The 57,671-nt window shown below is 32.0% G+C and carries 59 protein-coding genes and 1 tRNA gene (1 of these 60 only partly in view); 15 read left to right on the forward strand and 45 right to left on the reverse strand.

All coding sequences use genetic code 11. The features are described 5' to 3' along the window. Positions 1 to 387: 387 nt before the first annotated feature. The 3 genes from IQ05_RS00275 to IQ05_RS00285 all read left to right on the forward strand — a co-directional run bounded on the left by IQ05_RS00275 (position 388) and on the right by IQ05_RS00285 (position 4,017). Positions 388 to 951, forward strand: a complete 564-nt coding sequence (locus IQ05_RS00275) for a porin family protein (protein ID WP_144888932.1) — start codon at positions 388 to 390, stop codon at positions 949 to 951. Positions 952 to 1,025: 74 nt separating this feature from the next. After that, positions 1,026 to 1,445, forward strand: a complete 420-nt coding sequence (locus IQ05_RS00280; RefSeq protein ID WP_144888933.1) for a type II 3-dehydroquinate dehydratase — start codon at positions 1,026 to 1,028, stop codon at positions 1,443 to 1,445. Between the two features lie 85 nt (positions 1,446 to 1,530). Then, on the forward strand, positions 1,531 to 4,017 hold the full coding sequence (locus tag IQ05_RS00285; protein ID WP_144888934.1) for a DUF5686 and carboxypeptidase regulatory-like domain-containing protein: 2,487 nt from the start codon (positions 1,531 to 1,533) through the stop codon (positions 4,015 to 4,017). A gap of 94 nt (positions 4,018 to 4,111) precedes the next feature. Here IQ05_RS00285 and IQ05_RS00290 read toward each other — a convergent pair whose 3' ends face one another. The 4 genes from IQ05_RS00290 to IQ05_RS00305 form a co-directional block, all read right to left on the reverse strand. Then, a complete protein-coding gene (locus IQ05_RS00290; RefSeq protein ID WP_144888935.1) occupies positions 4,112 to 4,981 on the reverse strand; it encodes a cation diffusion facilitator family transporter in 870 nt (289 codons plus the stop codon). Positions 4,982 to 5,076: 95 nt separating this feature from the next. Then, positions 5,077 to 6,387 (reverse strand): UDP-N-acetylglucosamine 1-carboxyvinyltransferase, encoded by a 1,311-nt coding sequence (gene murA, locus IQ05_RS00295; protein ID WP_144888936.1) that lies wholly within the window; start codon positions 6,385 to 6,387, stop codon positions 5,077 to 5,079. Positions 6,388 to 6,480: 93 nt separating this feature from the next. Further along, positions 6,481 to 7,206: a DUF4290 domain-containing protein gene (locus IQ05_RS00300; RefSeq protein ID WP_144888937.1), complete on the reverse strand. Its 726-nt coding sequence runs from the start codon at positions 7,204 to 7,206 to the stop codon at positions 6,481 to 6,483. A gap of 81 nt (positions 7,207 to 7,287) precedes the next feature. Next, on the reverse strand, positions 7,288 to 7,572 hold the full coding sequence (locus IQ05_RS00305; protein ID WP_144888938.1) for a DUF493 family protein: 285 nt from the start codon (positions 7,570 to 7,572) through the stop codon (positions 7,288 to 7,290). A 146-nt stretch (positions 7,573 to 7,718) separates the two neighbouring features. Here IQ05_RS00305 and IQ05_RS00310 point away from each other — a divergent pair, with 146 nt between their 5' ends. The 5 genes from IQ05_RS00310 (at position 7,719) to IQ05_RS00330 (ending at position 12,270) form a co-directional block, all read left to right on the forward strand. Next, positions 7,719 to 8,258, forward strand: a complete 540-nt coding sequence (locus IQ05_RS00310; RefSeq protein ID WP_086454750.1) for an AAA family ATPase — start codon at positions 7,719 to 7,721, stop codon at positions 8,256 to 8,258. 50 nt (positions 8,259 to 8,308) lie between these two features. Next, a complete protein-coding gene (locus tag IQ05_RS00315) occupies positions 8,309 to 10,204 on the forward strand; it encodes a RecQ family ATP-dependent DNA helicase (RefSeq protein WP_144888939.1) in 1,896 nt (631 codons plus the stop codon). Further along, positions 10,201 to 11,151 carry a methionyl-tRNA formyltransferase gene (gene fmt, locus IQ05_RS00320; RefSeq protein WP_244289504.1) on the forward strand — a complete coding sequence of 317 codons (951 nt, stop codon included), beginning with the start codon at positions 10,201 to 10,203 and terminating at the stop codon, positions 11,149 to 11,151. The genes IQ05_RS00315 and fmt overlap by 4 nt, the downstream gene beginning before the upstream one ends. Before the next feature lie 167 nt (positions 11,152 to 11,318). Continuing rightward, the gene (locus tag IQ05_RS00325; RefSeq protein ID WP_086454747.1) at positions 11,319 to 11,591 is read left to right on the forward strand and encodes an HU family DNA-binding protein; all 273 of its coding nucleotides are present in this window, start codon (positions 11,319 to 11,321) and stop codon (positions 11,589 to 11,591) included. Positions 11,592 to 11,709: 118 nt separating this feature from the next. Then, positions 11,710 to 12,270 carry a YqgE/AlgH family protein gene (locus IQ05_RS00330; protein ID WP_144888940.1) on the forward strand — a complete coding sequence of 187 codons (561 nt, stop codon included), beginning with the start codon at positions 11,710 to 11,712 and terminating at the stop codon, positions 12,268 to 12,270. Here the strand turns inward: IQ05_RS00330 and IQ05_RS00335 are convergent. Further along, a complete protein-coding gene (locus IQ05_RS00335) occupies positions 12,267 to 13,103 on the reverse strand; it encodes an aminotransferase class IV (protein WP_144888941.1) in 837 nt (278 codons plus the stop codon). The genes IQ05_RS00330 and IQ05_RS00335 overlap by 4 nt on opposite strands. Before the next feature lie 50 nt (positions 13,104 to 13,153). Then, complete coding sequence (locus tag IQ05_RS00340; protein WP_144888942.1) at positions 13,154 to 13,546, reverse strand: START-like domain-containing protein; 393 nt, start codon at positions 13,544 to 13,546, stop codon at positions 13,154 to 13,156. Between the two features lie 154 nt (positions 13,547 to 13,700). Between IQ05_RS00340 and IQ05_RS00345 the strand changes: the two genes are divergently transcribed. From IQ05_RS00345 to IQ05_RS00370, 6 genes are all read left to right on the forward strand, one after another. Then, positions 13,701 to 13,774 (forward strand) — tRNA-Met (locus tag IQ05_RS00345). A 65-nt stretch (positions 13,775 to 13,839) separates the two neighbouring features. After that, positions 13,840 to 15,057 (forward strand): tyrosine-type recombinase/integrase, encoded by a 1,218-nt coding sequence (locus IQ05_RS00350; protein ID WP_144888943.1) that lies wholly within the window; start codon positions 13,840 to 13,842, stop codon positions 15,055 to 15,057. A 694-nt stretch (positions 15,058 to 15,751) separates the two neighbouring features. Then, positions 15,752 to 16,150, forward strand: coding sequence for a hypothetical protein (locus IQ05_RS00355; protein ID WP_144888944.1), 399 nt, complete (start codon positions 15,752 to 15,754; stop codon positions 16,148 to 16,150). 159 nt (positions 16,151 to 16,309) lie between these two features. Continuing rightward, a complete protein-coding gene (imm40, locus tag IQ05_RS00360; protein WP_144888945.1) occupies positions 16,310 to 16,660 on the forward strand; it encodes an Imm40 family immunity protein in 351 nt (116 codons plus the stop codon). Beyond that, complete coding sequence (locus IQ05_RS00365; RefSeq protein WP_208653336.1) at positions 16,653 to 17,165, forward strand: Imm26 family immunity protein; 513 nt, start codon at positions 16,653 to 16,655, stop codon at positions 17,163 to 17,165. Before imm40 ends, IQ05_RS00365 begins: the two co-directional genes overlap by 8 nt. 103 nt (positions 17,166 to 17,268) lie before the next feature. After that, entirely contained in the window at positions 17,269 to 17,949 is a 681-nt protein-coding gene (locus tag IQ05_RS00370; RefSeq protein WP_144888946.1) for a hypothetical protein, read from the forward strand. An 887-nt stretch (positions 17,950 to 18,836) separates the two neighbouring features. Here the strand turns inward: IQ05_RS00370 and IQ05_RS00375 are convergent. The 24 genes from IQ05_RS00375 to dinB all read right to left on the reverse strand — a co-directional run bounded on the left by IQ05_RS00375 (position 18,837) and on the right by dinB (position 43,158). Then, complete coding sequence (locus IQ05_RS00375) at positions 18,837 to 19,364, reverse strand: hypothetical protein (RefSeq protein ID WP_144888947.1); 528 nt, start codon at positions 19,362 to 19,364, stop codon at positions 18,837 to 18,839. Between the two features lie 243 nt (positions 19,365 to 19,607). Next, positions 19,608 to 19,802: a hypothetical protein gene (locus tag IQ05_RS00380; RefSeq protein WP_144888948.1), complete on the reverse strand. Its 195-nt coding sequence runs from the start codon at positions 19,800 to 19,802 to the stop codon at positions 19,608 to 19,610. A 5-nt stretch (positions 19,803 to 19,807) separates the two neighbouring features. Continuing rightward, positions 19,808 to 20,758, reverse strand: a complete 951-nt coding sequence (locus IQ05_RS00385; protein ID WP_144888949.1) for a relaxase/mobilization nuclease domain-containing protein — start codon at positions 20,756 to 20,758, stop codon at positions 19,808 to 19,810. A 1-nt stretch (position 20,759) separates the two neighbouring features. Next, positions 20,760 to 21,104: a plasmid mobilization protein gene (locus IQ05_RS00390; protein WP_144888950.1), complete on the reverse strand. Its 345-nt coding sequence runs from the start codon at positions 21,102 to 21,104 to the stop codon at positions 20,760 to 20,762. Positions 21,105 to 21,523: 419 nt separating this feature from the next. Next, complete coding sequence (locus tag IQ05_RS00395) at positions 21,524 to 22,033, reverse strand: hypothetical protein (protein ID WP_144888951.1); 510 nt, start codon at positions 22,031 to 22,033, stop codon at positions 21,524 to 21,526. Then, the gene (locus IQ05_RS00400) at positions 22,030 to 22,788 is read right to left on the reverse strand and encodes a hypothetical protein (protein WP_144888952.1); all 759 of its coding nucleotides are present in this window, start codon (positions 22,786 to 22,788) and stop codon (positions 22,030 to 22,032) included. The genes IQ05_RS00395 and IQ05_RS00400 overlap by 4 nt, the downstream gene beginning before the upstream one ends. A gap of 883 nt (positions 22,789 to 23,671) precedes the next feature. Beyond that, positions 23,672 to 24,307 (reverse strand): SOS response-associated peptidase, encoded by a 636-nt coding sequence (locus IQ05_RS00405; RefSeq protein WP_144888953.1) that lies wholly within the window; start codon positions 24,305 to 24,307, stop codon positions 23,672 to 23,674. Positions 24,308 to 24,325: 18 nt separating this feature from the next. Further along, positions 24,326 to 24,523: an exodeoxyribonuclease VII small subunit gene (gene xseB / locus IQ05_RS00410; protein WP_144888954.1), complete on the reverse strand. Its 198-nt coding sequence runs from the start codon at positions 24,521 to 24,523 to the stop codon at positions 24,326 to 24,328. A 1-nt stretch (position 24,524) separates the two neighbouring features. Then, entirely contained in the window at positions 24,525 to 25,937 is a 1,413-nt protein-coding gene (xseA, locus tag IQ05_RS00415; RefSeq protein WP_144888955.1) for an exodeoxyribonuclease VII large subunit, read from the reverse strand. A gap of 322 nt (positions 25,938 to 26,259) precedes the next feature. Next, on the reverse strand, positions 26,260 to 26,559 hold the full coding sequence (locus IQ05_RS00420; RefSeq protein ID WP_144888956.1) for a hypothetical protein: 300 nt from the start codon (positions 26,557 to 26,559) through the stop codon (positions 26,260 to 26,262). A gap of 24 nt (positions 26,560 to 26,583) precedes the next feature. Beyond that, on the reverse strand, positions 26,584 to 26,844 hold the full coding sequence (locus tag IQ05_RS00425; RefSeq protein WP_144888957.1) for a hypothetical protein: 261 nt from the start codon (positions 26,842 to 26,844) through the stop codon (positions 26,584 to 26,586). A gap of 170 nt (positions 26,845 to 27,014) precedes the next feature. Continuing rightward, the gene (locus IQ05_RS00430; protein ID WP_144888958.1) at positions 27,015 to 27,566 is read right to left on the reverse strand and encodes a bifunctional (p)ppGpp synthetase/guanosine-3',5'-bis(diphosphate) 3'-pyrophosphohydrolase; all 552 of its coding nucleotides are present in this window, start codon (positions 27,564 to 27,566) and stop codon (positions 27,015 to 27,017) included. A gap of 85 nt (positions 27,567 to 27,651) precedes the next feature. Continuing rightward, positions 27,652 to 28,179 carry a hypothetical protein gene (locus tag IQ05_RS00435; protein ID WP_208653337.1) on the reverse strand — a complete coding sequence of 176 codons (528 nt, stop codon included), beginning with the start codon at positions 28,177 to 28,179 and terminating at the stop codon, positions 27,652 to 27,654. Between the two features lie 337 nt (positions 28,180 to 28,516). After that, positions 28,517 to 28,960 (reverse strand): SMI1/KNR4 family protein, encoded by a 444-nt coding sequence (locus tag IQ05_RS00440; protein WP_144888959.1) that lies wholly within the window; start codon positions 28,958 to 28,960, stop codon positions 28,517 to 28,519. Positions 28,961 to 28,972: 12 nt separating this feature from the next. Continuing rightward, a complete protein-coding gene (locus IQ05_RS00445; protein WP_144888960.1) occupies positions 28,973 to 29,230 on the reverse strand; it encodes a DUF7660 family protein in 258 nt (85 codons plus the stop codon). 209 nt (positions 29,231 to 29,439) lie between these two features. After that, positions 29,440 to 29,880 (reverse strand): hypothetical protein, encoded by a 441-nt coding sequence (locus tag IQ05_RS00450; protein WP_144888961.1) that lies wholly within the window; start codon positions 29,878 to 29,880, stop codon positions 29,440 to 29,442. A gap of 177 nt (positions 29,881 to 30,057) precedes the next feature. Beyond that, a complete protein-coding gene (locus IQ05_RS00455) occupies positions 30,058 to 33,819 on the reverse strand; it encodes a DUF4132 domain-containing protein (RefSeq protein WP_144888962.1) in 3,762 nt (1,253 codons plus the stop codon). Next, the gene (locus IQ05_RS00460; RefSeq protein ID WP_144888963.1) at positions 33,816 to 34,253 is read right to left on the reverse strand and encodes a hypothetical protein; all 438 of its coding nucleotides are present in this window, start codon (positions 34,251 to 34,253) and stop codon (positions 33,816 to 33,818) included. The genes IQ05_RS00455 and IQ05_RS00460 overlap by 4 nt, the downstream gene beginning before the upstream one ends. A gap of 248 nt (positions 34,254 to 34,501) precedes the next feature. Then, the gene (locus IQ05_RS00465; RefSeq protein WP_144888964.1) at positions 34,502 to 34,912 is read right to left on the reverse strand and encodes a YdbT family protein; all 411 of its coding nucleotides are present in this window, start codon (positions 34,910 to 34,912) and stop codon (positions 34,502 to 34,504) included. A 194-nt stretch (positions 34,913 to 35,106) separates the two neighbouring features. After that, a complete protein-coding gene (locus tag IQ05_RS00470; RefSeq protein ID WP_144888965.1) occupies positions 35,107 to 36,069 on the reverse strand; it encodes a WD40 repeat domain-containing protein in 963 nt (320 codons plus the stop codon). A gap of 163 nt (positions 36,070 to 36,232) precedes the next feature. Next, the gene (locus IQ05_RS00475; protein WP_144888966.1) at positions 36,233 to 36,772 is read right to left on the reverse strand and encodes a hypothetical protein; all 540 of its coding nucleotides are present in this window, start codon (positions 36,770 to 36,772) and stop codon (positions 36,233 to 36,235) included. A 459-nt stretch (positions 36,773 to 37,231) separates the two neighbouring features. Further along, positions 37,232 to 38,611: an exonuclease domain-containing protein gene (locus IQ05_RS00480; protein WP_144888967.1), complete on the reverse strand. Its 1,380-nt coding sequence runs from the start codon at positions 38,609 to 38,611 to the stop codon at positions 37,232 to 37,234. 145 nt (positions 38,612 to 38,756) lie between these two features. Next, on the reverse strand, positions 38,757 to 41,816 hold the full coding sequence (locus tag IQ05_RS00485) for a DNA polymerase III subunit alpha (RefSeq protein WP_144888968.1): 3,060 nt from the start codon (positions 41,814 to 41,816) through the stop codon (positions 38,757 to 38,759). 181 nt (positions 41,817 to 41,997) lie between these two features. Beyond that, positions 41,998 to 43,158, reverse strand: a complete 1,161-nt coding sequence (dinB, locus tag IQ05_RS00490) for a DNA polymerase IV (protein ID WP_144889183.1) — start codon at positions 43,156 to 43,158, stop codon at positions 41,998 to 42,000. An 89-nt stretch (positions 43,159 to 43,247) separates the two neighbouring features. Between dinB and IQ05_RS00495 the strand changes: the two genes are divergently transcribed. Then, a complete protein-coding gene (locus IQ05_RS00495; protein WP_144888969.1) occupies positions 43,248 to 44,018 on the forward strand; it encodes an XRE family transcriptional regulator in 771 nt (256 codons plus the stop codon). Positions 44,019 to 44,083: 65 nt separating this feature from the next. Here IQ05_RS00495 and IQ05_RS00500 read toward each other — a convergent pair whose 3' ends face one another. The 15 genes from IQ05_RS00500 to IQ05_RS00560 form a co-directional block, all read right to left on the reverse strand. Then, entirely contained in the window at positions 44,084 to 45,439 is a 1,356-nt protein-coding gene (locus IQ05_RS00500; RefSeq protein WP_144888970.1) for an AMP-binding protein, read from the reverse strand. Further along, positions 45,426 to 46,007, reverse strand: coding sequence for a hypothetical protein (locus tag IQ05_RS00505; RefSeq protein ID WP_144888971.1), 582 nt, complete (start codon positions 46,005 to 46,007; stop codon positions 45,426 to 45,428). Before IQ05_RS00505 ends, IQ05_RS00500 begins: the two co-directional genes overlap by 14 nt. Continuing rightward, positions 46,000 to 47,757, reverse strand: coding sequence for a DUF58 domain-containing protein (locus IQ05_RS00510; RefSeq protein ID WP_144888972.1), 1,758 nt, complete (start codon positions 47,755 to 47,757; stop codon positions 46,000 to 46,002). The genes IQ05_RS00505 and IQ05_RS00510 overlap by 8 nt, the downstream gene beginning before the upstream one ends. Further along, positions 47,750 to 48,721 (reverse strand): hypothetical protein, encoded by a 972-nt coding sequence (locus IQ05_RS00515; protein ID WP_144888973.1) that lies wholly within the window; start codon positions 48,719 to 48,721, stop codon positions 47,750 to 47,752. Before IQ05_RS00515 ends, IQ05_RS00510 begins: the two co-directional genes overlap by 8 nt. Then, positions 48,709 to 50,301 (reverse strand): MoxR family ATPase, encoded by a 1,593-nt coding sequence (locus tag IQ05_RS00520; protein WP_208653338.1) that lies wholly within the window; start codon positions 50,299 to 50,301, stop codon positions 48,709 to 48,711. Before IQ05_RS00520 ends, IQ05_RS00515 begins: the two co-directional genes overlap by 13 nt. A 23-nt stretch (positions 50,302 to 50,324) precedes the next feature. Then, positions 50,325 to 51,323, reverse strand: a complete 999-nt coding sequence (locus tag IQ05_RS00525; RefSeq protein ID WP_144888974.1) for an AAA family ATPase — start codon at positions 51,321 to 51,323, stop codon at positions 50,325 to 50,327. Then, positions 51,307 to 51,885, reverse strand: a complete 579-nt coding sequence (gene pnuC, locus IQ05_RS00530) for a nicotinamide riboside transporter PnuC (protein ID WP_144888975.1) — start codon at positions 51,883 to 51,885, stop codon at positions 51,307 to 51,309. Before pnuC ends, IQ05_RS00525 begins: the two co-directional genes overlap by 17 nt. A 444-nt stretch (positions 51,886 to 52,329) precedes the next feature. Further along, the gene (locus tag IQ05_RS15390) at positions 52,330 to 52,482 is read right to left on the reverse strand and encodes a hypothetical protein (RefSeq protein ID WP_167496912.1); all 153 of its coding nucleotides are present in this window, start codon (positions 52,480 to 52,482) and stop codon (positions 52,330 to 52,332) included. 29 nt (positions 52,483 to 52,511) lie between these two features. Further along, positions 52,512 to 52,658, reverse strand: a complete 147-nt coding sequence (locus tag IQ05_RS15395) for a hypothetical protein (RefSeq protein WP_167496913.1) — start codon at positions 52,656 to 52,658, stop codon at positions 52,512 to 52,514. 156 nt (positions 52,659 to 52,814) lie between these two features. Continuing rightward, the gene (locus IQ05_RS00535) at positions 52,815 to 53,573 is read right to left on the reverse strand and encodes a LytR/AlgR family response regulator transcription factor (RefSeq protein ID WP_144888976.1); all 759 of its coding nucleotides are present in this window, start codon (positions 53,571 to 53,573) and stop codon (positions 52,815 to 52,817) included. Between the two features lie 232 nt (positions 53,574 to 53,805). Then, positions 53,806 to 54,471 (reverse strand): DUF4339 domain-containing protein, encoded by a 666-nt coding sequence (locus IQ05_RS00540; protein ID WP_144888977.1) that lies wholly within the window; start codon positions 54,469 to 54,471, stop codon positions 53,806 to 53,808. 45 nt (positions 54,472 to 54,516) lie between these two features. Further along, positions 54,517 to 54,714 carry a YqaE/Pmp3 family membrane protein gene (locus IQ05_RS00545; RefSeq protein WP_144888978.1) on the reverse strand — a complete coding sequence of 66 codons (198 nt, stop codon included), beginning with the start codon at positions 54,712 to 54,714 and terminating at the stop codon, positions 54,517 to 54,519. After that, on the reverse strand, positions 54,711 to 56,018 hold the full coding sequence (locus tag IQ05_RS00550; protein ID WP_144888979.1) for a 5-methylcytosine restriction system specificity protein McrC: 1,308 nt from the start codon (positions 56,016 to 56,018) through the stop codon (positions 54,711 to 54,713). Before IQ05_RS00550 ends, IQ05_RS00545 begins: the two co-directional genes overlap by 4 nt. After that, entirely contained in the window at positions 56,015 to 57,604 is a 1,590-nt protein-coding gene (locus tag IQ05_RS00555) for an McrB family protein (protein ID WP_144888980.1), read from the reverse strand. The genes IQ05_RS00550 and IQ05_RS00555 overlap by 4 nt, the downstream gene beginning before the upstream one ends. A 2-nt stretch (positions 57,605 to 57,606) precedes the next feature. Further along, positions 57,607 to 57,671, reverse strand: partial view of a lipase family protein gene (locus IQ05_RS00560; protein WP_144888981.1) — the end only. The gene runs 730 nt beyond the window's last position; the window shows 65 of its 795 coding nt (coding positions 731-795); the start codon falls outside the window, past its right edge; it ends in the stop codon at positions 57,607 to 57,609.

The following is a 57,671-nucleotide window of genomic DNA, read 5'->3' on the forward strand; positions in this document are numbered from 1 at the left end:
TAATTCAGATACACATTAATCATAAATATCTATCAATTAAAAACTTAACAAACAACCACATCACGGAAATTAGTGATGTAAAAAAAATTAAAAAAACACAATATTAAGTAAGAAAAATTTTAACAATACTATAGTAACAACATAGTTTAAAAACGTAAAAAGAACCTATTTTAAATCAAAATATAGCGTATTACTACAATTCAAAAATGAAACGCTTACTTGAAAATTAAAAAAACAAAATTCTCAAGAAAAAAAGTATAATTAAACACTACTTGGAACAGTTATTGAAAAGTTAAAAATTGAGATTAGCAGCAATAATTTTGAAACAAAATAGTTTTTAAGTATTGTGCTATATCACTAACAACAATAATTATAAAAATGTAAATTATGAAAAGAATACTTCTAGCAACAATCGTATTGTTTGCAGCTTCTGCTAACATGCAAGCACAAGCCATTAAATTCGGATTGAAAGCAGGTTTAAATTACGCAAATCAGTCAGGTAGTGATATTGGCACTAGCCTTGTTGATTATAAAAAAGAGGCTATTACTAGTTATCATGCTGGTTTAATTGCAGAAATAAAACTAACCGATGGATTTGCTATTCAACCAGAACTGTTATACTCAACTCAGGGCGCTACCTATGAAAATGCAGGAGAAGAATTTAAAAATGAATTAGGATATATTTCTATTCCTGTAATGGCAAAATTCAGCCTTAACAACAGTATTAGTTTAGACCTTGGACCTCAGGCTTCTTTTTTGTTGAGTGAAAGAAAAAATGTTGATTTTAAAGAAGCTGAAACATTTGAATTTGGCGCAGCGGCTGGTTTGACCCTAAATGTTACTAAAAATTTATTCATTCAAGGTCGCTATGTACTAGGATTAACCGAAGCAACTAAAGATGCTGAAGTTAAAAATTCAGTAGTCCAGCTATCAGCTGGTTTTAAATTCTAAAAATATTTAAAATTAAATTGTAAAACCGTTCTAAAAATTAGAACGGTTTTTTTATTTTTACCAAAATCAGAATTATGAAAATAGGCATTATCAATGGTCCAAATTTAAATTTATTAGGAAAACGCGAACCAGAAGTTTACGGAAACCAAACATTTGAAGACTATTTTAACACATTAAAAGAGCGTTTCCCAGCAATTAACTTTTCTTATTATCAAAGTAATATTGAGGGCGAATTGATTGATAAAATACAAGAATTTGGTTTTTCATTTGATGGCATAATTCTCAATGCTGGCGCTTACACCCACACCTCTGTAGGTATAGGAGATGCCGTAAAAGCAATAACAACTCCAGTAATAGAGGTTCATATTTCGAATACATTTTCTAGAGAAAGTTTTAGACATCAATCCTATATTTCTGGAAATGCCAAAGGTGTTATTCTAGGTTTTGGTTTGCAAAGTTATGATTTAGCTGTACTTTCTTTTGAACAAAAATAATTAACAATACCTTAAGTTATTGTTTAACAAATAATTAATAACCTATGTAAAAAGTACTGCTATTTTTGTGGAAGAAAAAACTTTCATGAAAAAACACTACCTGTTTCTCTTATTAGTTTCTACATTTTTTTGCAATGCACAAATAAAAGGAAATATCACTGACGATAAAGGCAATCCGTTAGCATTTGTAAACATCTTCCAAGAAGATACTTATAATGGAACTACCTCAAACGAATTAGGGAATTACGAATTTAATGTGCTTCCAAAGGGAAAACAAACCTTAGTTTTTCAATTTTTAGGATTCAAAACTCAAAAAATTATTATTGAAACCGCAAAGTTGCCTTATACTTTAAATGTAAAACTCGTTGAGGAAAGTTTTTCTCTTAATGAAGTAATCATTAATACTAAAAGAAATCCCGCCATAGCAATCATAAAAAATGCAATTGCAAATAGGGATTCTAATACTAAAAACACCAATAAATACCGTGCAGATTTCTATTCCCGTGGTATATTTAAACTGAAAAATGCTCCTAAAAAAATCTTTGGACAAAAAATAGGCGACTTAAATGGCGCATTAGACTCAACAGGAACGGGGATTATTTCTTTATCTGAAACATTTTCTAAAATTGTTTATGAAAAACCCAATAAACTCAGTGAAGTAGTAGTGGCATCAAAAGTAAGTGGTGACAATAACGGCTACAGTTACAACACTGCTCGATCTTCATTTTATGATTTTTATGATAATACAATCGACTTTGGAATAGCAATGATTTCGCCAATTGCCAGCAACGCATTGAATTACTACAATTACAAACTAGAAAGCACTTTTTTTGATGACAAGAATAAGATGATCAATAAAATTAAGGTTAGTGCAAAACGAGATAGCGAACCAGTTTTTGAAGGATATATCTACATTGTTGAGGATTCTTGGGCTATTTATGCCGTAGAACTTGACATTAAAGGATATAGAATAAAAGAAGATTTTCTTGATGTAATGACTTTAAAACAAAATTTTAGTTACAATAATAATTCGAAAATTTGGACGAAAAACACGCAGAGTCTCGAGATTACCGCAGGAGCCTTTGGAATAAAATTCAACGGAAAATACAACTATGTGTATAGTAATTATGAATTTGTAACTTCTTTTGCTCCCAAAACGTTTACCAATGAAATTACAAAAATTGAGCTGAACGCAAATCAAAAAGACAGTACGTTCTGGAATAGCAACAGGCCGATTCCCTTAACTATCGAAGAAAATTTAGATTATTTTAGAAAAGATAGTATTTATACGGTTCGAAATTCAAAAAAATACTTAGACTCCATTGACCTAAAAAACAACAAATTTAATCCTCTCAAACTGCTTACTGGGTATACATTTAAAAATAGTTCACAAAAATATAGTTTTAGTTATGCCGGGTTGGTTAATATCGGTTCTCTCAGTTTTAATACTGTTCAGGGTTACAATCTTGATTCGGGTTTTCGATTTACAAACTGGAAAAATCAAGAAAAAAAAGGAATTTATACTACACTTAGCACAACGTTTAATTATGGTTTCTCAGAAGATCGTTTGCGTGTAACGGGGCAATTCCTTCATAGATTCAACAATCAAAATTATGCTACAGTTTATGCAACAGGTGGAAGCTCAGTAAAACAATTCAACCCAAATGAACCTATTAGTAAAGCTATAAACAGTGTAAGCACTCTTTTCTTTAGAAACAATTTCATGAAATTGTACAACCTAGAATCTATGGCTATTGGGTTTACACAAAATATTGCAAATGGCATCAACCTTAATAGTAAGATTGAGTATCAACAGCGTAAACCTTTATTTAACACCACTGATTATTCATTGTTTAATAAATCTGATTTTTATACATCAAACAACCCCTTGGACCCTACTAATTATAGTTCATCTGCTTTTGAACAACATCATTTAACTAAATTAAATCTTTCTTTCAAAATCAATTTTGGCAATAAATATTCCTCCAGACCAGATGGTAAATTCAACATTAGAAACGAAAAATATCCTACACTATATGTAGCCTATGAGAAAGCCATTGGCGCAAGCGATAAAAAATATGAATATGACTATTTCAACCTTCGCGCTACCTATGATTTAAAATTAGGAAACAAAGGAGCTTTAGGTATAAACATGAAAGCTGGTGCGTTTATAAATGCTCAAAATATTGCTTTTATGGATTACAAACATTTTAATGGAAACCAAACAAGCGTAGGTCAAGATGAACGTTATTTGAATATTTTTAACTTGCTACCCTACTACTCTAGCAGTACTAACAATCGTTTTGCAGAAGCTCATGCAGAATATAATGATAAAGGATATATAATGAATAAAATTCCATTATTGAATAAATTAAAAGCTACTTTAAATATAGGAGCTCATGCGCTATCCATACCTGATAAAAAACCGTATTCTGAAATGAATATTGGTCTAGATAATATAGGAATTGGGAAATTTAAAATGTTTAGAATAGATTATGTCCGCTCCTATCAAAGTGGTTTTAAAGGTGACGGAGTGGTTTTTGGACTTAAATTTTTAAACATAATTGATTAAAAAAGTACGTAGTTTTATCTCGATAAACAACAACTCACAATACATAAAAAAGGCACCTGAAAATAATCTCGGTGCCTTTTTTATTGGTGTAAATTTACTCATGAGGTTCTACATGAATCAATACGTGCCCTAATTCTGGGATTTGTTCTCGTAAGGTATCTTTAAGTTTATGAGCAAGGTCATGCCCTTCCTTTACGGTTATATTTGAGTTTACTGTTGCATGTAAATCAACATGGTATTGCATACCTGCCTTTCGGATAAAACATTTTTCGGTATCTAAAATTCCGTCAACTTGAACAGATACTTCTCTAATGTGTTCAATCAAGTCATCATATAAATGTTCATCCATGATTTCGCCAAGAGCAGGTCGGAAAATCAAATAACTATTATACAATATAAATCCAGATGCAAAAAGTGCTGCCCAATCATCAGCTGCTTCGTAACCATTACCTAAAATTAAAGCAATAGAAATTCCCAAAAAAGCAGCTACCGAAGTGATGGCATCACTCCTATGGTGCCAAGCATCTGCTTTTAATGAAGAACTATTAGTTTCTATACTGCGTTTCATAACTACTCGAAAGGAATACTCTTTCCAGATAATTATGGCTCCAAGAACAATTAGTGTCCAAGGCTTTGGCAATTGATGCGGTGTGCTAATATTAATGATACTTTCATAAGCAATTATTGTTGCCGAAGTGATTAAAAACCCCACTACCAAGAACGTGATCAAGGGCTCAGCCCTACCGTGTCCGTACGGATGATTCTCATCAGCAGGTTTATTGGAATATTTAATTCCGAACAAGACTAAAAATGACGCAAAAATGTCTGTTGTAGACTCGATAGCATCAGCAATCAAAGCGTATGAATTGCCAAAAAAACCTGCAAATCCTTTTATAATGGCCAGAGTTGTGTTGCCCACAATACTAAAATAAGTAGCCCTAATTGCTGTTTGTTCTCTTGACATTTGTTTCGTTTAAAAAAGAATCGTTTAAATAAACCACTTGCATTTTTGTATTGCTAGGTGGTTTACTTAAACGATATATTAAGAATTGAGTACGTTTACGCTCTAACGATTTGAGCTCCAATAGCTCTCAATCGTTCGTCAATACGCTCATACCCTCTATCTATTTGTTCAATGTTTTGTATGGTACTTGTTCCTTTTGCAGAAAGTGCAGCAATTAACAATGATATACCAGCGCGAATATCTGGTGATGACATAGTTGTAGCCTTCAGTTGTGATTTAAAATCATGCCCCATAACTACAGCACGGTGTGGATCACACAACATGATTTTAGCACCCATGTCAATAAGTTTATCTACAAAAAACAAACGACTTTCAAACATTTTTTGGTGAATCAAAACATCACCTCTTGCTTGTGTAGCCACTACAAGTACAATACTCAATAAATCTGGAGTAAATCCAGGCCATGGTGCATCAGCAATGGTAAGAATAGAACCATCAATATCTGTTTTTACTTCATACCCATTCACATGAGCAGGAATGTAAATATCATCTCCACGACGCTCTAGGGTAATTCCTAATTTTCTAAATGTATTTGGAATTACTCCAAGGTTATCCCAACTAACATTTTTTATAGTAATTTCAGACTTTGTCATGGCAGCAAGACCAATCCAACTTCCTATTTCAATCATGTCAGGCAAAATTCTGTGCTCACAACCACCTAAGCTTTCTACCCCTTCAATAGTCAATAAATTTGATCCTACTCCGGTGATATTTGCACCCATTGAGTTCAGCATTTTACACAATTGCTGTAAATACGGTTCACATGCAGCATTGTATACAGTTGTTCTTCCTTTTGCTAAAACGGCTGCCATTACAATATTTGCAGTTCCCGTAACTGATGCTTCATCTAATAACATATCAGCTCCAACTAATCCGTCAGCAGCTTCTACACCATAAAAATGGTCTTCTCTATTGTATCTAAACTTAGCACCAAGGTTTATAAAACCTTCAAAGTGCGTATCTAATCTTCGTCTTCCGATTTTATCTCCACCCGGTTTTGGAATATATCCTTTACCAAATCGTGCCAAAAGCGGTCCAACAATCATGATAGATCCTCTAAGTGATCCACCTTCTTTCTTAAAAGCTTCAGTCTCCAGGTATTGAATATTTACCTCATCTGCCTGAAAAGTGTAAGAACCTGAACCTGTTTTTTGAATTTTAACACCCAAATTACCTAATAAAGTGATCAATTTATTAATGTCAATAATATCTGGAATATTATTAATAATAACTTTTTCAGGTGTTAATAAAACAGCACACAATATTTGTAATGCTTCATTTTTTGCACCCTGTGGAGTGATTTCTCCTTGAAGACTAATGCCTCCCTCTATTTTGAAAATTCCCATCTTTTATGGTTATGAGTTATAAATTATTTAATTGTACGTAATGATTTAAAAAAAAGTGCCGATAAGGTAATAAGCCACTAATTCTAAAATAAACTACAAGGGTTTTCTATTTTGGTTTTTGTGAGGTAGGTTTGGCTTACCTGTTTTCAAATTTTTGTTGCTTAGAATTTTAGGCTGACCAATAGGAGCTATTTTATTTGAAACTCGTTTATTAGTTCTTAATAAATCAGTAGTGTTAAGCAATTCTTCTGAACTTTGAATTAAATTTAATTTTCCGTCAGAGAGTTCATATAAGTGTTCAAAGATTACATCATCTTTTACTGTATCTTTATTCCAACTCAAATAGGATTTTTTCATGTGATTGGCAATTACTTTTACCAATGCTTTTTTCATATCGCCATCTTCCCATTTATTGGCAACATCAATCATATATTTAATGTTATTCCCGTAAAACCTATATTTTGGAAAATTTTGAGGATATTTTAAAACATCCGGCTTTAACTGCAATACTTCACGCGATGGTATAGGATAAGGAGAATCAGCAACAAGTTTAAAATCAGACATTATAAATAACTGATCCCATAACTTATGTTGAAAATCTGGAACATCTCTTAAATGTGGATTCAAACTACCCATCACCTGTATGATGTATTTAGCAGCCTTATTACGCTCTACTTCATCTTGAATATTTGTAGCTAAATCAATAAGTTTTTGCAAATGCCTGCCGTATTCTGGAATGATAAGATGCGAACGCTCTGCATTGTACTCAAGATGATGCACTACATCATTCGAATTTTCTTTAATATATTTTGAATTCATGTTTTGAATGTATCTATTTTAATTCAGTTGCATTATCGAGAAGTTCACCCAATCGAGAAGCACATCAAAAAAATTATGTTTTTATAAAGAAATTATGCCTTCTATTGTAGAAACTTCTAAGTATTTATCTACAATTTCTTGTGAGTTTTTCATGGTCACATCAATAGATATGCTTGTAAACTTACCCGTTTTAGATTTTGTTGTTTTAATAACAGCCCCCAAACAATCAAAAGCATTTTGGACTTTATCAATATTTTTTGGGTCGCTGGGAACTATAAATTTAAACAAGTATTCCGCAGGCCAAATATTATTTAGGTCTAACTCTACTTTTAATCGATCATAAAATTCTTCAGTCTTTTTATCCATTTTGATTTAAAATAAAGGCAAATATACGGTTTCAACCGTTAATTATGAATTTTTGATTTGTGAATTTTTATCTATTTGTATTTTATATGTGTTGAATTTTTATAATCCCAATAAGTTTAAGTAAATTTGCCCCTTATTTTTTAAAAGTGCAAAAAGAAATCATTGTTATCATAGGTGGTCCTGGTACAGGAAAAACTACTATTATAGACGGATTGGTCGCAAAAGGCCATTGCTGTTATCCCGAAATTTCACGTGAAGTTACCATGGAGGCAAAAAAACAAGGAATAGAACAATTATTCCTTGAAAAACCATTGCTTTTTAGTGAATTATTGCTTGAAGGCAGGATAAAACAATTTTATAACGCTCAAAACGAAGCTCATAATGTAGTTTTTATAGACAGAGGAATCCCTGATGTTTTGGCTTACATGCACTACATAGGCGATAGTTACCCCGCAAGTTTTGATGTTGCCTGTAAAGAACACACGTATTCAAAAATATTCATCTTACCACCTTGGGAAGAAATCTATATCAGCGATGATGCTCGTTACGAAAATTTTGAACAAGCAAAACTCATTCACAGTCATCTTATTGAAACATATAAAAACTATGGCTACGATTTGATTGAAGTTCCGAAAGACACAATGGAAAATAGAATTCATTTTATCTTAAACACTATCTCGAATTAGTTGCATCAACAAGGAGTTTTAATTTTTCATGGTAATAAAACAGATACTTTATGAATGATGCTCTTGCTGTTCTTCAAAAATATTGGAAACACAACTCCTTTCGATCACTTCAAAATGAGATTATTGAATCTGTACTGCAAGGTCAAGATACCTTTGCAGTATTGCCTACTGGAGGTGGAAAATCAGTGTGTTTTCAAGTCCCAGCGCTTTTAAACAAAGGAATATGCCTTGTCATTTCTCCGCTGGTAGCATTAATGAAAGATCAAGTAGCTAATTTACAACTAAAAGGCATCAAAGCAATTGCCTTGACAGGAGGCATCAGAAGCGAAGAAATGATAGATTTGCTAGACAACTGTCAATACGGTGATTATAAATTTCTTTATTTATCACCCGAGCGGTTACAATCGGACTGGATTATTGATCGCATAAAAAAACTTCCTATAAATTTAATCACAATTGATGAAGCGCATTGTGTATCGCAATGGGGACATGATTTTAGGCCTGCATACCTAAAAATTTCTACACTTAAAGAGTACTTCCCAAACACTCCTTTTCTGGCCTTAACCGCAAGTGCAACTCCCAGAGTAAAAACGGATATCATACAACAGCTTAGTCTTGAGAAGCCAATATTATTTGAAAAATCTTTTTCAAGACCAAACATTGCTTACATGGTTTTTGAGGTAGAAGACAAACTTTTTAGAGTAGAACAAGTTTTAAAAAAAAATCCAGAACCTTCTATTATTTATGTTCGAAACAGAAAATCAACTCTTGAAATTGCTTCCCAATTAAACAGTTTAGGATTTAAAGCTACCCACTATCACGGAGGACTTTCCTCAAAAGAAAAAGATAAAAACATGCAAGCCTGGATGCAGGAAGAAGTCCAAGTCATTGTAGCAACAAATGCTTTTGGAATGGGGATAGACAAACCCAATGTGAAAACGGTAATTCACGTACAATTACCAGAAAACATGGAGAATTATTACCAAGAAGCTGGTCGTGCCGGACGTAATGAGGAAAAAGCTTTTGCAATTCTACTGACGAGTCCATCAGATATAATTCATGCTGAAAATCAGTTTTTAAACAGTTTGCCTGACAAGAAATTTCTAAACCTAATGTATGTTAAGCTTTGTAATTATTTCCAAATTGCCTACGGCGAAGGTATTGACGAGCAATTTACATTTAATTTGAATCAATTTTGCATCAAGTATAAATTTCCTACCTTAAAAACGTACGCTGCAATGCAGTTTTTAGATCGCCAAGGAGTTATTACTTTATCACAAGAATTCTCAGAGAAAATCACTTTGCAATTCACTATACCGTCAAAAGAAGTAATTCGATACATGAGTTTAAATCCAAATGATGAAGAAATAATTTTAGCTATTTTACGCACATATCCAGGTATATACGAGATGCAAACTGCTTTTAACCTGCAACTTGTGGCTAAAAAATCAAATCATAATGAAGCTCAAGTACATGCTGTTTTAAACAAATTAAAAGAAAAAAACATAGTAGAATACCAATCTAAAAACAATGATACCACATTGGTTTTCAACGAAATTCGAGAAGACGAAAGAACAATAAATAGAGTATCCAAACACTTAGAACATCAAAACCAATTAAAAAAGACACAGCTAGAATCTGTAATTGAATATATAAGCAATAAAGACACTTGTAAGAGTCAATTAATTCTAAACTATTTTGGGGAGAAAAATACAGAGGATTGTGGTCATTGCTCCTATTGCATAACACATAAAATAAAGAAAAAAGACAGTAAGAATCTTGCTCAAGAAATAGTAACTTTGCTCAAGCAAGGAGATTTAAACTCCAGAGAAATTCAAAATAAAACGAATAGTTCAACCGAAGACGTTTTTTCCGTTTTACAAGATCTTTTGGAAAATAACATCATATTGGTTCAACCAAACAATACTTACACATTACGATTATGACAGAGAAATTACGAATTGTATTTATGGGAACTCCAGACTTTGCAGTAGGGATACTTGATACTATTTTAAAAAACAACTATAATGTGGTAGGTGTCATCACTGCAGCTGACAAACCTGCTGGACGCGGTCAAAAAATAAAATTTTCGGCTGTAAAAGAATTTGCGTTACAAAATCAGCTTCCATTATTGCAACCAGCAAGCTTGAAAGATGAAGATTTTTTATCCGAATTAAAAAACTTGAATGCAAACTTACACATTGTTGTAGCGTTTAGAATGTTACCAAAGGTCGTTTGGGATATGCCAGCATTAGGAACATTCAACCTACATGCTTCACTGCTTCCTGAATATAGAGGAGCTGCTCCCATAAATTGGGCAATTATCAATGGAGAAAGCAAAACTGGTGTAACTACTTTTTTTATAGATGATAAAATTGATACCGGGGCAATGATTTTAAGTGACGAAATTCCTATTGCTGAGAACGAAAATGCGGGCCAACTACACGACAGATTGATGGAATTAGGCGGTAAAACTGTAATCAGAACATTAGAAATGATTGCAGAAGGTGCTGTTTCTACTCAGATTCAAGAAGACAATGCATCAATTAAAACTGCGTACAAACTTAATAAGGAAAACTGTAAAATAGATTGGACAAAATCCGCAAGTGTAGTTCACAATTTAATTAGAGGATTATGTCCTTATCCAGCCTCATGGTGCTATATCAAAGACAATGAAGAGGAATGGAATGTCAAAATATATGAATCGTCAATTGTATTAGAAAAACATGCCTTTGAAATAGGAAGCGTACATTGTACCAAGAAAGAATTAAAAATTGCTGTTTCTGATGGATTTGTCAAAATACTGAGCTTACAATTTCCAGGAAAGAAAAGAATGAATACTAGCGATTTATTGAACGGAATTGTTTTTTCTGCTTTTGCAAAAGCGTATTAGACCCAACAAAACAAGGGAATCACAGCGCGACGCCTAGATTTATCAACAAAAAAAATAAGTTATCAACAAATTAAGCTAAATTAACACAAAACACTTGCGAGGAAAGGAAATCCACTTAAATTTGTATATTAACAATATTTGATAACCAACAATTAATAACTATTATTATGAACAAATCAGAATTAATCGATGCTATCGCTGCAGATGCAGGAATAACAAAAGCTGCTGCAAAATTAGCTTTAGAGTCTTTTTTAGGTAACGTGGGAGAAACCTTGAAAAAAGGTGGTAGAATTTCATTAGTAGGTTTTGGATCTTGGTCAGTATCTGCTAGAGCTGCAAGAGATGGTAGAAACCCTCAAACAGGTAAAACGATTCAAATCGCAGCAAAAAATGTAGTGAAATTTAAAGCTGGAGCTGAACTTGAGAGTGCAGTGAACTAATTTTAGAACACCATATATAGACAAAACCTTCCATTTGGAAGGTTTTTTTTTGCATTTCAACGAAAATGTTTATGAATTAAATAATAAAAACCTTAATTTTAATAAAAAAATTATTCCAATGATTACAGATAAATTAAAAAAAGGACATTTGCTCATTGCAGAACCTTCCATAATTGGCGACTTATCATTCAACAGATCAGTGATTTTACTAGCTGATTACAACCAAGAAGGCTCAATAGGTTTTATCATTAATAAACCCTTAAAATACACTATTCACGATTTAATTCCTGAAATTGATGCTTCTTTCAAGATTTACAATGGCGGACCTGTAGAACAAGATAACTTATATTTTATTCATAACATACCTGATTTGATTCCAAATAGTATTGAAATATCAAATGGTATTTATTGGGGTGGTGATTTTGAATTTACAAAAGAGCTTATCAATAAAGGCTTCATAAATAATGACAACATTCGTTTCTTTTTGGGTTATACTGGCTGGCATGAAAACCAACTGGAAACCGAAATGAAAAGCAATTCATGGATCATAACAGCAAATAGCTATGAAAACAAGATCATTGGAAAGTCTGCAACTCATTTCTGGAAAGAACAAATAATGGAACTCGGGGGAGACTACCTCATATGGTCAAACGCACCTGAAAATCCTTATCTAAATTAATTTTGCACAAGCTTATTTATTTCATCAAGCAACTGTAAAGCTATTTTTGAAACATATGTTTTTTTACGATAGTGTGTTATGGGCTGAATTCCCTTTATAACATTGGTAACAAACAATTCATCTGCTTTTTGAAGATCAAAGGGAGAAATTACCTCCTCAAGCACTTCAATATTTTCAATTTTTTTTGCTAATAGTAAAATTTGCTTTCGCATTATCCCATTCAAACAACCTTCTGAAATGGGTGGCGTTATCAACTTATTACCTTGAACCATAAATATATTTCCTTGCAATGCTTCGACAACATTTTTACTATCATTAAGCAAAATACAATTGTCTAAGCCGTTTTCGCTAGCAAAAACACTACCCGTTATATTGATGATTTTATTTGTTGTCTTTATACTAGAAAGTAATTGCTTAGAGATGTAAAAATCCTTGTATAAATCAACTTCATACTTTTTATCTTCTATACAATAACGAGAATTTTCAATAGGTACTATTTGAATCACATATGAAACGGTTTGATTTTGTGGCAAATAATACCCACCTTCGTTTCTAAAAACTGTAATTCGGGCTCTTGCCGAACTAGATATTTCATTTTTAAGTGTCAAAGAAATAATTTCTTCTTCAAGAAATTCCATGGTGAAATTCATGGGGATTTCCATTCGGAGTACGCGCATGGATGCCATTAATCTGAAATAGTGATCTTCTAGAAAAAGAATTTTACTATTGACAATTTTGACTGTTTCAAAAACACCATCACCATACAAAAAAGCACGGTTTTGTCCCCATTCGCAATCATCTTGAGAAACAATTGTTCCGTTAAAATTAACCATAAAAAAAGCCCTAAAATTAGTTAGGGCAAATATAGTTATAAATACTATTTTTAAACAGAACCTATGAGATGTTTTAAATCAGAAATTTGATTTTCCCATAATAAAGTAGCTTCGCTAACCTCTCCTTTTTCGGCAAAGTCTACTACCATTAGAGATACATCTTTAGTAAGCTCATCAACCAGAATGTGTAGTTCAAAAAAGTACTCTGTATCCTTACTATTCTCATCAACCCATTTAAATTTTACTTTCTCGCCCGTTTTTTTAGACGCAAGTCTGGCTTTTTCCTCTGAATCATTCCAAATAAAGGTAAAATATTCACCTCTCGAGTTAACGTTATCTGCAAACCATTCTGACAACCCTGATGGAGTTGATATGTATTGATACAGTAATTGAGGGGATGAATTTATGGGAAACTCGATTTCGTAACGTACTTTTTGATCCATGAGATACTTTTGTATTTTTTTGGAAATATATAGATAATTACCACATAAAAAAAGGATTTTGAAAAATATTTTTTTTTATTAATTTATGCTTGCAAGCTCTAAATTTATTTCTATATTTGCACCCGCAATGAGGGACAGTTAACCACCCTACAATGGCGAGATAGCTCAGTTGGTTAGAGCGCAGGATTCATAACCCTGAGGTCCCGAGTTCAAATCTCGGTCTCGCTACAAGTTTTAAAAATCATAAAGTCTAGATTTTAAGCGGTATTAAAGCAATTTAATACCGCTTTTTTATGTCGAATTTATTACGATATTTACAATCTGAACACGATTTTGAACACGATTTGAAAGAAAAGAAGAAATACTCCGAACCTAAGATCTACGATGCAGACGGTGATTTGTCAAAACGTTGGTATGTTTATTTTTCTTTTAGAAAAACTGCTGATCTAACCTTAATTAGATTTCCTAATAACATTTATGCTCCGCAACATCTTGATAAAAAGGGGAGAGTTCAATGGTTAAAAAGTATCCAACGTAACTTATCGATACTTTTAAAGGACGGCTTCAATCCCTATGACCCAAATAACAACTTTGAATTTGAAAGTGAAGAAAGTTTAAGCCATTCTATAAGAGAAGCTTTTGAATTTGCTTTGAACATCAAAAAAAGCACCTTAGCAGGTACATCCTATCAGGGATTAGAGGGCAGAATGCTGCGATTTGAAAAATGGCTAAATGAAAATGGGTTTAAAAACAGCCTAATTACATCTGTAAACAAGAAAGTGGTCACCTCCTACTTAAACGAAATTTTAATTGCTACATCGGCTAAAAACAGAAATAACACTCGCACTGACATCAGTTCTATGTTTACTGTTTTAGCAGATAATGAAATTATTCCTGACAACTTTATTCATAAAATTCCAGTTTTAAAAAGTACTCCTGAGAAAAATAAATCTTTTACTAGTGATCAAGAAACTGAAATTTTCAAATATTTAAACGAAAACAATAAGTTACTATCCTTGTATGTTAAATTCATTTCCTTTAACTTTTTAAGACCAGTGGAAGTGAATCGTATTAAAATTGGCGACATTGATTTAAATGATAAAATTTTAAAAATTAAAACCAAAACAGGATTCAAGGTAAAGAGGATCCCTCAACTGCTTATTGATGAAATTCCTGATCTCTCAAATTATAAAAGTGATGCGTATTTATTTGGAAGAAAAGATTTTGGTCAATACTGGGAGGCCACAGAAAATAGCAGAAGAAATGATTTTTCGGATTATTTTTTAGAAGTCAAAAAGAAATTTGGGTTTGATAAAAATTACGGATTGTATAGTTTTAGACATACTTTTATAACTAAACTCTACAATACTTTCATAAAAGAAATGACACCTGATGAAGCCGAATCAAATATAATGTCTATCACTGGCCATACCAGTAAAACGGCTCTTAGAAAATACTTAAGGGAGATCAATGCATATATACCTGATGATTATTCTAAGTATATTAGGTAGTTGATTCGCTTTATAGAATAACTTAGCATAATTTTGCCTTTTAATACAATACAACTAGTAGTAATTGGCCTTTAAAGAAAATAAAAACTACTCCATAGAAAAGTGGTTTTGTTTACTTTTTGAGCGCTAAAAATGCTATTAATTGTTTGTTTAATTTACCTAGAAATTCGATGCAAGCAATATTCTAAGTAAAGCTATTAAACACATCTTTAGAAAAAGTCAAGAGACTTTTATCTTGTTTACAGCTTGCAACACGACTTAAAATAGCTCGATGTCATAGACTTTCGTGCAGCACCCACAAGAATTTTATTCATAAATAAGAACACTTCGGGGAGCTAGGCAAACTAAAACAGGATATAATTTATGGCTGTATATACTTCCCAGCTGCTCAAAGTATTCAAAAAAAACTTCCTTAAAGACTGCGGGCTGCTGTCCAAATATCTATAGTTTCGCACCTAGTTAATTAAGATGCTTACATAATTTTTTATTTAGTAGGCAAACAATTATATTTGAAAATTAAGCACTTTTTTGTACCCTCTACGTTAAATTTTATGGATATTCATTTAATAGAGTCGTGGTGTAAATCCTTTATTTTCGGTTATAAAGTAAGTAGGTACTCGTTGTAAACGAGTACAAGAGGGAGATACGTTTTGAAAAAAAACAGGAATTGAGAACTAAATAAAATACTAAAAAAATGTACCATTATATTTTTTATAAATTATATAGCTATATGCTAACAACCCCTAATTCTAATTTAGCACTAAATGGAGCAGTAATATATTTATCTATAAGTCTGCTTTTTTATTCAATAACAATTGATTTGTTATTAAATAAATTTTTAAAATTGCACTCAATGTCAAGTAGTACATTTATGATTATTGGTTTATGTTATGCATTTTTAATTTATTCTATTAATTATTGGTATTTTAGAAAAGATAACTTGTATCTTGAGATTGAAAAAAGGTTTATAAATGAAAGTGAAAAGATGAGGGTATTAGGTAATATTTTTGCTGCTAGTATTGTTTACGGCTCGATTATTTTCTTTATGCTTACAGGTTTTTTAGTTAACAAATATTTTGGTGGGTTCAGGTAGTACAGTGCAATCGCCGGTTACTACTTTCGTAGTAAATAGTCAATCATAAATTTCTAAATTATTTTCTGCTATTAATTTCATACCCTCTCCCTGTTAGTACGAACAGATACTCGTCGTAAACGACCACCAGAAAGATTGTTTAATGCAAGATCTTACAATATGAATAAATTAAAACAAGTTGACGAATTGTTAAAAAAAGGTCAACCCATTCATGAAGCAGGGATAAATAGTTGGGCTTTTCTTAAGAAGGAGGCGTTGGAAATTTTGAATCGATTAGAAGAATTAAATGTCTTTATTTTGGGTGGAGATGTTTATGTATTATCATATGATTTTTTTAAACCTAACTATGATAATTGGTATTGTAATAGATTTTCAAATGAAACTGATATTGAATTTACAAAAAGAAGTGTAAAAACAGCAAAGGATTTCATTATGAATTATAATATTGTAGATACTGAAGCTAGCCAAATATTTTTTGCTTTTGTACTAGATGAATTTAAAAATGATTAAAAGAGTAATGATAAAAAAAGGAGATATTTTTGTTGTTAAGATTGATGATAAATCAAAACGTTATTTTCAGTACATAACAAATGATTTAAAGCAATTAAATAGTGATGTTATTAGATGTTTTAAAAAAATATACACTTTAGAAGAAAGCCCAAATTTAAAAGAAATAGTAAAAGATGAAATTTTTTTTTATGCCCACTGTGTAACCAAATGGGGTGTTAAATTGGGGTATTGGGAAAAAGTAGGTACTATAGACAATGTAGGGACTTTTGATCATATTTTGTTTCGAGACACGAATGATTATGGAACAATAAAAGGAGAAGAACCTATAAAAGTTTCACATAATTGGTATGTATGGAGAATAGGAGAACTAAAATCAACCTATCTTGGTAAACTTGAAGGAGAAAATAGAAATGCTGAAATAGGATTGGTTATAAATCCTGAAAGTATAGTTTATAGAATAAAAAACGGAAAATACGACTTCCCATTTTACCCAAATTTTGAATAGACATTACTTTAATAGAGCCGCCTTGCAAACGCTTTATTTTCATTAATTAAGTAATTAGGTGCTCGTTGTAAACGAGCACCAGAGGGGACTTCATTAAAATAATATGAACAGAGAATTATATATTAAAACAATTAAAAAGGAATGTGCTTTTCTTGAAGCAGAAGGATATACATTTTATCAAGTTGACGCAAATTTTTTTTATACCAAAAACACACAGGATGAAGGTTTTAGAATTCGTTTTAGTTGGTTGGAGTATGGTGATAAATTTGTTACACATGGCTTAACTGCAGAAAAGCGATTTAATATTATTGAACAAGAGATCCAGAAAATATTAGGTGGTAATTTGGTAAATTATTACACCATTCACAAAAGTCCTTTAATGGATAATGACTATATTCCTAAAGGATTAGAATTTCAAATGAGTGGTGAAAATTTTCGTTTTGAAACTAATACTATTAAAGACATTGAGTTATTTGGAGAATATTTAAGAAGCTTCTATTTCCAGGATGTAATTAAGTTTTATAGCAATTATAAAGAATTTATTGAAGTTGCTAAATCTTATGAAAAATTAGAGCGAGAAAGTATTTCAATTTTAATTTTAAATACTGGTAATGATATTTTTTACAGAGAATTAGTAATTAAAAATAAATCTAAGTCTACTGATGAAAATAATTTTATTCAAATGGTAGTTAATGAGTTAGAGCCATTGAAAGAAAATTCTATCTTCGGAAAAATATTAGAAAATTTTAAACGCCTCAAAAACAATCTTCATTCAAACGCTTAAAAACCCGATGGCTCGGATATGACGAACATTCTCGATATTGTTATCTCGGAATTGCATCCCATCTGGTGCTCGTTTGCAACGAGTGCCTTCTTACTTTCAAAAAATAATTCGTAGCGTTTGTAACGCTGTAAACTAAAACAAGATTTAATCTATACTTGTAAATCTTTCTGAAGACAATTATGATATTGACCCCGCTGCACGAAGTATTCAAAAAAAATGTACTTAAAGACGACGGGGTGCTGCGCGAATGTCTCTGACACTCTTCTCCTCTAAGTCTACTCAAGAAAAGCTGCGCAAACGTCTTTGACTTTGCGCAATTTTTTTAATTTCTTGATATTCTCTAATCTCTTAAAAATTACCCGACATGAAATCCTATTTATTCGGATTTGGAATTTTAACTTTTAATTTTTTTCCTTTAATTCTGACCCAACTCCTACTCGAGTGAGTACTAAAAACTAGATAATAATAGTAATGGTACTTTGGAGATAACAGAAACACCTACGACCATTATCATACCTGCGCGCATATGAAGAGATGCATACGACACTCTACTGTATGTAGAAAAAATAAAAGCTCTAGCCACGAGAGTTACACCATATAAGATTATGCTAAATATCAAAAAATTAAATGAAATACCAAAAATATAGCTTTATTTAATATTCAGCATATATTTTATATGATTAGATTAGATTACATCAACTCAATATTATCACTGATCAAAAAACGTCAAATTTTTCTCAACCCCATTTTTTTCAGGATCACAAAACTCCCATTTAATGACCAGATTTATTACATAAGCATCCCTAAAATATTTGAAAACAAATTGATACAAACTAAAAATAAAGTGTCCTCACTTAACTAAAATTTCTCTTGTACTCATTTTTTCTCTACGGGTTTTTCAATAGATTCTCAAATAAATTGTCATATGCTGTTTGCGAGATATAATTTTCATCTGAAGATTCTACGTAAAATATGTGTTCGAAATATAAACCAAAAAAGTAAAATAATACTTTACTCATTTCCCCTTTAATAGTAAAATTAAGCAAGTTTTTCAAGATTTCGGTGTGACTAATTAATGAGCTCTCATTGTTCATCGATAAATTGTTTTCAATAGTATAGGTGAATGACATTGCGCTCATGAACAACTCATTTTGGATGATAGAATCAAAAATGAGTCGCCTTTTACCTTCAGACAATTCTGTAATAAAGTATTGAACTTTCATTTTAAAGTAGTCACTACTGTCTATAGAAGTATCATTAATTATTTTAACAGCTTCAATAAAATTTTCAGATAATTTCGCATTCTCTGAATAAAAATTCGGAGACTCAAATTTTTCAAATAATAATAAATTTACGAAAGGGACGAAAACATGTAATTTTTCATCTTTGGGAATGAAGTTTTTATTCTTTTTCATAGTGTACAAAAAATGCGTGAAGCAATAGTCAACTGTCAAAGAGGTACTCGGAAACCCAACAACCAGAAGACTACGCCCACGCAAGTATTTTGCATAGGCGTAAGTCTATCAATTTTGGTTGTTAAAGAAGATTCCGAGTTTTCTTTGACCAAATCAATAGCTTACGCGATTAATAATATTTTTCTAGGTGTAAAATTAGATTTTTATTTCAAAACATTTTTATTGTATTATTAAAATTATATGCTACTTATAGGAGCACTTTTTAAATTTTCTTAGTAAATACGCGACAGCTTCAGCATCTGACAGTATTTTTTTCTTTTTAGTTGCTGTTTTGGTCTTATTCACCAATTCAGATCGCACACCAAGCATAGCAAATAAACGAGATTTTTCTTTCTCGCTTAATGCCTCTATAACTTGATATGCGACCTCTGCTAACATGAAGTTTATGGTTTAAGACCTTTCTTGAGTTTGCTTTCTATCTTTTTTCCAATAGTTTGATTAACTTCTTGTCGATGATTGCTTGATTGCCGGTGCTTATTCTCATCGCCTCTTGTATCTGTGTTTTCAACTCCAATTGCATTTTCTTTACTTGCTCTAATTCCAGCATCAATTTCTGGAACAGTAGAATGGTCTCTGATTTGTTCATAATTATTAAGTTTAGATTTTATATTTTGCCAAGAAATTTTTTTGTGTACATCACTTCCTTTATAAGGTATCTCTTTATACAGAAAAGATATACCTGAAATGTATCCCGTAGTACTTTGATTTAATTTGGTATCTACTCCTCTTTCTTTTAATTTTTTGATAAATAGTTCAAGATTGATATTCGCATTCAGAGTTTCAAAAATGATATTTTGCAACTCCAATCTTGCAGGAACGTCTCCTGTTCTCAAGCATTTTTCTATTTCACCTTTACTGAGAACATTGCTTTCGTCCTTAAGTAAAAGTTCAGTTAAATTATATTTTAGTTCTAATCTGCGAACCAGTGCCTCACTCCGTTTGTAATTTTGAGAATCGCTAACCACATTCCCATCATATTTAACCCTATTCGCTACAACATGTGTGTGCAATAAATTCGTATCACGATGTAAGAAAATTACATATTGATTATCATCAAAACCCATACCCTCTAAAAAATCACGGTTTAAGCTTGCAAAATCTTCATTAGAAAGTTTTTCTGAGTCAGAATAAGGCAAATTCAAACTTACATGATATACAGCTCTGGAAAGGTTGGGTTTTAGCTGCCTAATGACATTAAACTCTTTTGTTTGTTTTACCACTGAATGTGCGGATAAATTGGAATCTAAAACAATAGCCTCTCCTCTATCAACCTTCTTTTGATTATATAACAGAACACCAAAAAAATCCTTTCCGATGATTTGCTTGGCTATCATACTAATCCAACAATTGATTTTTAATCGTATTTAACTTTTCTTTTAAATTCAATAAATTCTCTTCTAAACCTTTCAAATTTGGATTGCCTTGATTTGCTAGTTTGGCCATTTGGTTAATATTATTACCTATCCGAGAAAGTTCAATTAGATAATCTCTATTTAACCCAGACATAGAAAATTTAGGTAACTGTTTTTTCAAAGACCTAATTCGTATAAATTCAGTAACTGACAGACCATAAGATCTAGAAAATTCTTCAATTTGAAGTTGCTCATCAAGAGTAAATCTGATATTGATTTGGAACATTTTTAAATCTTGAATATGTTTCTTTGGTCTTGTCATAGCCATTCAATTTTTACAATAAATAAAAACTCATTTGTTCGTTTATCTGATGACAAATCTATAAGGGTAATTGCTAGCAAAAAAGATTTACCGTAATCAAAAAACGTTACGGTAAACCTGATTCCAATTAATTTGAAGATAAATTGAGGATTAATAAACTAAGATTTAAACTTTTCAAAAATTAAAAAAAAGATTAAATTTCAAAGAAAAAGCATCATTTAAAAATAGGGCTCTGCCAGATTACAAATTAAACGGGGTGTGGGGTGCAACCCTGCCAAGCCATTCGACCAAAGGGAGGTTTTTGCTATCAAAAACATGGCTTGCTTCGCGACAACCTATAATTTTAGTTTGGCCTTAAGGGGAAAAAAATAAGCATAAAAAAAACCTTCACTTTTGATGAAGGTTGGACATATTTGCTTTTTAGATTAGCAATCATCACTGATCATTTTGTTATAGGTTTCCTTTAAAGTTTCCTCAGCTTCTTTAATTTCAAAAAAATGAAAAGGTGTTTTCAAAATTTCAGAAATAGCATCTTTATAATGTCGTTTTTTATACGCCATATCTTTGACATTAAAATATTTACAAGGATTTTTTGGATGTACTTTTTGAGGAGTGTCGAGAACGTTTTTTTCTTTGTTTCTTATTTCAAACCGTAAAGCTGCTTTATTTTCATATTTCTTTAAATCAGTAAAATCATATGAAAGTTTATCATAAAAATCTTCTTCTAAAACCACAATTAAAGCTTTTCTTCTTGATAGATAATATTTTAAATCTAACTCAAAGCAATTAAAAATAGATTTATCTTTAACTAAATGGTCGTGTAATAGTTTTAATTGTTCAGACGTAAAAACTACTCCTTTAATTTTAATTGAAATAACCAAAATTTGATCATTATTCAAGTAATCGAATACTTCTCTTAAATTAGCTTTTATCATCTTTTAGGCCCTCCTCTTCTTTTACCTTTGTTTAAATTTTGATCTAACGAAACAATCTCTTTGATAGCTTGTTTTAAATTTAGCTCCCTTTTAAAAATTAAATGCATTTTTTGACAAGCGATACTTCCTAATAAAAAATAATCCCGCATGTTTAAATCCTGTTTTTCAATATGTTTTTTAATAAAAAACGCAAGTAAAACCGCTTCGTAATTTTCTATTGGCTCCTTAATAGCGTCCATTTTTTTATACATTAAATCCCAAAATTCACCTCTACTTTGTGTTGATTTAATAGGTTGTTTAACAATAGAGCTACCCATAATTTTAGAAAATGATTCTAAAAAATACCTACCATATTCCCATTGTCGTACATTTAATTGATCAATTAATGCCTCTTGAGTAAACTCTTTAATCTCTGGATATTTAAAAAAATCTCCTAATCTATAGGGTTTAGAAAGTAATGTATTGAACCATTCTTTTTTAAAGTCTGATAAATTATCTAAGAGTATTAATCCGAAGTTAATGGTGATTTTAAAATAACGATTTGAATCTAAATTGAAGTTATTTAGATCTGTTCCTGGCAGTTGTTCCAAGTAGTTACCATGTAATTCAATCGCAAATGAAAGTGCAAGTAGAGACTTGAAATCTTGTTCCGAAAAGTACACAAACTCGGTATTTACAAGCTTTTCCTTTAGATCATCATATATTACATATTCTGATTTTAGTGGTGAAAGAACCTCAAATTCATCTAATATCATACTATTAATTATTTAAGTTTAAAACAAAAAAAAGCTGAAATTATTTAAATAAAAAATATAATTTTTAAAAATATTGATGTATTTTAAGAAATATCCCATATGTAATATTCAAGACAATAATATTCCGAATTAGAATATTTGGTAGTGTATTCATTGATTAGTTTTCACATTAATTAGTTCTAACATTTAATAGTTCTAACATTTAGTAGTTCTAACATTTAGTAGTTTTAACATTTAATAGTTCTAACATTTAGTAGTTCTAACATTAATTAATTAGTTTATTAATTAATTAGTTTTTAATTAATTAGTTTATTAATTAATTAGTTTGCATCTTGTTTTCTAATTAATACAAGAGTGGATTTATGTTTTTAATTTTTTTTTGATTATAAAGAAAGATAAAATAGAGTAATATTTATCTTTCATTATGGGATGCAAAATATGGGGTTTAAGATCAAGGATTGAATACTTTTTCTATATTGACACGAGTTCTAACAAAATATTTATTCTTAGATTATTTGAAAGCCATTCTGAAACCTAATTACAGTATCCTTATTTTTACTTTTTTAAAAACTTGACTATCGTAAAGGCATCCATTCCAGAGCATTTAATTCTTTTATTGAACCCAAAATAAAACAATTACGTAAAATGAAATTGGAAGTATAGGTGCATTATATGACCTCTTCAAAATTGAAATAATAGCTATTGATTATTGAAATAGATCCGTTAACAGTGATACGTTTCTATTTTGTCTGTAAAGTCAATTTTTTTTGATTTCCCATTATTTGCCACATTAGGAATGTCTACTCTAGTTTATCTAATGCGCTTTTTTGTATAAGATAGAGCAATAGTTCCCTTTTGGGATTACCTGATGCTGTTTGGCTTGTTAGAAAAGAGAATTTTGATTCAGGTTTTTAGCCACCAAATTGACTTCATATGGAAAGGCGAATGCTTCTATAGGATGATGTTGCAACCATTTTGCTTCGTCTTCTGGTGTTAGTATTACCGGCATGCGTTTTTTGATATTGTGTATTTCTGACATAACTGTGTTGGCTTGGGTGGTAACAATAGCATAGGTGTTTTTGATTTCACCTGTGATTGTATTGGTCCATTGCGAATAAATTCCAGCGAAAGCAAAGAGATCATCATTACCAATTCCGATTTCAAATTTGTTTTTATTTTTTCCTTTGCTGTCAAGCCATTGCCATTCATAGAAACCATTGGCAATCACAAGACATCGCTTGTTTACTGAGTTTTTGAAGGAAGGCTTTTCGCTTATTGTCTCTATTTTGGCGTTTAAGGTGAATTTTTTAATGTCTTCATCTTGAGCCCACGCTGGTATCAAGCCCCAATTGTAATGCGTAATTATGTTTGGTTTTTCATCAATGACTACCGGAGTTTTGGGATATTCAAAACCATTGGCATGAGTTGCTGGTTTGAATTCTAGTGGATTGTCAATTGTAGCCTTGAACCTACTTTGTACTTCTAAAGCTATTTTGGTTTGTTTGGAATGATAGCACATATTCTTCCCTTTAACTTTTTAATTTTCGAGTTCTTTTAAAATTGCATTCACATCTTCTGCTGTTGTGGTTAGTTTTAACTTGCAAAATTTAATTAGTTTAGTGGCTCTTTTTACTTTCTCAGAAAGGTCATCAACTGATATTTCGCCTTGTTCTATTTCGGATACAATACTTTGCAATTCTTCAAAAGCGTTTGTATAATTTAATTCTTCTTCCATATTATTCTTTGATTTTTGTGATGGTGCTTTCTATTGTTCCGTTAAAAAGTACTGTTTCTATTGTAGTTCCCTCTTGAAGGTGGGTTGTATCTTTGACTGCTTTACCATTATGATAGGTGATACTAAAACCTCTTTTTAACACATTGACAGGATCCATGATTTGGATATTTTTCTCAATGTTTCCCAAAGCAAGTTCGGTATTTTTAATGTTTTTAATGGATGCCGTTTTTATAGTTTCTTGCAATTGAAATACTGCTGCTTGTGATTGCTTGATCCTATCGGTTGCAGCCATCTGAGTTTTATGATACAAAGATTCTAAAACGTTATTGCTGTTTTTTATAATGAATTGGGATTGTTGCTTTATGGCATAGCTTGCATTTTTGATTTTGTTTTCATTGTTGTTAAGTATGGTATTTGTCAAAGAACGAAACAATTTAAGTTCGGATTCCAATGTGGCATTCTCTTCGCTGATCAATCGTCTGGCTTTGTCGATTATTTTGTCCTTTGCTTTTTGAATTGGTACCGAAATATTGTGGAATTTTTGAAGGAGGTATTCCGCAAGTTTTGTTGGTGTAATGGCATTGGTATGCGCGATCATTTCACATACGGTTTCATTGGTGACATGACCAATACCTGTAATGACAGGAATAGGAAATAGTGCAATTGCTTTGGCTAATTCATACTTATTATAACAGGATAACCCGACATCGCCACCACCACCTCTTATGATGGCCACTGCATCAAAATGATGGATCACTTTCTTTATTCGCTCTAACTGAGCAATAATACCCGTTACAGCTTTGTCTCCTTGTAATATGGATGGAAACAAGAGGTAAAAGAACTTATAATTCCAATTGTTGTTGTCAATTACATTTAAAAAATCACCGTAACCTTTGCTGGTTTCTACTGAAATGATTGCCAGTCTTTGCGGTAATAAAGAAAGTTCTAGCTTTTTGTTTGCATCATAAATTCCTTCTTCTTTTAATTTTTTGATGGTTTGTCGCTTTTCATTTTCTAAATCTCCTAAGGTAAACTGTGGATCAATATCTATAATTTGGAGTGACAGTCCAAAAGCGGGATCAAAGGAAATTTTAGCCAGAAACAATATTTTAATTCCGTCTTTAAGCGGTTCTTGTAAAATTCTTAGAAAGTTGCGGTTTATATTTTGATAATCGTCACGCCACAGGGTTGCTTTGCATTGTGCGACAATTTTACCGTCTACTTTTTCTATAATTTCAGGAAAACAATGCCCTGAATGACTGTAATGATTCAGTTTGTTCATTTCAGCTTTAATCCAAAAAGCACTTGAATACCGTTGTTCCAGCGTTTTTTTTATGCTTTTGGTTACTTCCAGCAGCGAAAAAATAGCTTTGTCATTGGTTTTCTCAGGCATTCTGACTTTGGATTTATGCATATAAGGATGGTTCCTTTTATGTTTTATCAAAGATAAAGTAGTTTTTTCAGATTGTTATAAATGGCTCAAAATGATTTAATAAATTTTTGTGGAAAGGATTGGAGGACATTGGTTACTTTTCTATTAATTGGAAAGGACACGGAACAGAATTTTATGCTACCGGGGGGAAGATCTTTTATTGCCAATTAATTGGAAAGGAAATGGTATTCAATTCTGCTTGAAATGATTCTGTTTAGTGAGCCGTGATGCAAACGCTACGACTTGTTTTATAAGGAACGAAGGCACTCTTTACAAACGAGCACCAGAGAGAGTTGCACAACAGCTACGTGTGTTGTGCGCTCCTTTTTATTCTATATTTGGTTCTTGAGATTTCTGTAGGATAATCTAGTTCTGAATCATCAAATTCTTTAACTTTTTCAATTAATCCAAGATTTGTTAATTCTATTAGATCACTATTTTCAATATTATTTACGGAAATTTTTACATTTTCATAATTAATATATACAAACCAAGGCATCCACAATACTCCCCACATTTCAATAGAAAAATCAAATTCATATGTTTGCTTTTCAAAACAATAGTTACCTAATTCTTCAATTAATATTTTTTGTTTTTCTGTCATTTTATCAAATATAATTTTGAATATTTATTTTTCAAAAACAAATTTCTCAAATCCACCTAAAAAAATATTTACTATCCATTTTTCAAATTCCTTTGATGTTGATATTTTATACTTTTGGTCATAACTTACTATCAAGAATGCTTTACCACTATCGATTTCATTTTTAATTTTTTTCAATTCCGAAATACAAAATTGATAAGGTGTTGCAGTATCATACCAATTAGAATTCAAAAAACTTTTAAATTCTTCTCCATTTTCTTTATAAATTATGTGCTCAACATCCATGTATTTTCTGTTTTTCGTTCGGTGACAAAATGACGCACAACTTTTCTCTAAACTAGGTTTGGGAAAGAGTAAGACTGAACTTTTGGTTGAAAACTGAACTTCAAGATAGAAAACCAAGTTTAAATTGATGACTAAAACCCAATTCTCGTGTACCTGCTGTAACTCGTTCTTTATTTGTTTTTGTATTCTTTAATTTTAGATAATAGCCTTTTTGCTAAATATTCATTTCCGGTTTTTAAATGCTCATATATAATTTTTGCTTCCTCAAGATATTTTTCTTTTTTAGATTTGTCCCAATAGTAAGGAGGGGCATATAAATTACAAATTCTGTCAGCCATTTTAACTGCCCATACTTCCTTTGGTTGTAGTAGTATTCTATTTAGGCTGTCTGTCATTTGTAGTTCTTTTTCAAGTGTAGAATTTTTGGTCAAAGCAGAAACACCTTCTAGTACTTGTTTACCATATTCATCTTCAAGACTGTTGGATGTATAGTTTGTATCTTCTAATGTGTCGTGCAATAATGCACATTTAATAGCAAGTGTAAGATTAAAATCTAAAGTGTTTTTAGATGCATTAATTATCTCAAATACAACACTTCCAATATGATTTATGTATTCAATTTTTTCGCCTTGATTTTGTCCACCATAAGTTTGTCCGATATGTAAAAGACTAACCTTTTGCCATAATTCTTGTAAATTATCAATTGTAAATTCGTTATCCATTTTTTAATTAATTCTAGTGTTGTTAAAATTCTACCTAAATTTTTATTAAGTATTTGTATATCAAATATTTAAAAAATGTAGTTTTCTATACAATCATTGCTTTGTCACCTGATTTTGCTAGTCTAACTCTATCCGAATAACCTTTGAAAAAGTATGGAATATTGTCTTCTTGTCCGTTTTCAAGTCTCATTTTTACTTTGTCAAATGCAACCAATGAAATTTCAAAATGAGGAAGCCCTGTTACTAGCAAAGGTTGGTCTAATTGGTCGTACCAAAAGTATTTTCCTCCAAAATTTCGCCTTGCAACTTCAAAAATATAGGAACCTGCCTGTGCAATTAAGTCTTCTTTCATTTCATCATCCATCTGGTCCCCAAATTCAGCAAAGTTTTCAAGAAGTTCATCAAGTTCAACTAAACTCTCCTCAGAATAGTCAAATGCTCCTTCATATTTTTCATTGAATGATTCTACAATTCTTTCAGCGTTTGCTGTCGAGTCGTTTATAAATTCTTGTTGAGCCTCATCAACAACATTGTCAGCTTGTTTTAGTCGCACTAGTTCGTGTTTTTGTTGTTCTTCGTTATTCTTTTTTTTGAAAAAATCAAATAGTCCCATAGCTGTTAAATATTTATGTTTTGAGTTAAAGATTAATCTAGTTGTTCGTTTTTGTTGTCGAGAAGCGGTTTCCTAAAATTCTAACTAACGTCAGTCTGTGAAAAAACTAAAATCAACCTCTTTAGAATTCCATATTTGAGATTATTCTTTGGTAGCCCTCCGAATACTTTCTAGATTTGAAGAGGTTTTTTAACAGCCTGACGTCTTGGCACTACAGCGGATTTGGTACTAAATTAAGCCTATTCTTCGGATTTGCCAAATCATCACCTATACAAAACCAACTTTCCATTAAGCCAAATGCCCAAATCCATTGTATTAGCTATTATAGCCAGTTTTTTTATTCAAGTGTGTCATTTCCATTTTCGTCTATTCCAATTTGTTGTCTGATATAATTTTGAAAAGTCTGATTAGTATAAAACAATTCTCCTGTTTCGTGCCAAAATTCAACTACCAATCCATCATATAAGTCTAAGTCAAAACCTGAAAAGTCGCCACAATAGTTGTCGCCAAAAAACCAAATATTTGATTTTATATCATAATGTTCATCAAGTCCTAAATCCTCAAGATTGAAAAGGAAAGATTGAACTTTAAATTGACATTCTCTAAAATTACCTGAACCAATTTCTCGTAAATATCCGATGTAATCTAGTGGGACATTCGGATATTTTTCAATAATTTTATTAAGTTGTTCCTCTGAAAGTAATTCTTTATTATTTGTCTCGTCTTTATCATCTTCAACTTTCCCAAGAAATTCACTTTCTAATTTATAATTGGTATTCATAAGCTCTCATAATTATTCGTAAACACTAGCTCCTTTAAAAATGTCTGCAAACGTTGACCAGTCTGGTTTGTCAGCATTTACATTTGGCTTCATATTATTGTAATAGCCTTGAATATCTTCGGTATATGCACTCAATACTTCCAAAAAGTCAGGCAAAGTTTTGCTTTCCCAACTTTCAGGATTGTCCAAAAAGCCCTTGCGTAATAAATGAAGAAACTTAATAAAAGTTTGTCTGTCCGTTATTTTAAAGTCGTTAAGTGTGTCGTTCATAAAATTGGCTATAACGTCTTGCAACTACAGCGGGTTCGGGACTAAATTAAGCCCATTATTCAGATATGCCAAAACTTCCAAATACAAAACCAATTTCAAATTAAGCCAAATACCCAGATTACTTGTAGCGTGCTCTGCGACAGGTTTTAATTCCCTCAATTATTTTTTCTTTGTTTTGACCCCTATAAATCAGTTTGTATTCTTCAGTTCTATTTTTGTATTTTTTTAATCATTATTCTAAAATAAAAGAAGTATGATAAAATAATTACAACAACTAATGTCAACATTAAAAAGTCAAATATTCCATAATAATTATTAATTTCCTTACCATTTAGAAATAAAATTTTTGAGTTTGTATTTCCAATGTATAAATTTTTTGAAACTATTTTATCTCCAACATTAATGGAGTAGTTTAATGTTTTGAATTGTGTCAGATATACTTTATTTTTATTATTGTTTATTTCATATTCAAATCCTTCTAAAACTCTTCCTTTACCTTGAGAAGTGATTAAACTTACTCTTGAAACATTTCCAATTACAATATCACTTTTATCAAGATATTTTAAATTATAATAAGTAGTTGAAAAAGAAGTAATGAAAAGTAATAAGGCTATTAGATTTATAATAAAAATTGAAACGTACTTCTGCATTTTTCTTTAACTAAAAAATTTTAAAGTTGATTTTTGGCAAACTTCTCGCCAACGGTTTGCGGCTGCACGATGCACATGGATTCGGAAATCCGAGTATTTTCCGCCAAACGAAAACGTCTTGCGAAACGATAATTCCACAAAAGCCTTGTGTATTGTTTAACTGCTGTTGAGTGAAGTTTACATTGTTTGCAAGTGTATTATTTTTGCCAAGATAATGTACAATGTTTCATCATCCTCAATTGGTAGTTTTATTTTTTTATCAGATTTTAATTTACTTATATTAGGAATTAGATTAATGTGTTTTTGAGTTTCTTTTGATTGTGCAAACCCACTGCCTAAGTTGATTTTATAAGTGTCATTCTTACCATTAATTATAACGTAATTTCCTTCAATTTTTTCTATGTTCAGTTTTAAAATTGGCGCGACTTTCTCAATAATTTGTTTTCTGATTTTTGCATTTGCATTGTCTGAAAACAGTCCTTTTTGATAATCAGTTCTATAAGATTCAAACTCTTGCCTGTTATCTGATAATTCTACATTATTTGCTATACTCGTAGCGGCGATAAAAAGATCAATATCTCTACAAATTTCAGATAAAGTAATTAAGGGAACCTTAGATAATTTTATTTTTTCAAAAGGCTGTGTTGGTTTATAATCGTTAATTTTGGTTGAATTGTCTTTGGTAAAATAAATTGACTTTGTAGGGATAGCAAAACTATATCTGTCATAATCGCATATTAGGTGAGCTGTAATATTCAATGATTTTAAATAGAGACGCGGCCAGTTTACTCCTTCATGAACATATGTAAAAATCCAGCCTGTATTATTTGCAATGGCCATAAGTTTTTGAACCTCTAGAAAATGATGGGCAAAACGCGGTGTTTCTAATAATTCTGATTCTGTTTTAGAGAAAGGATAATTCTCTCTAAATGCTTGCCTTTGAGTTTGAACAATTTTACTTAGCCATAAGTAATTTTGCCACTGAATGATATTTTCTTCACTATTCGCGACTGGATGCCACAAACAAATCTCATCTTCGGAGTTCGAAGTAACTTCTTTATTATCGATATCTAATAACTGATTGTCTAGAACAATAAAGTCTTTATTTTGGGTTTTATTTGTCCAAATCAAGTTTTCAATATGAGGATATATTAAATCATGGCTTTTAATATATTTATTCCAATCTGAAAAAATCCATACCCTATCATAAAGCCAATACGTTTTGATTCGTTTACTTAAATCGTTAAAAATTGAATTGATGAGTTTGATTTCTGCATTGATTTCCTTTAATGTTTTGGCATGATCATTTGATATTTCGGTTGGAAGTTTTTTTAAACTATTCCCATCTTTATCCTCATAGTCTTTTAATGTTTTTTTCTTTTGATAACTTATAATTATCTTATAATCTCCTATTTCAAATGTTTTTTTTCCATCTTTAAAACCAAAAGATGGAATTGACATATCTGCTAATAGTTGTTCTGGTATTGGCGAATTTTCTTTAAACTTATCTATGCTTTTTTCTAAGGCAACTACAAATTTATTATATTTTGTTTTGTTCCTCATGATGTTAAGCATACCAAAGGCTTCTTCCTTTTCAGTAGCAACCAAAGCTTCTAATGCTAAATTTCCAGTAATGGTAGATTTTGCACCAACACCATAAATTTTAGAATAAGAATACTCTGTGATATTTTTTAGAATACTCAAAGACAAATCATTTGGCTCAATATAAGCACATGACCAAATTAAACCTTTTAAGGCATTCGCATAAACATCAAAAAACCACGACTCTTCTTTTAATGATAAATCAAATAATACTTGTAATTCTTTAAAGTATTTTTCAACTCCTAATTTTTCTATTACCTTTCGTAGACTAGATAACCATGCAGAAGTAGGCTTTTTTCCTTTGGGACTTTGGCAGATAACATTCATTATTTCATACCATTGTTCTTTTGAATTCAATTCATCAATGTACTTAACTTTAAACCACTCCCAATTTATATCTGAAAGAAATAAATTATCAGATTCTTCACTTTTTGGTTTATTAACCTGAGAATTTTTTAATTCAGAAAAAGGAATAGTAGTTTGTGAAGAAAAAGCTGGGTGTAAATTTTTAGAATTTTTAATGCTTAATTCAAACTGTTGATAAGTGGCGTACTCATTATCAGTAAACCAATCATATATATTAGTATCACTTAAATATGTTTTCACGAAATTTTCATGTTCATATTTATTCATGAATACTAAAGAAAGTAAAACATATGGAATAGTATCCCAATGATAAGTGGCTTCAGCCAAAGGGACAGAAACTAATCTGTAGGGACTTCCAACTTCTGAAAGCAGATTGTTGCAATCTTCTGCAAAAAATGAACTTCTAAAGATTATATCTTGACCTTTATAGTTGATTGTAAAAAGTTTATCATCATCATCATATAAGATTTCTTTATGTACTTTTTTCAAAGCTACAGGGATCAAAATATTCAAATCATCAATAAATTTCTTAATTAAGTCTAATGATTTTGATTTTTCATGATTAGTCAAGTTACTATATGAATCAATATGAAATATTTTGGTTTTATAATAGAAACCGCTATATTTTGATAAAGTAACTGCTTTATTAAAATCTCTTATTTGAACACTAGAAGACTTTTTTGGAATAAATAATTTTGTCATATAACTATCTGATGCTGCATTTTCATTTGATTTCTCTTCTGTTTTAGATGCGATTTCTCTCAAAAAATTCACTCCATCCAAATAGGGTTCCGTTTTTGTTCTTTTTAATAAAAGCATTTCATACTTCTGAACAATTAAATTGTAATAATCTAATTGTGATGATAAATTTTGTATCAACGGTGTAATTATATAATAAAAAATAAGATGAGAGTTTCTAATCTCGTTCTTTAATAGAGAACTGCGGTCTTCATTTTTTGATAATAAAAAGTCAATTTTTTCCTCTAACCAATGGGTTGTACAAACGAGATTATTCGTTAGTGAAAGCAGTAAAACCTTCCAGTATCTATCTTGTTCATATAAATATTCGTTTTTTATAAAATAAATTATATGTTCTAAGATTCCTATTTCATTTCCTTTTGATTGATTTATTAATCTCTTAGCTTCTTCAAAATTTTCTATGTTTAGCTTTGCTCTTTTATCTATTATTTTAAAGGAAAGAAAGTCTTTTAAAATTAAAAACATTTCTTTATTCAAGCTTGTTTTGTGTGAATGATTATGGTCTTGGATAGCCTTTTCAAAGGCTATTTCAATTGCTTCGTCATACGGGCTGATATTTATTGTTTCGGGTTCACTGTTAACACGTTCTTCGTTTTCGTCAGCTAAATAATTATATTTTAAAGTAGTAGATTTTAGTAATAAAAATAATAAATAAGGTTTCTCTTCAAATGTTTGTGCATTTACATATTCAAAAACAGCATTGAAATATAGAGCATCATCATGAAATTTTAATTGAGCGAAATTGCAAGGTAAATAACTAATGTTTTGGTCTATTCGCGCATGAATTGCATGATAATAATTTGCAATTTGAGAACCTATATTTAATGGTCTGAATAAGTCAGGGTTTTGATGAGCTAAAGTTGCATGACTATGCCATAATGTAATATTACGATGAAAGTCATAAGGGGTATCTTTTAATTCAAAAAACCTTTTTAGCAATATGTTATTTGGATAATAATTAATTACATACATGAAAGCAAACTTCAAATAATACCCTTTACGGACCTCTTCAAAGTTATTTTCAAAATACTTGTTTTCATGCTCTAATGTTCTGAAAACCTTAATTAATGGCTCAAAAAAGGTTGTTTCAAAAGTTGTAATGTCAATTTTACTTTCATTAAACCAATCAAAAAGTAAGTCATAAATGTCTTCTGAAATTTTATACTCTAATTTTGGATTCTCTAATTTAAAAATTTGCTCTAAAATGTTCATAATGTTGTAAATGTTATGCTATCCAATTTAGAATTATCAATAAAGGATATAACAGAATTAGGGTTAATAATAATAGGTTTTTCGATGTGTTCAATAATTATATTGTCTATAATCACGATTATATTTCTAGATTGAATTTGACTCATTAATTTATAACTAAGATTTTCAAAATCATATTTTTCATCCCATTCTTGTAACTTTGAACATATAAGTTTTTTTATTTCTTCAGTTTCATTTTTGGGTATTTCGTTCAAATTAGCGTATCCAATTTCAGATAATAATGTTTCTATTTCGAAAATTTCTTTATATCCATGCTCGTGATTGTCAAATAATTCAAATAAAAGTTGAAATAATGATTCAAACTTATAGTTAAATAAATTTTTAAGATAATTCTTTTGGGTTCGACTAAGTTTTTGTACCTCTATTGATGCCATGTTCTATTTGTGCCTTAAATTTTACCCAACGTTATGCCACTCCAGCAGGTTTGGGACTGAATTAAGCCCTATTTTCGGAATTGCCAATCATCTCAAATACAAAACCATCTTTCCATTAAGCCCAATGCCTAAATCCATTATTGCGTGTGTTGGTGGCAGTACTTTATTATAGTTGATTATGATTTTTTAATAATTCAATTATATTTTCAGTAAAAGGTAATCGTATTATTTTTTTCCACTTTGTTAATTTAGATTGATAGTTGGTTTTCCATATTACTAATTAAAATTTCTTTTCTTCCAACATAAAAATTGTCAAAATATTCTGTTTTATCCAATGTCTTAGTAAGCCTGTTTGCTGTAGTTAACTGAACATCCACAGATCTAATATTTGACCATTCTATAAAATGAGAGAAGAATAAACTACTCTTCTTTATTCCGTTTTCATCAATTATTACTACTTCAGAAAAATAATTTATTAAAGATATCGTCAAAATGGCTCCTGATGCATATAAAAAAATTAACAAATTTCTCAATACTCCACTGTCCCCCAATCCAATTTTAAAGACGCAGTAGAATATGAAAAATATAAAAATTAAAGCTTTTCCTAAATTAAGAATATTTTTAATTGTCAAATTTCTAATTACAATATTTTTGTTCATTCTTGTTTGAAAATTATATTTTGAATTTAAAGTTATTGTTCAGTGCAAGTTCGGAAGTATTGCCACCAATGTTTTGATGCTTTGAGATGGCTGGAAATAGATAACCGCTTAATTTGCGGCTTAACAAAAACTTGATGCAAGACGTTAATTCAACTTAATTCCAGCTATATCAAAACAGCTGTTAGTGGCTGCCCTTATTCTATAGCTAATATTCTTTCTGCTTTATTATTCCATAGTATTATATTTTCCTCCATACTTGAAGTAATAATTCTATCTCCTTGTTTATTCCAAGAAATACCCCATAAATAGTCTTTAGAGTAACCTTCTGAAATAAGGTTTCCTTTGATGTCCCAAATCCTCAGTGCGTCACTTGCTGTTGCTAAGCTGTTTCCTTTTGGATTCCAAACCAAATTCCTATATTCACCTTTACTTATATCTATAGACTTTAACAGTTTGCCATTTTCATCCCAATATTGAAGTAAAGATTTATCTTTCTCGTCCCCATAATCTCCTGTTACAAAAAAAGAACCCGAATTGTGCCATGCGACACTCAATATCATAATTTCTTCTTTTCTATGTTTTATTGAATTTAACAGGTTTCCATTAATGTCAAATAAACGTATTTTATCTGAAACGGTTATGAGAATGTCTTTTTTTGGATGCCAATCAATGGCAGTTATGGTCTTTGTATTTTCATTATTGAATTTTCTAATTAAATCACCTTTAATATTAAAAATAAGTATTTCCCCGTCATTGTCTGTAACTGCTAAATATTCACCTGTATAATTCCAATCAATTCCTCTTGCACCATCTAGTGATACAGCATTTAGCTCAATTTTTTCATTAGTTTCTATATTAATAATACTTGATCTGTCACCTGACATTTGTGTAGCTACAGCAATTATATTTTTTGTAGGATGCCATTTTATGCGTGTAATTGTATTTTTAATAGGAAGAGATTTGTATAGTCTTAGATTACTTGAATTATAAATTTTCAAAGTATCCACATTTCCTCCAATTGCAATGTATTTTCCATTGGGACTCCAATCTGTTGTCCAAAGTATTTCCTTTGTTACAGCATTTTGAGCAAATGTCTGATTGCAGAAAATAATAATCAAAAAATTTAGAAGAGTTACTATTTTAATTCGGATTTTCATTTTGTAGTTTTTTTTTATGGTTGCCACCAACGTTCCGGTACTACAGCGGGTTTGGGACTAAAGTAAGATTTGTTTTTCGGATTTGCCAAATCATACCAAATACAAAACCAACTTTCCATTAAGCCAATTGCCCAAATCCGTTGTAGCGTGTGTTGTGCGTTCGTTATTTTTCTTTAGTAAAAGGCCAAATATAAATTTCTTTTAAGTCAATTTTTTTTTCTAGTTTTTTATTCATCTGATAAAACTCTATATCTTTATAATAATTGCCATATAAAAATTCCATTTTTTTTGGATAAGAATTTAAATCCGTCAATATTTCGGAATTTTTCTCTTTCGTTGTACCTTCTAGATAAAATACTTCAATTTTTGTTCTATCAAAAAAATTTCTACAGAATGATTTTACTCGGTCTTTTTGCACTTTAGGATATCTAATTACCAAATTCACAAGATCTTCATCTCCTATGTCTAACAAAATAAAAGTGTCAAGGCGTAAATCAGAAAAATAAACTTTTGTATTTTCATTAAAACCAATTTTTCCGTCTGAATAATACGATTTATGTATTTCACAAATATCAATTTTGATATTTAGTTCTTTTCGTAATTTTTCAAAGTCATTATTCTCGAAAATTCTTTCATCATCTTCACTATAGAATTCGACAAAAGAGTTCATTTCAACAATCATATTTATTTCAGAAAATTCCATTTTTCTCTCATTTTCGTTATAATGACGCACAACTTGTATATATGCGAAATAAACTTCGTGTATACACCCAAATTAAGATGAATTAACAAAGGTTTATTTAGCTTTATCGCTTTTCAAATATATAACTTTTATTACATTATTGTAATTTAATGGAGATGATTTCCTTAATTTTTGTGCTAAAATGGGACAGTTTTCTTGATTCATCTTCCACTAGCGGTTGAGTGATTTTAGTTTTATTTATCTGTTTTGTTATTTGTTGTAAAATGTTGTTCATCATCCTTATTATCCTGATAAACAACTATTTTAATCTAGCTTGTCATTCCTTTTTTTTCTTCGTATTGAGTAGTATAGTGATAGTTCTAAAAAAAATATTCGTTGAATGAGTTTCGTAAAGGGAAGTCAAACATTTTCTTTTACCATTGCTTAATGTAAATATTTAAATGCAATTGTAATGAATTCTTATTCATTTTCGTTCTGTTTAAACAGCACTTTACTGGGATATTTTTCTGCATACGTAAGAATTAAATCGACACTATATTGGTTGCTTTTGTAAGGAGTGACATGATTTTTTATCTCAGAGAGATCCGTAAATCCTATATCCGAAGTGATATATCCCATCCCATAGAAGTGCCCTTTTTCAACCCAAATGCAACTGCGTTCTTCGGCAGATCTGCCTTTGTCTATGATGGCAAAGCTGGGTCTGTTTTTTACTAAAAAGTCAATAGCGTTTTCGACTTGTTCGTTGTGAAGTTCCACTTCGGGTAAATCGCTTCGGTCTGGTTGTGGAGTAAATTCTCCGTGGTCGTCCATGCCGTAATTGCAAAATCGGTTATCAATGCCAAATTGTTTGGCTAGACCTTGCAATACATTGATGCCTTTGTATAGACTATTAAAAGATTCTATACTCGCTTGAAATTTACCTAATTTGCCAATGGCTAAATACCTATAGCCGCTGCGGGCTTCATACTCATACAATCCATATTTAGAGTCAAAACGTTTGAGTGCTCTGTTGTAGGCGGGCCACAACTTCTTGATTTCATTACATTCGAGCAATAGTGCCATCAATTCTGTGGCACAAACTTCAAATGAAATGGCGTGAATGTCCCGCAAGAAATTTTGTCTTTGAGGTGTGATATTATGGCCACTGAAATGCGAGGCTACCCTTTTTTTTAAATTGATTGCCTTACCTATATAAATGACTTTTCTTGTCTGATCGTAAAAATAATAGACTCCTGCTTTATCGGGTAACTGCTCAAAGTCAGCAGGCGGTAAGTTGGGGGGTAAACGCTGATCTTGAGAAGTCTTTTTTATCATTTTTTCGATTACCCCTTCCACATCCCATTCCAGTAAACGGGAAAATAAAATTGCGGTAGCATCTGCATCACCACCAGCACGGTGCTGGTTGGTCAAAGGTATGTCTAACGAATTGCAAAGTCTGCCCAAACTGTACGAGGCCAGTCCCGACTTAATCTTTCTGGCTGCTCGAACGGTACATAATTTTGGCGCAGTCCATTTGAAACCGCTGGCTTCGAGTTGGTGGCGTACAAAGGAGTAATCAAAGTTTACATTATGGGCCACGAAAACGCGTCCGGAAAGCATTTCTAAAACCTTTTCAGAAATGTCATCAAAAATAGGTGCGTCCCGAACCATTTCATTGTTAATGCCGGTTAGTGAAAAAATGGCTAGTGGAATTTCTTTTTCTGGATTGACAAGCGTTTCCCAACGGTCGATGATACTAGTTCCGTTATGGATAATTATGGCAATTTCTGTAATGCGGCTGCCACTGGCATTCCCGCCTGTGGTTTCTATGTCTACTATTGCGTATTCCTGATTTTTCATGTGCTTTTTATAATTACTCTTCTTTGTGTTACTACAAAAGAAGCAAAAAGTATTCCCGAGTTTTTATTGTCTTTTTTGGGTATTGATGAATCTTCGATTTCAAGGCAGGCAAATCAAAAGCTTGAAAATATTTTAATATTTTTTGTTACTCCTTGACCATCTTTATTCTTGGTAAATTGATTTCGTGTTCTTGCGGATATGGAGCTCGTTCGGTGGTGCTAATATCACCTCGCAGTTGTTCTGTTGCCTTAAATTGAAGTGTTTTTGAATTGGCATATCTCGGATCAGGCTTAAAAGGCATTTTAGCCATTTTTGAAACAGTAATGGTTGGAAAATGATAATCTACTTCAACAGTACCCAAAAGCAAGTAGCATCCGCCTCCTTTGAACGAATAGTTGATCAGGCTTTTAGGAAAATGTGCTGTATCAAAATAATCGCCATTTGCATCGATCCAAGTGCCAAAAAACATCATTCCCATTTTTGTAGGGACTTGTTTTATAGATACTAAGTAAGCAATCAATTTTACTTCTTTCTTTAGGTAGTTAATGAGGTTATTGGCCAAAATACCACTCTTGAATTTTGTTTCTAATAAATCAAATGGTGAACACGAAACAGGAAAACTCAACAATTCAATTTCATCAAAAGCATCTTCTAAAATGGAACGTTCTATAATTGGAAATTTGTATTCCTTAGTGGGTTCTTCAATAAGCAATGGAGTATTTACCTCCAATTTATGATGTATCAAGAGCATTCGTGCCTCGATAATTAATTGACTTTTTGTTTTGCCAATACACCTAAAGGCTCCAATAAATATTAATGTTTGGATACTTTCTAATCCTGATGGGACTCTGGTGATGAAATTTTCAATCGATTTGAATGCTCCATTTTTTTCTCGTTCAGCAACAATATTGAAAATATACTCGCTGTTTAGATTCTTTAAAAGCATAAAACCCAAATACACATCTGTTCCATCAACGGTAGTTTGATAAACGCTTTTGTTGATACACGGATTGTGTATCGTTGCGCCACTCATTTTGGCTTCGTGAATATAAATTTCGAGTCTGTAGAAACCACCACCATTATTGATAGCTGCTACCATAAACTCAATACCGTAGTAGGTTTTTAAATATAAGCTTTGGTAACTTTCTACGGCATAACTTGCCGAATGCGCTTTACAAAAAGAATATCCTGCAAAGCTTTCTATTTGTCTGTACACCTCTTCACTCAGTTTTTCTGGATGCCCTTTGGCTTTGCAAGAAACAAAAAATTGATTTTTTACGGATTGTAATTCTGCTAACGAACGTCCTTTTCCGCTGATGGCTCTTCTAAGAATATCGCCATAGGCAGCAGTCAACCCACCATAATGCAACGCAATTTTAATTACATCTTCTTGATAAACCATAACACCATAGGTTTCGCCCAACTGCTCTTTGAAAACCTCATGAAAATATTCAAATTTATCTGGATTATTGTGCCTAAAAATATATTCTCGCATCATTCCACTTTGAGCCACTCCAGGTCGAATGATACTTGACGCAGCCACTAGTGTTTTGTAATTGTCGCATTTTAAACGTCGTAACAAACCTCGCATAGCAGGACTTTCTATATAAAAGCACCCTAAAGTTTTACCAATACTGAGCAACTCATTGCATTTGGCTTCGTTTTTAGACAATGAAGTATCCGTTATATCCACTTTAATTCCTCTGTTTTTTTCAATAATTTTAACGGCTTCATCAATGGTGCCCAAACCACGCTGACTCAGAATATCGAATTTTTCAAAGCCTATATCTTCAGCTACATGCATATCAAATTGCACAATTGGAAAGCCTTTTGGTGGCATTTCTAGTGCAGTAAAATTGGTAATTGGTTCTTCAGAAATGATGATGCCGCAGGAGTGCATGCTTCTTTGATTGGGATATTTCTCTAGCATCATTCCGTATTCTTCAACATATTTTACCACCGAATTACTTTCTCTTTGTCGTCCTTTGGCTTTAGATAATCCATCCAATTCGTCTTTAGACAGTCCAAAAACTTTACCCACTTCTCTAAAAATAGATCGGTATTTGAATTCTACATTTGTACCGCAAAATGCTACGTGATTTGGATCAAAACGCTTAAAAATATATTCTAAAATAAAATCACGTTCACGCCAAGACCAATCGATATCAAAATCTGGTGGCGATTTTCGGTTTTCGTTTAGGAATCGTTCAAAATATAAATCGAGTTCGATAGGACAGATGTCTGTAATACCAAGACAATAACTCACAATACTATTGGCACCACTACCCCGCCCTACATGCATAAAACCTTGACTTTTGCTGTATTGAATAATGTCCCAAGTGATTAGAAAATAACCACTAAAATTTAAGTCGTTGATTACTTTAAGTTCTTTTATTACACGGGCTTGCGCTTCTTTGTTCGAGTTTCCATAGCGTTTTAGTAAACCACTTTTGGCTAAGTTTTCTAATAATAAACGGTCGCCTTCTTTGCTTTTGGTATAGAATTTTTTGTTTCGAGGCGTTTTAAATTCAAATTCAAAATTGCATTCTTCAATAAGGAATTCGGTATTTTTTAAAATTTCTGGATACTCACTGTACTTTTTAAGCAACTCTTCGGGACTTGTCAGTATTTCAGAAGTCTTGCAAATGTCCTCTTCGGTTAATTTTGACAATAAGGTGTTGTTGTCTATGGCACGCAGAATTCTATGTAAGTTAAATTCCTTTTTGGATCTAAAAGTAACGGGTTGTAGGATTACCGCTTTTTGAATGATCGGCTTCCATTCGGTTTTGAATAATTTTATCACTTCTTCTGGTCGAATGGCAATGTATTCAAAATTTCGCAACTCGTTAGGCATATTAGCTGTTGGATAGATCACAAATACATTTTCAAATGCTGGCGCGACCTCTGGCAAATGGGTTTTGGATAAATTATGATGGGTTAGCAGACGACACATTTCGCCAATGCCTTTTTGGTTTTTGGCTAAGCCAATAAAAAGCAATCTGTTGTTCTGTCTGAACTCAACACCCACGATAGGTTTTATGCCAACTTCTTTGCATTGTTTTGTAAAATCATAAATGCCCGTTACCGTATTAATATCGGTCAATGCAACTGAGGTAAGGCCCGAAATTTTAGCTTGTTGAACAAGTTCGTTCAACGGAATTGTTCCGTAACGCAAACTATGATAGGAATGGCAATTGAGATACATTGTGATGGTAATTGAAAATTAACGATTTTTGATTTTATAGTTTTTTGCGTTAGGGATGGAAGCGGCATCCTTTTGTGCAGCGCTAGCGGAACAAAAGATATAGCGTACAGCCCGACCCGCCTTTTTCAGCGGGAAACGCCCAACTAACCCTGAACGTGCAACCTGACGAAGTAAATTGTTTTTACTTTGCTTTTTGTTTTATAATGGTGCCTGAACATCGTGAAACCGCATCAAAACCAAACCTATTTTTAATTTTGTCAATGGCTTGGTAGAGCGATAGCAATTCTGTTGTGTCTTCAAACATATTGATTTGATAGGTACCACGAACCAATCCTGTGAACCGTATCCCCACCAACCGCAAGCGCATTCTTCTGGTGTACACTTTCTCAAAAAGGTCTATTGCTGTTTTAGTTAAAATATGATCGAAAGAAGTGTACGGGATTTTAATTTGTTTGGTCTCTGTATCAAAATTATTGTACCGTATTTTAAGTACTACTGTTGATGCTAAAAATCCTTCTGAACGCAATTGATAGGATAGTTTTTCGACCATTCCTGTGATTAGAGATTTAATATTGTAAACGTCAATGGTATCGGTTTCAAAAGTATGTTCGGTTGAAATGGATTTTCTTTCGGTGTACGGTTCTACCGGATTGTTGTCTATTCCGTTTGCTTTTTTCCAGATTTCCACTCCATTTTTACCAATCATTTGCTGTAATACTTCGACAGGCATTTCGGATAGTGTTTGAATGTTTCTAATGCCAATTCTGGATAGTAATTGAAAAGTAACGTCGCCCAACATTGGAATTTTTTGAATAGGCAATGGATTTAAAAAAGGTTTTACATTAGCACCAATAATTTCTATTTTGCCTAAAGGTTTCGCTTCACCGGTTCCAATTTTAGAAACTGTTTTGTTTACCGAAAGGGCAAAACTTATTGGCAAACCACTTTCTTTTAGAATTTTGCTAGATAGTTCTGTGGTCCACTTGTAGCAACCAAAAAACTTATCCATACCGGTTAGGTCTAAATAAAACTCATCGATGCTTGCTTTTTCAACTATTGGTGCTACTTCTTTTAAAATAGAGGTTACTTCGTGTGATTTATTAGAATAGTATTCCATATCTCCTTTGATAACCGAAGCTTGTGGACAAAGGCGTAAAGCATATTTAATAGGCATTGCAGAACGGACTCCAAATTTTCTAGCCTCGTAGGAGCACGAAGCCACAACACCACGATCAGAACTACCACCAACAATTAGTGGCAATCCTATTAATTGTGGATTTACTAATCTTTCGCAGGAAACAAAGAAGGTATCTAAGTCCATATGTACGATTGCTCTATTCATCATCATTTCTATTTTTATACATTACAAAATTAGTCTAGATACTAACAAATTTTATTATATTTGTTGTTACAAATTATAACAAAATAGCTATGTCTTTATTTTCTGATAATATTAGGAACCTTAGGGTACAACATAAAATTTCGCAAGAAAAGCTGGCTGAATCCTTAGGGATCACTAGGGGCCGATACGTGAAGTATGAAGATGGAACCTCTGAAGCTCCGTATGAAATATTGAAGAAAATCGCGTATTATTATCACATCAGTATTGACCTGTTGCTCTCTGTAGATGTGCGTAAAATACCAATAGACGATTTGTTGCAATTGGAAAATAACCGATTGGTGTTGCCCATTACGGTAGATAACAAGGGTGAAAACTTTATAGAAGTTGTCACGCAAAAAGTAAAAGCAGGGTATTTGAATGGATATGCTGATCCAGAATATATTGAAAGTCTGCAGCAAATATCTTTGCCATTTTTGGGAACTGGGAAGCACAGGGGTTTTCCTGTAGAAGGCGATTCGATGCCACCTCATGCAGATGGTTCTATCATCGTTGGGCGTTATGTAGAAAATTTAGGAGATGTTAATGATGGTAAAACCTATATACTGATCACCAAAAATGAAGGTATGGTTTACAAACGATTGAATAAAAACAAAAAGAATGCACTTGTTGTTTCATCAGACAACAGCTTTTATCCTCCTTATGAAGTCAAGATTTCTTCTATCCTGGAGATATGGGAATACGTGTGTAATATTGGACTCAGAGATGACAAACAGGAATTAACGGAATCTGCCAGTATAAAGGACCTGTTTTTAGAGTTGAAAAGGGATATTCATGATTTAAAAAATAAGCAGAAGTTGTGATTAAAAGCTATTCTAATTAAATGAGATAAAGGAGTTCATACCTATGTAGGTAGCGGATATATTTTTTAATCAGTAATTAATTCTGACGTGTATAGCGATTTTTCTACCGCATTATTTTGGGATATTTTTTGGATGTCTGCTTGAATGTCAATGTCATTTTTAAAAATTACTTTCAATACTTCAAGAATTTCTTCCGAAGTACAATCGTTTGAATATCCTTTAAACTGGATTACCTTTTCTTTTGTTTGATGCATTTTGAAACCAGCCAAAGGCAGCCGAGACAAACCATTAGAAATATCGATATTGTTTATTTTTACGTCTGATTTTGTATAAAAAACTACTGGATTTCTGGCTTCTAAGTCAATTAGATACGGGAACCCATTTTCTATTTTTAATCGGCAAAAATCGCCAGTCCTATAGCGTACTAATGGTAAAAAAGGGTTATTTCCTCCTGTAATCACTAATTCACCTCTTTCACCATAAGGAAGTTTTACTTCTTCATGTTCCGCAAAAATTTCTAAATATAAATCAGGTCGGATTGCTTTATGTCCCATATCTGTAGCGTATGCTATATTTCTGCATTCCGTCATCGAATACAGATCAATCACAGGGCATTTAAAATAATTTTCTAACTTAATTTTTGTGCCTTTTGTCAACTTCATTGCGGAAGATACTAGCGCCTTTGGACTCAATTGAGGCTTTAAATCCAACAATGCCATAAATGCTATTGGATCCCCAGTAAGAATTTGTGGATTGTATTTTTCCAGATATTTTTTAGCATCATCAGGCTGGTTCCACTCTGAAGGATTGAGGTTTATTTTTAAGATACCAGCTCCCTCTAAATACGTTGATAAAGAGGCATACGTCAATGTTTTTTCTTGGGCACAGATCAAGGCGATAGCTGTTGTATTTTTGCTCTCGCCTATAGAAACATTAAAATCTTTTAGCACGGATTCTATTTGGGGTAACCAACTGGCTTGAGTAACGGCATCAAATAGAACATCCAACTTCGGGCCCGTAGAACCTGAAGTATAGTAAACTAATAATTCATCTAAGTTCGCTTCATTCGACACAAATAAATGAGGATACTTTCTAATATCTTCTCTAGAAATGGTTGGGGAAGCATTTAAGTCCCCATCTCTATTTTGGTAAAACGGTACTGTTGTATGGCACCATTTTAAATAGTCATTTAGCCAAACTGGAGTTTGTCCTTCATTCCAAAATATCTTTTCATCACAGTATTTCTTTTTGTAAGACTTAACTTTTGAAAGTTGCACTGCATCTAAACGATCTCCACTTTTAAAATTAAATTTTGGGGCATACGCATCTTGTTTAAGTGTATTTAAAAAACTTAAATCCTCAAGCAGCGGAAAACGTTCCGCGTCTGTTAATGCTATTTGCGGATCACTACTCTCGTCCATAGGTATTTGCTGCTTCTCTAGCTTTTTTTTCAGCCATCTCTTTTTTGATTTTCATAATTCTTTCATGTGCCTCGTAGGATTGTTTTAAAACTTTCTGCCGATCTGCACTGCTCAAAGAGGATAATTTATCTGCAGCTTCATCCTGATTTTCGCCTTCTGGAGTAATTTCACAACAATGTAATAATAAGCGAACCATTTCCTCTGCACGTTCCTCATCACTAATCCATTCCTTAAATTTCACATATAACGAAGCTTCACTTAATTCTTCAAACCAAAAATCATATAATTTATCTTCTATTAAAGCACTATTTTTAAAATTAGGATGACTCAGTAACCAAATCGAAATATGAATTGCGCGCCAATGGTTATCCTCTATGTACGCTAAATCAAAATTACTCGGTATTTTAAATTCTATTTTAAAAAAATCGTTACAAACCAATCTATACGTATCACTAATTAAAGCTACCGAATTTAAACCCTCATTTTCAAGACTTGAAGAAGGTTTTAAAAAGATATCTGGACATTTCCTTAAATGAGTTACCAACTCAAAAACATCGTATTTAGACATAGGCATAATTTTGTTGTGAAAATTCAAATGCAAACTTTAAAAGTTCCGTTTCATTTGTAACATAGTATACTTTCCATCCCATTTTTTCTAATCGAATTACAAAATTTTCGTTGTAATCTGGATGAGAATGTAAGACCATAGTGCCATGACCGCCTGCATTTTTTAATGCTAATTCAGCCAATTCCCAATGTGTTTGTTTGGTTTGCGTATCCGATTCTAACATACTAAATATATCATTGTCCGTCACGATCACAATATGTGACTTTTTAGTAGGTTCTACCTCAAATGGCTTGCGCAATCGTTCAATTCCGTAGGCATAGCCCGTACCTAAATAAGAGGTTAAGGTTGTTAGTAGATCTGTTTCGTCTGTAATAAAACCATCTGTTTCCAAATAGTGGCCGGGCTCACCAGAAAGACATCCCATAACGGATGCTCCAGCACGCAAAGCAGATAATCCAATTATGGTGGCTGCCAAAATAGGCCATGAAAAATTTTGCTTTGGATTCATCATCGATCCCGAACAATCGATCCCAATGTAAACATTTAAAGGACTTTCTGCAATGGCATTGTCAGAATCTGAGCCATAGGTTCTCTTTTGAGTAGTTAATCCTGGAATAAGTGCGGGCGATAAAATGGCAGATTGCAACCAATCTACTTCTTCAATGGCGTCGCCAATGTCCCAAGTTTCCAATCCCTCGGGTAAATCCAGGGACACATTTTCAGAAATTTCCACAGGAAAATCTATTAAATGAGGCAAAGCAATTTCTTTATAATAGGCGTTGATTAAACGCTGTTCATCCGCTTTTGGGTTGACCTGTTTCATCAGATCAATATAATTTCCCGGACCCATATATCCGTTCCTTGGTCCTTGACCACCCAATTCATTTTTTTCTGAACCTAAACTGTCACTTTTAATACCTTCGCCTTCTTGTAGCCCCAAAGCTTCTTTTCGCATATCGATTACCTCATCATAGCCTTCTAGATCCAGTTCGGTCATACCAGAAATATCCATAGCACCCGCGCCTGCATTTTCAGCATCCAACAGTATTAAAATCTTTTTTCGAGCCTCTTGAAAGGTTTTGTCATCCATCAAATAAGGGTATACCATCACGGCAAAGCGACCACCACCGTGAATCCAATTCTTTGCATAACTTCTGACCAGAGAGGCTAATAATGAAGCGTCTGCATCTATTTTTTTACTGTGAAACGATAAATTAGTTGCTAATTCGCCCCGATTCAAACGCCATAAATATTCATAGGTACGCATGATCAGTGTCCAAAACTCAGAAAAATTATCCTCTGAATTAATCGCTTGATACACTTTTGACATTCTTAATTTATTGATGCGTTGTAATTTATCATTGATTAAAAAATCCGCATATAAATTAGATATCATCGGGGCTCTATCCTCAATACCTGGCAATGCAAAACGAATCCTATTCAGTAAAATAGCATTATCGTATAAATTTGCAGGAGTAAAAATATGATGACCTATTTCGTGTGCCAATACTTCAATAGCATAATCTGTAATACCGCGTTCTACAACTTCTTCTATATTAATCACAATGCGATGATCTGTTAATCGAATCATTGCAAAACTGCCTGTAAGCCCCTCTCTTTTGGCCTCTTGATGGGATAAACACCAAATCGGTTCTTGCAAACGCAACAAAGGATTCCACTCCAACTTTGCTTGTTGCCAATGTGATTTCCACAAGGCTACTGTTTGTTCTATTTCGGTTAGATTAAGCATTTCCAAGACTGTATACGTATAAAAAATAAGAATTTTGCAACGTAAAAAACAGAGTGTCTTTTGTTGCTACGACAGATGAAATAGTACTTGTATCCATTTCTGCATTGACTTTTTCAATCCATTTTTCAGAGGTATCCAATTGCTTGGCCTTTGATACAATATAGGCTGCATCAACAGCATTGGCAGGAAGTAAGACCTTGCCAAATTGATCTGCAAAAAGGGCAAAACTACTTTTTGAATCGGAAACAAATATATGCTCTCCTATTTGTGCCAACCTTGGTGGATGTTCAAAATAACCCGTGGTACCCACAAAACCACCCTGCACTCCTTCAAACTTGGTATTGCTATTCGACCATGGATTTTCAAATAAATCATAGGCGGTTATATCTGAACCTAAGTTTTGTAAAATGGTATGTTGAAGGTTTTCAGAAAGGGCCGCATAATCTGCTTTTAAACGAGTTCTTATATGTGCCAAACCACATTTCCACGCATATATACGTCCTACAATTTTAAAATCTTCTATGGTTTTAATTACTACAGCATTGGATTCAATAAGTTTGCACCAATAGCTTGTTTTTTCTGGAGCATATCTATGCAGATTTAAAAGTACATCATTCAACAATAAAATGGTTTTTATTGGAAATTTAACTACTAAGTTCGGCATTTTTGCCATTAGTAACCAAGCCGCTTTATATTCATCTTCATAACGGATTGCCAAACCACTTCCAATTAATTTCAATGTTTCCAGATACAGCGCTTTTACTATTTCATGTACTTTTTCTGAGGCCGAATTTAGAGCAACAGTTGCTTCTACAATAGGTTCCACAACTTCAACGATCCAATTGGCTAACGTTTGAGAAGGGATAGTCCCGTATTTCATTTCGCTCTCCTTGTACCATTGATTGTATAACGCACTTTTATCACTTAATTCTGCAATAAGTTGAGGAAGACTTATTTTTTCCATTGCAGCCATCTTTTGTAATTGGTATACCGTTGGTGTAGGTACTTTAATTTTAAAATATCATCTGCTCTGTAGCCGTACAACTTTTTCTCCTCAGACCATTTCTGTAATTGCTTCTCAATATTTAATAGTCGGTTATCAATTTCTTTAGATGATATGTTTTCGAGTCCTTTTTTAAATTCCGCTTCAAAAGTATCTACAGGATCATTACGATCTAAATCTTGACTCACATACTCATCGCACGATAAATCAAATAAGTTTCTCAACCATACAATTCGATCCACTCTGTATACCTCATTCCCCACTTGGTCAAAAAATGGTGATTCAAGATGTGGCGTTAAAGTATCGTGTAAAACAAAGGGCAGCACCTGCCTGATGTCTTCTAATTCTACTTTTTTATTCCCTCTAAAATAGGCCAATGCTTTAGAAAACATCAATAAAGTCATGATTTTTCTAACCGACAAACCGTTTTTCGCCTGTGATCCTAAATCTTTAATTGGATCTTTTCCAGTTTCTTTTCTAAAAAGAGAACGCATATCCATGCCGGATAATTTTGCGGTGTCTTTGGTCATGTATTCCAATCGATTGGATGCAGGCTCAAAAAATTCAAACTGGCGACAAAAAAACTCGATTCGTTTGCGTAATTGAGGCTCTATTTTTACACCTCTAATCTGTTTGTTAATGGTGTTCAGCTCCTCTTCGGTAAAAATAATTTCTTCAGGAATTATAGCTTCTGGTTTAAAATTGAGTTCAATACGTTGTAATAAATCGTCAATGAACCGCGTATTAAAATGCATCGCTCTAATCACGATATCAATCCTGTCTTTTAAGGCTTCAATAACTTGGTACGTTCCTCCACCTGCGTCATCATTGGCGGTGAGATACCAAGCACCATCTGGACATTCATAAATCTGATCGAAGATCTCAGCATAATTATCTGCCAATACGGTTAATAAGGCTGATTGCGTTCTAGTTGGAATTCGATTGTATTCATCAATAATTTTTACCCTCATGCCCAACCATTTTCGCCATGCAATTCTAATGTCGGACGTTTTTTCGGCCTTCACCATATCCGAAGGTAATGGATGTCCTAATAGATCTGAAATTGTCATTTGAGGTTGCCCATGTTGTATGGCACGCAATACATCTTTATTATCGTAACCGGCTAACAATCCCATCAACACCGAAGTAGCTGTTTTTCCACGTCCAGGACCGCCCACTATGAGACATTTTCCTCTTGCCGCTAAGTTCAGTAAAGGCATTAATACAAAACTAGAGTAGCTTTGGTCAGTCGGTAAATAAACTGGAACTTTACTGTCTCCAAATAAAAACTTTTTAGGATCACCCTCATTGAATTCGATATCATAATACGGACTGATGATGGCGGTGTTCGTAATCCAAAAATACGCTTGACGTAATTTTTCATCTAGTGCTATTGAATTATCAGACTCATTTTGCGGAGTATCACTTGAATACAAATCTTCTATCTGGAATTTGTGTATATCCTTGTCCTCTTGCGGATTCGTTGGTGATTCTGGGACTTTCTTAAAAAATCCCATCGTTCTATTTAATAAATCAGACATAGTTCTATTTTGTTCTAAGTTACTTAAAATTTACTATATTCTTTAGCAGACAATACATTTGACACTTGTTCTATTCTTTCCTCAACAGTGCCTTTGAGCACGTAATACTTAAGATTTCTAGTGTGTAAATCTTCGATGATTTTTTGTTGAAATGTTTTTCTTTTTACATCACCAGATCTATCCCAAGTATCGTCATAAGGAATATCAGTATCACACACAAATATAATATCGTGTCTGCTTTCGGCTAGTTTTGCGAAATTTTCTAATTCTTCAAGGGCACTCCCATGGTAATCTAACGAAAATAAGTAGGTAGTAATAGCATTGGTATCAGAAAACAAAAAGCGATTTGATTGTAACACCAAAGCATCTTCTCTTTCCAAATGAATTTCTGCAATTTTCAACAGATCTTCTAAGGTTAGTCTTTTATTTACTTGATGATTCTCCCAATATTCTCTTCCGTATTCTGGCATCCACTGAGTATTAAAATGAAGTGCTAATTTTTCTGCCAAAGTTGTTTTTCCTGTTGATGGAGCACCAAGTAATACTACTTTCGTAATCAAATCTTTATAGACAATGGGATCCAAAAACTCTTTGTTTTTAAATAGATCTTTTCTGATTTCCGTTGCGGATATAGGAATACTAACTCGACTTTCATCCACCTGTCTATTAATAACCTTTAAGGATTTACTCATGTGCTCCCCATAAGGCTCACTAGAATAAAAATGAGAGATGTTGCGATTACCTAGAATAGAGGAAACATAGTCTTCTTGAATTTTCATGATTTCGGGCGTATACCCACTGTCATTAGGCGAATTTACACCTTCAATAACCGTTATATTTGGATATATTTTACGTATCCAAGCAGCTCTAGTTGCTAAAGGAATATTTAATATGGGATCATCATAAATAAGCACGATCAATTCATCCACCTCTTTCATCGCGGTTTCAATTACAAACTGATGCCCTTTATGAAAAGGAGCATACTTACCCAATGTCAGTCCAATTTTATGTTCGTTTCTCATGTGCAAATTCTTCATTATATGCTTTTTTCCATTCCCAGTAACCCATGATGGCCATAATCAAAAAAAGTACATACAACACTGCAGTAAAGTATAAACCTTTATAACTATATATGGCGATGCCAACCACATCGACTACTATCCAAAAGATCCAGGACGCTACTACTTTTTTTATCATCAAATATTGAGCAACCAAGCTTGCAACCATTATAAAAGCATCCTCATAAGGATAGGATGCATCGGTTTTTGTTTGCATAGTGTAGCCTAAAAGCACAGATCCTAGAACTGTTAAGCAAATCCAAAAAATTGTGTTTGTCAGCAATGTAACGCGTAATTCACTCTGATTGGAACCTCCATATTTCCAATTGTACCAGCCGAACACTTGCAGAAATATATAAATAACATGCAATATCATATCTGAATATAATTTTGCTGTGTAGAAGACAAAGCAATACAGAATCACTTGAATTAAACCAAAATACCAGCAGATAATATTTTGCTTGATTGTAAAATAAACTGCCAAAAAACCGAAAACGGCACCAAAAATTTCTAAAGTTGTATCCATAATATATAATGCTAAAGATATAATAATGTGGGAAACTATTACAAGATGACGTATAACATTTGAAAAATTTGTCCTATTTCATTTATGAACTCATTTACAACTAATAGCTAGTATGAATTTGCTAAAAAAAGGGATGAAAAATTCAATATTGTTTAGATACGCTTTGACTTTTTTTCTACTGGATACTGGATAAATTTTACGGAGTTTCATTTCATTTTTTACTGCTATTGTTTGAGGGATTTGTATAGGTTTGTTATTTCTTTAAATTCTTTGCCCATAATATAATTCTGCATGCTATTGATATATCGCACAAATGAAATCACTTCTTAGAATTTTGTTTTTTAAGGTAACGAATAAACATTAACTATGTAAAAAATAGAAACCTCCAAAATCCTATATTCAGATTATGAAGGTTTTTAAAGAGGTCCTTTTAGAAAAACTAATCTACTTTTTTATCTTACTAGTCGATTGATTAGGATTCAATTGCTTACCAGTATTACCTTGATTTTGGGCAGACTGTTTATTTTGGCCAGCAGTACCTTTATTCGTATTTTGCATATTGGCTGCATTGTTTGCAGGGTTGATTTTTTTAGCCATTTTGTTTAGCTTTTTTAATTTATTAGAAATTACTTTTTTGGTGTATTTCCTCTTGATGGACCAGAAGGATTCCCTGTTTTACTAGGGTAATTAGGATTGGAGTTGCCCCTTGAAGCTCCTGCTGATTTTGAACTGTTCCCACTGTTTGTACCTGAATTTTGATTTGCATTTTTCATAGTTTTTAATTTTAAAATTTACCTACTCTATCTAGCTTTTCGGCTTCCGCTTTTATTATGATTCAAAATTCAGAAATAAAAAAAAGCTGATATAATATAGAATCATATCAGCTCATATTGAGGAACAAAATCGGTTTTTAGGGATGTAAGAGCGGTTTATTTTTTTAATTTCTTAATCAATGGTTGGTAATTTTCAGAAACTTGAAGTTGCTTTGTTTCTAATTTTCCTTGATTTGTAAAAACTTCTACCTCTATTGATTCGGTACTTTTGTAATAAGCTTTAATGTGTTTTGAGTTTACACGAAACGATTTGTGAATGGTAATGAAATAAGCACTTAGCAATCCTTTTTCTTCCATCCTAGAAAATGAAAAATCGATTAGATTCTCAGGCTTACGATTGTTAAAGTGAATTAGTTTGTTGTTGGACTCAGAGCCGTTGTTTTTATCTGTGGACAGGTATACGATGCTATTAATGGCTATTTTATTGCGCTTCGTTGCTCCAAAATCCAAATGGATGAATTCTTCTTTTTTGAAAAGTTCTATCTCCTTCAAAAAGCGTTGTGTAGTTTTTATAAATTCTTGTTCTGTAAATGGTTTGGTAATATGATCCACACAGATATCGTAATCTCTTTTCAATCTTTCAATCTCTTTAATGTATTGCGAAGTATTACTGCTCACAAACATCACTGGTAATTTCAATTGAAAAGCAACTTCCATCCCAGTCATATAAGAATCTCCTAAGTTTAGGTCTAAAAATAATATTTCTGGTTGTGAAGTTTTTATATCCTCTAGAAATGTTTTTGCAGAAGCACAAGAAGACACCACCTCTATCCTACCAATACTTTCAAGCATTTGCTGGTTTAGTTGTAATTGTTCTTTATTATCGTCGAGTAAGGCGGCTTTAATTTTTACCATTTTCTAATTCTTTTTCTAATAGTATCTTCTCATTCGTAGAATCTAATTCAGTTTTATGATTGCAACTGATTAGAGTGAAAAATAGGTTTAATGCTATGATTCTAATTCTCATCTTATTTTTTTTATTTTAAGATAATTTAAGGAGTACAAGGTTTTATCTTTAAAACATTCCATTAGAAATGAAACGTTTTTCATACTAGCTGGTTGACTACGATTATCGTTCTATTCGCTTTTACTTTACAGTTGCATTAAACACATTCCAGCCAATTGTTTCGACGTTACTATAATTTTTTACTTTCAATTTGAACTCCTTTTTTGTTTTAGGAGCAAAAAAATCATAAATGGTATATTGTTCTCTTGCAATTTCCGAATCTGTTTTGCTATAAAAAATTACTTCAACAATCACATCTTTATAATTAGTTACGGTTGCTTTGTTTTCAATAATACCATTGATTTTTAATTGATCTCCTAAAAAGGTTGGTTTGTATGTTCCGGTTGCATTTAAATATAAAGATGGGTCTGCTGCTTCCATTTCTGCTATTGTCATGATACTTTCTTCATATGACGAACTACTATTTTTTTCATTCATATAATCTACAAATGCAATAATTCCAATAAAAACAATAAGTAGGATTGCTAAAACTCTAATAATCCTCCAAAACCAATGTGTTTTTTTATTACTCTTTATGGGTTCTTGTTTGATCTCAGTCTTTTTTGTTATTGGTGGAGGAACAACTGACAAAATGCTTTTTAATTCTTCTACTTCTCCTGCATTTTTCCAATCTTCCATTCCATCACACCAAACTTGTGTATTTTTTGTAATCGCTTTGGCTTTTAATTCATCTAAATCTAATGGACCTATGTTTTCTGTGCCATTGTGTAGGTAATATTTCTTCATTAATTGTAAAATTTTTTTGTGATTAGGGATTTAAAATGTGTAAATTTATTTTTTTATCTCGTTGATAATCTTAGTTGTTCTTCTATCTGCATACATTCTATTTAAAGATGTAAAAGCCCAAATAAAAGCAGGAATCCAACCGATTATAGTAATTTGTAATATCAGGCAAATTATGCCAGAAACTATTTTACCCTGTAATATCAAGGATAACCATGGAAGAAAAAAAGCTAAAACGTATCTCATATTTTATTTGTTATTGGTATTGGAATCCCTATTTTTTTAAAACCTACAAAAGTGCCCACACCTTCAGAAACTTTAAGGTCAATTTTAAAGTCTAAGTTTAAGCTTTGGTCATTTAAAGGATAAATAATAAGACAATCAATAATTTCTTTTTCGTCTATTTTTAATTTGTTAAAAGTCTTCTTATCTCTGGCATAGGCACTCAATTGTCTAATGTTATCAATATCGTAGTGACCTTTTTCATTGTATAAGGTTTTGTATTTGGCATCGGCTATACATTTTATACCCTCTTTTGTAATGAGATAATCTGGCAAACCATAGCTAAGTTTGGCTTCTTTTCCGCCATAAAGTGTATGACTACCATAGGTGTCTTTAAGTAAACTCAAAACATAAAGTTCAAACAATTTACTCATATCAATCCAAAAGGGTGGTGTTTGGATTGTTTTTTGTTGGGTATTGCTAATGTTATAACCAAATCGTTTCAGAATAAGTTTGGCTAATTTTATGGCTTCCTCATATTCCTTATAAAAAACATTTGTTTTGGTATGTTTCACATCATGAAGATTTACTTCATCAGAGACAAATTCAAAAGCGGGATTGATGTAATTGAATATTTCTGTAGTGTATTTTTCATTCTGAAGGTTTTTAATAGTAGGCAAATACCGCTGAACAAAAACCAACGCTTTCTTAAGCAATCTATTTTCTAAACTATTCAATCCAAATTCATCGTAGCTGCAATAGGTGTGCAGTGGTTTGTTTTTGACTAGGTTTTGCTTGATGGTTTGACTTACCAAAACTTTGCCTTTTACTTTTGCGTACAAATTATTTTCTACTTTGTAATAGGATTTTTTAACTCCTTTGCGGACAATCTCTTTAACTAGACGCAAATATTGAACAACCAATAACGGACTCAGTAAATCTTGTTCTTGAGTGATGGCTATGGGTGTTTTCTCCCATTTTATTTCGAATAAATCATCAGTATGTTTTGCAACTTCTGGGTGTTTTAATGCCGAAAACAACATTTTGAGGTAATCCGTTTGTTCTGTGGCATTTTTATTGAGTTTTGGCTCTACATAAATGGCTTTTTCTTTTTCAATAATCCAATCGACGCCTATAAAATAACTATTTGAAATAGCATGTTTTTTATTTGCTGCATCAGAATAAATTCTAAAACAATCTACTTTTTCATTCCTACATTTTCTAGTATATTGATAAAAGAAATCTTGTTCAAAGGATAAATTTCCTTTGAAATCGTATTCTCTTTTAGAATCAAAACCATTATAATGTTCTTGAATTACTGAAATCATAAGTTGACTATTTCTAGTAAAGCTTCTTCGCTTAAAATACCATCTTTAACATATTCGTTTAGCAATGGTTTTATTTCAAATTCTAGTTTTAATTCCAGTTGTTTTTCAGTTTCTACTAAAAAATAACTATGACCTAATTGAACATCTTTAGATTTAAAATCAGATTGCAGATAAACGGTTTTCGATTTATCTTCATTGAATAATGCGGCTACTTTATGGTACAAACCTTTTGCCTTAGCATGTAAAACAGGGTCAATAACTACATCATCAATAGCTTGATCTGTAGGCAACACATCCACAAACGCAAAACGTCTCTTTATAGCATAATCAATATGACCCACACTTCGATCAGCGGTGTTCATGGTGCCGATGATGTATAGATTATCAGGTAAAACAATTTCTCGTTTTCCTTCATACTCGTACATACTTTCTACTGGTTCATTTCTATATTCTAAAGCATAAATTAATTCTCCTAAAACAGAAGGAAGGTTGGCTCTATTTATTTCATCAATGATTAATACATAATTTTTTAGAATTGTCTTATCATTGGTAAGTGTATACTTTTGTTTTTCAAAAAACATGCGCAATAATGCCAAATAATACGTAAATCTATAATGAGCATGAACAGATATATTTATAGGAATTTGGTTCTCATCTTTATTTAATCTTTCATTAATAACGGCTTTAATAATTACTTTGAAATCTTTAAAATTAATCCTAGATGAATTAGCCCAATCTTTACCGTATCTAAAACAATCATTGTCAACTTTGAAAATACTAATTGTTCCCGATATGACTACATTTTCCTCTTCAATTTTAGCTTTAAACTCTTCAAAATTATCGTCAATCCATTTGTCTTGTAAAGCATCTTTATTATTATCTTGGCTTAATAAAAAATTTTCATTTGCTTTCTCTGCAAACTCAGCAAGAATTTTATTTTCCGTTTTAAATAAAACGCCTTCACCATCTTCATTTGGTACAGAAACGATACCTCTCACAAAGTCTTCATAGGTGTATGATGGATGAAATTGTATTAATTTAAATTGCCCGTTATTATTTAAATCCTGTACATTTTCTAAACCTAGCATTTCAACAGCTATATCTTTAGCTGTTTTTGTCTTTCCAGTTCCCGGAGGTCCTTGAAGAATGATTTGTTTTTTATATTTAAGTAATTCAATTTGTTGATTTAAATTTTCGCTTAGCATATACTTTGACATGAGAGATTTTGTAATTTGATGAATTTCTTGTTTGTGGATTTGGCATATTCCATCTTGAGTTTTAAATAAAAAATAGTCTTCTGGTTTAAGCTCAATCCATTTAGATTTCGCGTAAAGTGTTTCATTATTGTAACTAATTCTATATTCATCAAATGAATCTTTTAATTCAGGGTTATTAGTGACTGGTTGACAATCTTCTAAGAGTATTGTAATAGCTTTTACAGTATGTCCATTAGTTATTAGTATCACTGAATTTTTTTTAGGATTGCAATCACTGATATGACTTAAAGAAATGTTTTTGCCTTTAATCATTTCATAAAAGTCTGGAGCTCCTTTGCCCCAAATACACCCTAGTTTATATATTGTCATTTTTATTTTTTTTCTAATTCTTTTAAGTTTGCCATGTAACTCTTCATATCATGGTCATTTATGAAAT

The sequence above is a fragment of the Flavobacterium tiangeerense genome, assembly GCF_007830355.1.
GTDB classification, from domain to species: Bacteria; Bacteroidota; Bacteroidia; order Flavobacteriales; family Flavobacteriaceae; genus Flavobacterium; species Flavobacterium tiangeerense.

Excerpts from the sequence above, each read along its gene's own strand:
- IQ05_RS00275 (WP_144888932.1), top strand. The coding sequence starts at position 388 with ATGAAAAGAATACTTCTAGCAACAATCGTATTGTTTGCAGCTTCTGCT.
- IQ05_RS00280 (WP_144888933.1), top strand. The coding sequence starts at position 1,026 with ATGAAAATAGGCATTATCAATGGTCCAAATTTAAATTTATTAGGAAAA.
- IQ05_RS00285 (WP_144888934.1), top strand. The coding sequence starts at position 1,531 with ATGAAAAAACACTACCTGTTTCTCTTATTAGTTTCTACATTTTTTTGC.
- IQ05_RS00290 (WP_144888935.1), bottom strand. The coding sequence starts at position 4,981 with ATGTCAAGAGAACAAACAGCAATTAGGGCTACTTATTTTAGTATTGTG.
- murA (WP_144888936.1), bottom strand. The coding sequence starts at position 6,387 with ATGGGAATTTTCAAAATAGAGGGAGGCATTAGTCTTCAAGGAGAAATC.
- IQ05_RS00300 (WP_144888937.1), bottom strand. The coding sequence starts at position 7,206 with ATGAATTCAAAATATATTAAAGAAAATTCGAATGATGTAGTGCATCAT.
- IQ05_RS00305 (WP_144888938.1), bottom strand. The coding sequence starts at position 7,572 with ATGGATAAAAAGACTGAAGAATTTTATGATCGATTAAAAGTAGAGTTA.
- IQ05_RS00315 (WP_144888939.1), top strand. The coding sequence starts at position 8,309 with ATGAATGATGCTCTTGCTGTTCTTCAAAAATATTGGAAACACAACTCC.
- fmt (WP_244289504.1), top strand. The coding sequence starts at position 10,201 with ATGACAGAGAAATTACGAATTGTATTTATGGGAACTCCAGACTTTGCA.
- IQ05_RS00325 (WP_086454747.1), top strand. The coding sequence starts at position 11,319 with ATGAACAAATCAGAATTAATCGATGCTATCGCTGCAGATGCAGGAATA.
- IQ05_RS00330 (WP_144888940.1), top strand. The coding sequence starts at position 11,710 with ATGATTACAGATAAATTAAAAAAAGGACATTTGCTCATTGCAGAACCT.
- IQ05_RS00335 (WP_144888941.1), bottom strand. The coding sequence starts at position 13,103 with ATGGTTAATTTTAACGGAACAATTGTTTCTCAAGATGATTGCGAATGG.
- IQ05_RS00340 (WP_144888942.1), bottom strand. The coding sequence starts at position 13,546 with ATGGATCAAAAAGTACGTTACGAAATCGAGTTTCCCATAAATTCATCC.
- IQ05_RS00350 (WP_144888943.1), top strand. The coding sequence starts at position 13,840 with ATGTCGAATTTATTACGATATTTACAATCTGAACACGATTTTGAACAC.
- IQ05_RS00355 (WP_144888944.1), top strand. The coding sequence starts at position 15,752 with ATGTACCATTATATTTTTTATAAATTATATAGCTATATGCTAACAACC.
- imm40 (WP_144888945.1), top strand. The coding sequence starts at position 16,310 with ATGAATAAATTAAAACAAGTTGACGAATTGTTAAAAAAAGGTCAACCC.
- IQ05_RS00365 (WP_208653336.1), top strand. The coding sequence starts at position 16,653 with ATGATTAAAAGAGTAATGATAAAAAAAGGAGATATTTTTGTTGTTAAG.
- IQ05_RS00370 (WP_144888946.1), top strand. The coding sequence starts at position 17,269 with ATGAACAGAGAATTATATATTAAAACAATTAAAAAGGAATGTGCTTTT.
- IQ05_RS00375 (WP_144888947.1), bottom strand. The coding sequence starts at position 19,364 with ATGAAAAAGAATAAAAACTTCATTCCCAAAGATGAAAAATTACATGTT.
- IQ05_RS00380 (WP_144888948.1), bottom strand. The coding sequence starts at position 19,802 with ATGTTAGCAGAGGTCGCATATCAAGTTATAGAGGCATTAAGCGAGAAA.
- IQ05_RS00385 (WP_144888949.1), bottom strand. The coding sequence starts at position 20,758 with ATGATAGCCAAGCAAATCATCGGAAAGGATTTTTTTGGTGTTCTGTTA.
- IQ05_RS00390 (WP_144888950.1), bottom strand. The coding sequence starts at position 21,104 with ATGGCTATGACAAGACCAAAGAAACATATTCAAGATTTAAAAATGTTC.
- IQ05_RS00395 (WP_144888951.1), bottom strand. The coding sequence starts at position 22,033 with ATGATAAAAGCTAATTTAAGAGAAGTATTCGATTACTTGAATAATGAT.
- IQ05_RS00400 (WP_144888952.1), bottom strand. The coding sequence starts at position 22,788 with ATGATATTAGATGAATTTGAGGTTCTTTCACCACTAAAATCAGAATAT.
- IQ05_RS00405 (WP_144888953.1), bottom strand. The coding sequence starts at position 24,307 with ATGTGCTATCATTCCAAACAAACCAAAATAGCTTTAGAAGTACAAAGT.
- xseB (WP_144888954.1), bottom strand. The coding sequence starts at position 24,523 with ATGGAAGAAGAATTAAATTATACAAACGCTTTTGAAGAATTGCAAAGT.
- xseA (WP_144888955.1), bottom strand. The coding sequence starts at position 25,937 with ATGCATAAATCCAAAGTCAGAATGCCTGAGAAAACCAATGACAAAGCT.
- IQ05_RS00420 (WP_144888956.1), bottom strand. The coding sequence starts at position 26,559 with ATGACAGAAAAACAAAAAATATTAATTGAAGAATTAGGTAACTATTGT.
- IQ05_RS00425 (WP_144888957.1), bottom strand. The coding sequence starts at position 26,844 with ATGGATGTTGAGCACATAATTTATAAAGAAAATGGAGAAGAATTTAAA.
- IQ05_RS00430 (WP_144888958.1), bottom strand. The coding sequence starts at position 27,566 with ATGGATAACGAATTTACAATTGATAATTTACAAGAATTATGGCAAAAG.
- IQ05_RS00435 (WP_208653337.1), bottom strand. The coding sequence starts at position 28,179 with ATGGGACTATTTGATTTTTTCAAAAAAAAGAATAACGAAGAACAACAA.
- IQ05_RS00440 (WP_144888959.1), bottom strand. The coding sequence starts at position 28,960 with ATGAATACCAATTATAAATTAGAAAGTGAATTTCTTGGGAAAGTTGAA.
- IQ05_RS00445 (WP_144888960.1), bottom strand. The coding sequence starts at position 29,230 with ATGAACGACACACTTAACGACTTTAAAATAACGGACAGACAAACTTTT.
- IQ05_RS00450 (WP_144888961.1), bottom strand. The coding sequence starts at position 29,880 with ATGCAGAAGTACGTTTCAATTTTTATTATAAATCTAATAGCCTTATTA.
- IQ05_RS00455 (WP_144888962.1), bottom strand. The coding sequence starts at position 33,819 with ATGAACATTTTAGAGCAAATTTTTAAATTAGAGAATCCAAAATTAGAG.
- IQ05_RS00460 (WP_144888963.1), bottom strand. The coding sequence starts at position 34,253 with ATGGCATCAATAGAGGTACAAAAACTTAGTCGAACCCAAAAGAATTAT.
- IQ05_RS00465 (WP_144888964.1), bottom strand. The coding sequence starts at position 34,912 with ATGAACAAAAATATTGTAATTAGAAATTTGACAATTAAAAATATTCTT.
- IQ05_RS00470 (WP_144888965.1), bottom strand. The coding sequence starts at position 36,069 with ATGAAAATCCGAATTAAAATAGTAACTCTTCTAAATTTTTTGATTATT.
- IQ05_RS00475 (WP_144888966.1), bottom strand. The coding sequence starts at position 36,772 with ATGGAATTTTCTGAAATAAATATGATTGTTGAAATGAACTCTTTTGTC.
- IQ05_RS00480 (WP_144888967.1), bottom strand. The coding sequence starts at position 38,611 with ATGAAAAATCAGGAATACGCAATAGTAGACATAGAAACCACAGGCGGG.
- IQ05_RS00485 (WP_144888968.1), bottom strand. The coding sequence starts at position 41,816 with ATGTATCTCAATTGCCATTCCTATCATAGTTTGCGTTACGGAACAATT.
- dinB (WP_144889183.1), bottom strand. The coding sequence starts at position 43,158 with ATGAATAGAGCAATCGTACATATGGACTTAGATACCTTCTTTGTTTCC.
- IQ05_RS00495 (WP_144888969.1), top strand. The coding sequence starts at position 43,248 with ATGTCTTTATTTTCTGATAATATTAGGAACCTTAGGGTACAACATAAA.
- IQ05_RS00500 (WP_144888970.1), bottom strand. The coding sequence starts at position 45,439 with ATGGACGAGAGTAGTGATCCGCAAATAGCATTAACAGACGCGGAACGT.
- IQ05_RS00505 (WP_144888971.1), bottom strand. The coding sequence starts at position 46,007 with ATGTCTAAATACGATGTTTTTGAGTTGGTAACTCATTTAAGGAAATGT.
- IQ05_RS00510 (WP_144888972.1), bottom strand. The coding sequence starts at position 47,757 with ATGCTTAATCTAACCGAAATAGAACAAACAGTAGCCTTGTGGAAATCA.
- IQ05_RS00515 (WP_144888973.1), bottom strand. The coding sequence starts at position 48,721 with ATGGAAAAAATAAGTCTTCCTCAACTTATTGCAGAATTAAGTGATAAA.
- IQ05_RS00520 (WP_208653338.1), bottom strand. The coding sequence starts at position 50,301 with ATGTCTGATTTATTAAATAGAACGATGGGATTTTTTAAGAAAGTCCCA.
- IQ05_RS00525 (WP_144888974.1), bottom strand. The coding sequence starts at position 51,323 with ATGAGAAACGAACATAAAATTGGACTGACATTGGGTAAGTATGCTCCT.
- pnuC (WP_144888975.1), bottom strand. The coding sequence starts at position 51,885 with ATGGATACAACTTTAGAAATTTTTGGTGCCGTTTTCGGTTTTTTGGCA.
- IQ05_RS15390 (WP_167496912.1), bottom strand. The coding sequence starts at position 52,482 with ATGGCTAAAAAAATCAACCCTGCAAACAATGCAGCCAATATGCAAAAT.
- IQ05_RS15395 (WP_167496913.1), bottom strand. The coding sequence starts at position 52,658 with ATGAAAAATGCAAATCAAAATTCAGGTACAAACAGTGGGAACAGTTCA.
- IQ05_RS00535 (WP_144888976.1), bottom strand. The coding sequence starts at position 53,573 with ATGGTAAAAATTAAAGCCGCCTTACTCGACGATAATAAAGAACAATTA.
- IQ05_RS00540 (WP_144888977.1), bottom strand. The coding sequence starts at position 54,471 with ATGAAGAAATATTACCTACACAATGGCACAGAAAACATAGGTCCATTA.
- IQ05_RS00545 (WP_144888978.1), bottom strand. The coding sequence starts at position 54,714 with ATGAGATACGTTTTAGCTTTTTTTCTTCCATGGTTATCCTTGATATTA.
- IQ05_RS00550 (WP_144888979.1), bottom strand. The coding sequence starts at position 56,018 with ATGATTTCAGTAATTCAAGAACATTATAATGGTTTTGATTCTAAAAGA.
- IQ05_RS00555 (WP_144888980.1), bottom strand. The coding sequence starts at position 57,604 with ATGACAATATATAAACTAGGGTGTATTTGGGGCAAAGGAGCTCCAGAC.